The organism is Coleofasciculus sp. FACHB-712, from assembly GCF_014695635.1.
GTDB lineage: Bacteria > Cyanobacteriota > Cyanobacteriia > Cyanobacteriales > FACHB-T130 > FACHB-T130.
The window spans coordinates 1-43571 of record NZ_JACJOQ010000651.1; the positions used below are offsets into that span (position 1 = coordinate 1).

The window sequence follows — 43571 nt, forward strand, 5'->3', positions numbered from 1 at the left end:
TAGCCGTTATAGAAATCGAAGGAAGCGATTTGGATTGCGAGTAAATCTAATTGCAGGAATTTATAATTATGAGCTAAAAATAGCCAAATAATCTTAATTCCGCAAGAGGTCTACTCATCCAAGACTCTTTTCCCGCCACCTCTGCGGGAATAAAGCATTTTGAAGTGGGATCTTCACACGTCCACTTCGCCCATTTCTCTGCTTTCCCCTGCACCAAATCCCCAAAACGCAGCACTTTTAATTCGGCTTGACGCCACTTGATTTCCAGCTTTCCTTGCCGCAGTTTGATACCCAGGTAATCACAGTTAGGTAAGTATAAATACCAGTCTTCTCTATTTTCTGGCGATTCCATCTGTCCACTGAGGCTCTCTTGATTAAACCAATGTTCAATCTGTGTGGGGATTATGCCGTGATAAAACCAGCGCAGTTCCATCGTTACTAGCATCAGTTTTTCCTACCCAAAATGTTCAATTGCCGACTTTGAGGCTGCGTGACAGGAAGAAATCGATTGCTATATTAATTGTATAGAGCGGCAACAATTTTATAAAACTATCTACCTTCAATAAGCCTATACGGTTAGTCAATATTGATTTAAAAAATTAGTTATAAAAGAGAAAGGCTGCAATTTAGTTTTTTTTAATTATACAATTATTTAACAATGAAATTAATGCATTAAATCAATGCTTGTTTCACATTTGAAGACGGAGCAGGAGTTGATTGAGAAAGGTTTCTATTCGTCAAAATCAAGCAAGCGCAGCCTCTATACTGATTTATCGGCAATATCGGCAAATCTAGTATCTCCACCAAGATTCTAGGTAAACTAGCTTGTGAAACTTAAAGGCATCCAGGTTCAGGAAACAAGGGTCGTTAGTGTACGTCAAGCGTGTCGGGTTAAAATTGAGTAAAAGTGATTTAAATGATGTTATTAAGTGTTTTAGAGCAGGCTACTATTGCGGCACAGCAAAAAAACTGGTCATTATTAAACCAATGCTTGCAGCAACTGCCACTTAACAAAGAAGAGGGAAGGCAGGGAGAGTCGTTAACAGGAGAAGATTCTAACTCGCTTTACTTAGAGCAATTATTGAACCTGGCTTTAGATGTACTTGATGCAGGGGATTTTCAGGAACGGTGGGAAGTGGCGAAGGTGTTACCCAAATTAGGGGAAGGCGCGATCGCTCCTTTGATTTCCATTCTGAAAGACGAAGACGCCGACTTGGAGGAGCGCTGGTTTGCTGGTCGCATTCTGGGAGAATTTGACAATCCTGCCGTCATCACCGCCTTAGTAGAGCTGCTGAGAACATCTGAGGATGAAGAACTTACAGTGGCAGCAGCGGCTGCTTTAGCGCATATCGGCTCTCCGGCTGTGGAGGCTTTGACGGAACTATTAGCAGAGCCAGAGACACGACTGTTAGCCGTGCGATCGCTTGCCCAGATCCGCCGTTCCGAAACCATTGCGCCTTTACTGAACGTGGTTCAAGATCCTCAATCTACGATTCGAGCCGCGGCGATTGAAGCACTGGGTAGTTTTCACGACAGCCGGATTCCGCCAGTTTTGATGGATGCCTTGCAAGATCCAGCCGCGCAAGTGAGAAAAGAAGCAGTAATTGGCTTGGGGATGCGTTCCGATTTATTAGAAGAATTGGATCTGGTAACTCAGCTACAACCCCTGCTATTTGACTTTAATTTGGAAGTTTGCCAGCAGAGTGCGATCGCATTAGGACGACTGGGAACAGATGAAGCCGCCGCTGCCTTGTTTCAGGTACTCTCCTCCCCGAATACACCGCTTAGCTTGCAAGTAGACATCGTGCGATCGCTCCCCCAAACAGCAGCCGCCTTGGAGTATTTGCAACAAGCCCTTTCTGTTGAGTCTCCGGTGCTATGGCAGGAAATTGTCACCGTTTTAGGGCGAGTGGATTCTCCAAAATTAGCCCCCACCGCCGCTAAAATCCTGGTGACAGCACTTGAATCAGAAAGCTCAACTGCTCAAAATTCCAAGGTTAAACAAGCGGTGGCAATGGCATGGGGACAGCTAGGAGATGCCATTGCGATCAACCAGTTAATTGAACTGTTAGCAGATCCCGATGCGGGGGTAAAACTGCACGCGATCGCTGCTCTCAAAAAATTTCCCATTGCTTACCAGCAATTACAGCAACGCGCTACCACCGAAAATCTCACCCCAGAATTAAAAGAAGGAATCGCGATCGCTTTGAAAGAATGGACAGTGAATAGTTAATAGCCACTCGCTATTAACTATTAACACGGAAGCGTTACGGTAAAAGTCGTCCCTAACCCAACTTGGCTATCCACCGCTATCTTGCCTCCGTGTATTTCTACGCATCTTTTGACAATCGCCAACCCTAAGCCAGTTCCAGGAATTTTGCCAACATTTTTGGCTCGATGAAATGTTTCAAAGAGCCGCGCTAAATCTGCTGGAGGAATGCCAATTCCTTCATCTCTAATTTGGAAAGTTGCCTCTCCGTTCTGGCAAGTCAAGCCAAAATTAACGATGCCACCTTCGGGGGAATATTTAATTGCATTTGATAACAAATTATTCAGGATTTGTCGCAGCAATTTTTCATCCATAGAAACGGTTGTCTCAAATTCGTTTTCAGTGACGGTTAAACATTCCAGATTAGAACCTTGAAGAGAGTAATTATCAGTATTGAAATTTTCAAGTTTGAATTGCGTTTGATTACTGACAAAATTTATCTCGTGCTGATTGCTAGCACTCAGTTGGATTTCTTCTACCAAATTACGGCAGAATTCTGTTAGATCAAGGGGGACTGGATTAAATTCTGATTTCCCGGCATCTGCTCTGCCGATTAAAAGCACATCTTCTAACAGGTCGGTCATATTTCTAACGATGTCTTTAATCCGCAGCAAATATTTGCTTTTTTTCTCCTGAGACCATTCATTAGAGCAATGTTCTAACATATGGGCAGACAGAGAAATTGAGGTCAGCGGATTGCGAAATTCGTGGGAAACCATTGACACAAAGCGAGATTTCAATTCACCCAATTGTCGCTCTTGTTCCAACGCCTTGTGAATTTCTTCTTCTGCTTGCTTGCGAACGGTGATGTTGCGAATAATGCTAGTAACGAGAAATCCTTGCGGGGTTTCGATGTGGCTGAGGCTGACATCTACGGGGAACTCAGTGCCATCCTTGCGTCGGGCAAATAGCTCAAACCCCACTCCCATCGGTGGGACTTGAGGTTCACAACAGGAATCGGTGCGTTCTCGATCGTGTACGCGCCGAATGTAATCGGGTAGCAACATCTCCAGAGTATTGCCAAGCAATTCATCGCGCTCATAGCCAAACATTTTCTCAATTTGAGTGTTAACGAGAACGATGCGATCGCTTGCGCCAACAATCGCGATCGCGTCTGGTGCTGCTTCTAGAAATTGCCGGAATTTTTCTTCGCTTTGTCGGAGTTGGGCTTCTGCTTGCTGATGCTTGACTATTTCCTGTTGCGATCGCTCATTTGTCTCCTTTAACTCAGCATTGCGCTGTTTGAGATCCCACGAGAGTTGTCGCGTCCGCAACAACATCTCCACCCGCTTCTGCAACTCCATCTTCTCGATGGGGATGGTGACTAACTCATCAACACTCTTCCACGGGTGTCGAGTCATCAACCCCACATCCTGACGAGGAACGATCAACAGAAATGGCAGAAAAACTGGTAATTCAGCGGCTTTTCTCGCTTGTACCTCTTCCCAAAACTGCTTTAGAGCCACGCTATCTAAGACGCATAGGTCAAAAGCTGTGTTCAGGATTAAAGACTGAGGGCTAAGCGGTAAGGGTAGAACAGTACCCTGCCCGTGCTGAGTGCTGAGCAGCGCAGCCAGGGTGGGGAAACCCCGTTCCGGCTGAGAACTGAGAAGACGCCAATTTATCCCATTTCTACAAGACTGAGGATTGAGTAAAATTTCTCTGTTGTGTTCCTGCTCCTTAGCTCCTCGCCTCCCCGTCTCTTTTTCGTCAGGTAGCAATACTTCGTGATGCCCAGCAAGCCACTCTGAGAGCAGGCGGCGGTTTTCTTTTTGCTCTACAAGCAACAAAATCCGGCTCATACTTAATCTCTTAGTAGACTGCGAACGATCCCTAGGAACTTTTTGACGACTAGCGGTTTAACTAATGTACTTTGCATTCCGTGAGCTAGGTTTTGCTGCTCAATCGCGACACTTTGCTTAGGCAAGAGTATTAGAAAGGGTATTTGCCGATCCCGAATTCGTTCGCAGCGTTTCCAAACACGCCGGTAAAAACCGTCTATGTCCACCAGCACCAAACCGATTGCTTTTGACTGGCTTAGGGCTAGATCGAGTCCCTCTAAAAGGTTAGCACTTTTGACACAATCCCCTTCTTTGCCGAGGAATTGAACCACAAGTTCCAGGTGGCGCTGGTTTCGCTCTGCCGCCAAAATCAACGGTTGCTCCTTCAAATTTCCCCCTTTGTTTTGGGTTCTCTCTACTGCTATCGTAATTCAGTCATAAGTGCCGTGATATGGCTCACAATGGCTCAATATTCTGTTATTTGGATCTTGAGGTTAGCCTGAAATCGGATAAATTTTGAAGCGATCGCTTCCTTCCTCTTTTGCTACAGATAGCATCTTTTGCGCCTCAGCAATCAAGGCTTGCGGGGTGGAATTTCTCTCAGGAATTAACGTGGCAACCCCTAAACTTATAGTTACTCGGTCGCCAATCGGAGAATTCGCGTAGGAAATGTTTACATCTGCCACATTTAAACGCATTGCCTCTGCCACGACAATCGCCCCAGAGCGATTGGTATCGGGGAGAAGTGTCACAAATTCTTCACCCCCATATAGGGCGACAACGTCTCCACATCTTTTCACAGCAGCACTTAAAGCTTTTGCAACTTCTCTTAGACAATAATCGCCTCGCTGAAGTCCGTAGGTATCCTTAAAAGCTTTGAAAAAATCAAGATTAATCATAATCAACGACAGAAACCTTGCCTCTCTAGCCGCACGTCTCCATTCCCGTTCTAAAATTTCTTCAAAATGATGGCGATTCGCAATTCCTGTCAGCGCGTCTCTAAAAACTAAGTCATCTACCTTTGGGTTAGACTTCTGTAAATTGGGTGCCGCTTTTAATAGCCGGTTGTCGCGGGCTTTCCCAAGCTCAAATTTAGATCTGTGTTTCAAAATCGAACTAACTCGCGTCAGTAGTTCTGCTTTACCGATGGGTTTGATCCGATGATCGGCAGCGCCAGCGATCAGTGTAAACTGCCAGTCCGTTGAGCCAGACTGGTTAGAAAGCATCAGAATGGGAATTGCCTCGTGCCGCAGCCATTCGCAAATCCGACTGTCTAGACTACAGATATCTACGATAGCGAGACTGATTTGTGCAGAATGTCTCAAAGCTTGCTCAAACTCCTCCAAGCTGTCAGCGGTGAGGATTGGATATCCTTCCTGAATCAAGAATTGTGCGATCAGTTGCAAGTTGTGGTGGTTTCGGCTGGCGACTAGGAGCGATGTTTGTTTCTTCATGCTGATTCATCAGAGAGTGCTAAGGGGTATCTTTTTCATCACTCATTTTGATGCGATGCCGTCGGCGATCGCTTCGCTGAGTATACGATTGGCGTATATCGTATTTATTTCCAAGGGTTTTCCCGTTCATGCTATGGTAAGACCCGCTTGTGCCACCCTGACTAAGCTGCTGTATCAAGCCCTACCAAAACAGTTAAGCAAATCCGCTAAATTCATTTCATCGGCTTTAAATGTAATTTAGGCTACATATCATGCGACTAGAGCAGTTGCAAGCCTTTCTGGCAGTTGCTGAAACCGGCAGTTTTCAGCAAGCGGCGCGAAAGTGTGGGTTCACTCAGTCCACTATTAGCAGGCAAATCCAATCTCTGGAAACAGATCTCGGTATTTCCCTGTTTCATCGCACGGCTCAGGCAAAGCTAACAGTCGGAGGCGAGCGCTTTTTGCCCCGCGCCCGCAAAATTTGTCAAGAGTGGCAACAAGCCACGCAAGAATTAGCGGACTTGTTGGCAGGAAAGCAACCCGAACTCTGTGTAGCGGCAATTCACTCGGTTTGCGCCCAATACTTGCCGTCCGTGTTGCAGCAGTTTTGCCGAGATTACCCGGCGGTGCAGCTGCGAGTGACTTCGCTGGGAAGCGATCGCGCTCTCAAAGTCTTGCGAGACGGAATGGTTGATGTCGCGATCGTGATGAATAACCGCTTTTTAACGGCTAGCCCGGATATGGTGGTCGATGTCTTATACAATGAACGCATCGAAATCTTGATGGCGGCAAATCATCCTCTGACTAAGTACCAACAGGTGCCCTGGTCAGAACTCGTTCACTACCCGCAAGTGGTATTTAAGGATGGGTACGGGATGCAACGCTTGGTACAAGAGCGATTTTTGCGGCAAGGCGCTAATCTTCAGGCGGTGATGGAGTTAAATACGCTTGATGCCTTTCGCGGTGTTGTGCGGCAAGGAGAATTGATTGCCCTTTTGCCCCAGTCAGCTTTGGTAGATGCTCGCCAGGATGCAACGCTGGCGATTCGAGTCATTGATTCCACACCCGCGCCAGGGACGCCAAACTTAGCCGACTCGCTGGCAGATCCCAGCTTGTCTCGTCAGGTAGTGATGGTAACAACGCGCGATCGCTTGCTGATTCCCCCCATTCAGCACTTTTGCCAGATGGTACGCGAGTTAGTCCCGATGCAATTTGCAGGAGCGATTGGCAACACAATAATCTGTTCGGATGCTTCTATACCTGTTAACTAATGGTTAATGGCTATTGCAAAAAATCTTTTGGGAATGAGCCATTCGCAAAAACTGATAACGATTGACTACGACAAAATACTATGAGTAATGAGTTCAGGGAAATTCTGCGAAAAGTGGGTAGTGGCGTCCATACGGGCGAAAATATAAGTCGCTCCGAAGCTGAGGAAGCGACACGGATGATGCTCCTACAGGAAGCAACACCAGCGCAGATTGGAGCATTTATGATCGCCCATCGGATTAAGCGTCCCACCGGCGAAGAATTGGCAGGGATGCTAGACGCCTACGACGCACTAGGGCCAAAACTGCAACCCATCGGCTCAGAACGCCCGGTTATCGTTCTGGGGACGCCCTACGATGGGCGATCGCGCACGGCACCCATAACGCCACTGACAGCTTTAATCTTGGCAACCGCTGGACAGGCGGTGGTGATGCACGGGGGCGACCGGATGCCTACCAAGGAAGGCTTGCCACTGATTGAGATTTGGCAGGCGTTGGGTGTCAATTGGGCTGAGTTATCCCTCCCTGTCGTCCAGCAGGTGTTTGAGGCAACCCAACTCGGATTTGTTTATTTGCCCAAGCATTTCCCCCAAGCGGCGGGACTGGTTCCCTACCGCGACCAAATTGGCAAACGTCCACCCTTTGCAACGATGGAGTTAATGTGGTGTCCCTATGCAGGGGAAGCTCACGTTGTGGCGGGGTTTGTCCATCCTCCCACGGAAGGGATGTTTCAAGACTCTTCGGCATTGCGAGGCAACCCCCAGTATTTCACAGCGGTGAAAGGATTAGAAGGTAGCTGCGATTTACCGCGCGATCGCACGGCAATTATTGGAACTTGGCAACCCGGTTCGTCTCCGCAACGCCTCCTGCTTCATCCCCGTGACTACGGCTTTGAGGGAAAGGAAGTTGCCCTAGACTCCGCAACTGAATTGGTACAAGAAATGCAAGCCGTGCTGCAAGGTAACAAGAGCGAACTTATGCAAGCAGCCATCTGGAACGGTGGTTTTTACCTGTGGCATTGCGGTCTCGCCCCAGATTTATCATCCGGTTTAACTCAGGCAGAAACTTTATTGGGTAGCGGTCAAGTTGCCCAGAAACTACAGGATATTAGTCGGGTGATTTCTTCTTTAAGTTCTTCAGTCTTCAGTAGTCGGTAGGAGGAGGATTAGGAAAAAGTTTTGAGTTTTGAGTTTTGAATTTAAGAACTCTTTTGTCACTCATCCCTCTTTTCCTAAAGTAACAAAAGAGGGATCAAAACTCTGATTCCCAGAAAAAAGTTTTGAATTTTGAATTAAAGAACTTTTTTGTGGCTCAAAACTCTACACTCTCATGACCGATTACTCAACGGCTAAAATCATTCCTTCACGGGCGAGTAATCCATTCGGAAACGCCGACTGGATTTGTCCTTCTACTTGGTCGAGAAAGTCATCGCTGTAGTCTGGTTCGTAGCTAAACATCACCAATTTTTTGACGTTAGCCGCATCAGCCGCTTTAACGCAGGTTTGCCAGAAGGGATTTTCGCAGGGTTGAATCGCAAAGTCACCTGCATGAGAAGACTCACCGTTTGCCCCCAAACCTTGGTCTAGTTCCGGGGAAGTCGCATTGCAAATGAGTAAATCGGCTTCACGGGCTAAGTGCAGCAGATTTTCATCAAGGGCATTCGGATCGTTGTCTGCACCCGTAGCGTAAACAGCCGTGCGTCCCTGCCAGGTAACTCGGTAGCCTATTGTCCGCAGGGAATTGTTGGTTAAACAGGTTTCAATCGTGATATCGTCTACTGCGAGCGTCTCGCCGGGAGTTAGATCGTAGAACTGTAGTTCTGATTGCATCACCTGTATAGGGACTGGAAAATTCGGAGGCGTCATCTGGTCGCTGAGACTTTGTTGAATCGATGCTCCATCAGATCCTGCTGCCCCATAAATATGAAAACAATTGCCCTTAATAAAGGCAGGAACGAAAAAAGGAACGCCTTGAATGCGATCGCTTTGGGAGTCGGTAAAGAATACGTAAGCTTCCACCGGCATTTGACGCAGTAATTGATTACCCAGTAACCGCAAGCCGGTGCCGCCATCAAAAATTAATCGTTTGGAGCCTACCCGCATTTCCACACAGGGAGTATTGCCGCCGTAGCGAAGCGTCTCCTTGCCAGCGGCGGCAATTTTGCCCCGCACACCCCAAAACTGCACCACAAACTCTGCATCAGCTTGGGTTGACTGACTCGCTGTGGGATTGGAAATTTGAGGATTTGGTGCCGCTGGTTCTTTTGAAGACATATATTCGCTCAAGAAGTTAGCTGCACGCTTAGCAGATCGTCGTAGCGGCGGACTTCTATTAACCGATTTTGTCCGTCTACGAGGACAACTTTAGGTTGATAAGTTTTCAGTTCTTCTGGGCTAAATTGCCCGTAGGTCATGATGATTAAGCGATCGCCCTTCATTCCCAAACGAGCCGCCGCACCATTGAGTTCGACTGCCCCTGAATTTGCAGGTGCCGCGATTGCATAAGTAATCAAGCGCTCTCCATTCGAGACATTCACGACTTGTACCTGTTCATAAGGTAGTATACCTGCGGCATCCAACAGGGTTCTATCAATACTGATACTCCCTACATAGTCAAGATTTGCCCTAGTAAGCGTGCAACTATGAATTTTTGATAGAAGAAGCGATCGCTGCATACAAGAAAGGTAATTAACACCATTGAGAAAGTGCAAGGCGCTGATTGCTTCTCCTGCTATGCCTGCACTTTCCTCATGTTGTATCTATCAGCACTAGGGTTCGGCGCATGAAAAGTTTTCTCAGCTAAAGCTGATTCTAACGTTCTCAAACCACTTCATCCCTCAATTTTTTCCTAGTTCGCTCACCTAGCGCTCGTAGGCCTACCCTTTGCTGCCAGCTTCAATACATTGTTCCACCAGTGGCATCACTTTATCGACATCTTGCCAACCCAGAATTTCCGTGACCTTTTTCTCTAAATTCTTGTAGGTCTTGAAAAATTCTGCGATTTCGTCTAGTCGGTGTGGCGCAAGGTCTTTGAGAGATTTGACTTGGGCATAGCGCGGATCTTTGTCGGGAACGCACAGAATTTTTTCGTCCCGATCTCCCCCGTCAATCATCTCTAACATTCCGATAGGTCGCGCTTGAATAACACACCCTGGAAATGTTGGCTCTTCCATTAACACCATGCCATCCAGGGGATCGCCATCATCTGCTAGGGTGTTGGGTACAAAGCCGTAGTCATAGGGGTACTGCACCGAAGAATAAAGCACCCGGTCTAAGGCAAAGGCTTGTAAGTCCTTATCGTACTCGTACTTATTTTTGCTACCAGCGGTAATTTCAACCAGGACGTTAATGAGACCTGGTTTGGGTTGAGCAGGAATGCGTGTTAAATCCAAAACGTTTCTCCAGTTTCTCCAAGCAACACAAAGTATTGGGGGTGCCCTGATGTCAGTTTGAAGGCTGTAGAGGCTTAACGTAGTTACTTTACAGCCGCTACGAATCGCACCCGTTGTTGAAGGAGGAATCAGAATATTCCTCCTTCATCCTTCATCCTTTCAGATAGCCCTTGTGAGCATTCTACGGGAAGAAGGTCAACACAGAATCTTCTGTTTACCCAGATTCCAGGATTACGCGATATCCATTTGTTGTATCTTGAAGGTCAGTCTTCGGGTATCGGGATTGAATAGCTGGTTTGCTGCTGCAAGCTTTGAGCGCCGCTTGGAGAGTAGTGAGCGATCGCAAACACAGGTAAGGTCAAAGTCAACAAAGCAATTGCAGTTCCTAGTAACTCTGCCCACCTTTGCGGAGGAGGTTGGTCAGAAGAGTTAGAGGACTGGCTACTTAATTCCATAAAAAGATAATTGCAAACTCAACACGATCAAATGAAACAGTGAAAAGAGGGGAAATTTTGAACCTCCTCTGTTCTTAATTCTAGCGAGTTCTTCTAAGCTGTCTGTCGTCTATTAAACAATCTCAACCTATAGATAGGTGCTATCAAACACACTGATAGATGTCAACCGTCTTTGGGAATAGAAGATTGAAGCTTAAAAGGAGGAGAAATTTTAGGTTAGTTTAAACATTTAACTTGCAAGTTGTTAACTTGCAAGAATCGGGGCTTAATTCTAGTGCCCGACGAAGCTATGATGCATAAAAGAAGCTCACACCGGAAGATGGAGTGGTAGCCATGTACCTTCCCACTGCCCTTGCCGACGAACTCAAGCTCTACCTAGAGCAACTGGCTGATAAGGGAGAGACACAAGCGCAAACCCTGTTGACTCAAATCGAACAAGTTGCGACTCCTAGCTCAACGCTGACAACGCTAACGGATATGGAGCAAGAAATGTCTTCCACACCTCCAGAAGGGATGGGTTTGAGGTGTTGAACACTAATGCCAACAGCAAGACGTTCCAATAGCAAGACGAAGCTTTGTTCCTTGTCCGTCAGTAGTAGGTGGTAACGATTTTTTCCCTATCCGCTACTCACTACCCCATTATCGATTCTGATGTCTCAGCCTCCTCCCAAGCCTCCTATAAGATCGACGGACGCCAAGTCAGCTAGAATTAAGCGCCTGCGATCGCTTACTTATATTCTGGATAATGCGATCGCGATTCCGGGAACTTCCTACCGCGTGGGCATCGATCCTCTACTTGGACTGCTCCCTGGAGGCGGGGATATACTAGGAAGTGCCTTGTCAGGCTATATCGTGCTGGAGGCAGCGCTGCTGGGTCTACCACGAGAAGCTTTGGTGCGGATGGTGCTAAATATTATTTTTGAGACTTTAGTTGGCACTGTGCCGGTGTTGGGGGATTTCTTTGACGCTACCTGGAAAGCGAATGCTAAAAACATGATGCTTCTAGAAGCTCATCTCGCTTCTCCTCGGCAGAGTCAAAAGGCAGATTGGTGGTTTATCATTCTGCTGTTGGGTGGGTTGATGCTCTTTGTGATTTGCATTGCTGCTTTTAGTCTTTTTATCCTGAATCTGCTGTGGCAAACGATAACTAAATAAAAATTAAAAATTAAAAACTTTAATTCGTTTCTCCTTTCCAATCTGATATTTTTAATTCCTTGCAAGCAAAGTTTATTGGCTAACCCTTGAATTCGATTCTCAAGGGGATTGTACAACAGATGAGTAAGAAAGACTGGTGGGAAGCCACATTTCCAAACGGGCGTCAAACGATAACCATTTCTGATGCTAACGGGAATCCTGTAAAAATTGCTTATGGCGAAAAAGGTACAGGTAAACCGCTATTTTTAGTGCATGGAATGGCGAGCTGGAGCTACAATTGGCGTTACGCGATTGAGCCATTGTCACAACATTTTCGCGTTATCTGTTTCGATGCGAAAGGACACGGTTTTTCCGAGATGCCATCACACCCGGAAATACTCGGTCATCAATCGCTCGAACTAGAGCAGATCGTGCGAGCGTTATGCGATGAACCGGCTGTTGTGGTAGCCCTATCTTTGGGGGCATTAGTGACCCTCGCCACCGCCCAAGCGCATCCAGATTTGTTCGATCGATTAGTTGTAATTAATGTACCGATTTTCCTCAAACGATTGCCGTTTTGGGGGATGCAGTTATTAGCAGATTTGCCGTTAGATTTAGTTAAGATAGCGGATCACTTGCGCGTGACTCAACTATTTGCACCGCTACTGTGGCAAATTGTAGCCTTCGGGCGTCGGGAAGTTGTAGTGGATTGGACACGAATTACACCCGAAGAAGTTTACTGGATTACTTATCCGTATGTCGAATTTCCGAATGCTTTGACAAAAACTGCCGAGGATTTACAACACGCAGCGCAAGAAATTCAGCGTTTGGTAAAGAATGAACCGAATTTAATTCGTAACGTCCAAGATAACCTGAGTGCGATCGCCTGTCCGACTCTAATTCTTTGGGGCGATCAAGATCAATGGTTCCCAGTTGCTGATGGCAAAAAACTTCATGCCTGTATGCCCAGCTCTAAGTTTAAGATTATCCCCGACTGCGGTCATGATGCGGCGGGAAGTCACGCAGATGCGATCGCGTCCGAGATTCTTGAGTTTATGCGCGATACAGATTTTCTAAATTCAGAATCTTTGTATCGTTTTTAGCAGTAAAGTTACCCTAAGTATTGTTCATTTGATGCTAAATTCCAGTAGAGGCGGGATTTTCTCGTCTTACTCGCTATATAAACAAAGTCCGCACCGCTGTCAAAAGTGAGCGCTGAGAGAGATCTGTCGCCGTATTGTTAGGCTGCGATCGCTTTCCCGCCAGTTATGATAGTTTCTTCTCTGCTTGGAACCTCAGCCAGTTCTTAAATACGACCGATTTAGGATTCAACTGTTCAACCAAAAGGATGAGCCAAATTAATCCACCAGTAGTAGGCTGATTAGTAATAATTCGCTTATATTTTTAAATACACTTCGCACTCTAGTTTCAGAGGTAACTTCAGAAGTGATAAATATGTCCTTGTCTTTCATCATGCCGCTAGCGATTACCCTGCTAGCTGTCTATATACTTCAAAATTCTGCTGACGAAATTTCCTATCTCGCCGCCGCAATTTCTCTTGTTGGTTTATTTGTAAGTTTGGTTGTAGCGCCTTGGCAAATTCAGGTATTGCTGCTATTGGTCGTACTGCTAAGCGCAAGACGACTTTTGCAGCAATGTCAGCCTGTAGTCGATGCTCAATTTGACACGCAATCTGAGCCTAAGATTGCGCCTCAACCTGAATTTCAGGAAGACGACAAGACTCAACTCAGCTATCGCGGGATTAACTACGAATCCACCTCTTCAACTGTTGAAGTAGCAGAAGTTGAAGTTACAGGAAAATACCGGGGTCAGGTTTGTAAAGTCCGCAAAACAGAAAATATGCCGGTGTCTCAACCGACATCGGGATTAAAATATCGAGGCGCTACCGTGATTTCTCAAGCTTCCCCTATACCTCCGGTTGAAGAATCAAAATAAACGCCAGAATCTTAGCCACAGATGCAACGGTAGCAATTGAGCGAATTTTGCTGCAAGCAACCTGCACTTAAAATATGCTGTTGCTCTGGTTGGATTAGGGCGATTGCTTAAACAGAAACTCTCCTCGCTGCAATTCGCGGACGACCTCCACAGGTTTCTGGAGTACGCACAATTAATGTCCCGATGTCGGTGATAGTTGACATATTTACCTCTGTAAGACTTGGCTTATATTTTAACGTTGCAGCGATCGCGCTTTTGTGCTAGAGAGTCTGCGGCTACGGGTTGTGTCATAATAAGGCGATCGACCCCCATAGAGCGCTACTAATGGTGCAATCACCCGAATCTCCCAGCGAACTGGCTGCTGCCCTTCAGAACCCAGTCGATCTAAATTTCGATCTGCCCGATCCAGAGGATGAGCAGATTCCAGAGTTTGAGTTTCAGAAGCTGGTAGACAATGCTTGGCTGGTGTGCGATCGCTTCGACTTGCAGACGGAAATCTGGCGGGGGCGGATTTTGCGAATCGTGCGAGATAGAGAGAAACAAGGCGGTGACGGACGCGGTACCGGATTTCTCAATTGGCTGAAAGAACGGGAAATCAGTAAAAGTCAGGCATATTCCTTAATTCAACTGGCAAATAGTGCTGATACCCTTTTAGAAGAGGGGCATCTTGACCCGGATGCGATTCGTAGCTTCAGCAAACGCGCCTTCATCGAAACCTCTAAGGCTTCCCCAGAAATCCAACAACTGGTGACAGATGCGGCAAATAAAGGCGATCGCATTACCAGGCGCGAAGTGCGGCAACTCTCCGACGAATGGACAGCCATGAATTCAGAATTGCTACCAGATGAAGTCAAGGAAAAGGCCGCTGCGGGTTCTCTTCCCCCCCGATTTCTGTCTCCTCTGGTGCGGGAAATGGAGAAATTACCAGAATCTCACATCAGCGCCCTGAAAGAGGAAGTCGCCGGGAACCCCGATGTCGATACGGTTAAACAGGTGACATCAGATGCCCGGAATTTATCTAAATACTTAGACGCCGCCGCTCAAGTTCAGGCAATTGAGCGCACCTCTATTGACGTGGAAATGGCATTAGAGGAAGCTTTGCGTCTGGGTTGTCTAAATACCGCCGCCGATATGGTGAAGCAGGCGGCGCAACTGGAACAGACGATTGCCAAATTTTACATGACCTGGAAGCGGCTGGGCAGTCTGACCGATAGGCTGTATGTAGACACTGGCGCAAGTAGCCCTCATTTGCGATCGCTCCTTTCTTGCCTGGAACGCCTTGCGGGTGAAGTCGTGGAGGTAAGTTTGGATGATGAAGGCGATCGCACGATTCGCCTCAAAGTCATCGCAGATAACGCCTAAAACGCTTTCTTCAGAGGCGATTAATCGCGGTTCTCCAGAGATATCCCAAGATAGGTCAATTCGATCTCTTCTTGGGGCGGATCAATTTTTTAACCTTCCTCCAAATTGCGCCCGGATTCAAGTAAGCCCGATATTTGGTTGCGGCTTCTTTTCCGACTAGCACCAAACCTACCCAAAAGGCAATTTCTCCCACAACCGCAAGAATCGGAACCAATATGGCTTTTTGGGCGATCGCTAGCGGTAGCAAGGGCACCACTAAGAGGATTGCCACCCAAGGCAGGAAAGAGAAAACAATTAAAAATATACCGAGTTTCTGCATACTCCTGATTGTGACAAACTGTAACAAGATTGACAGGATATATGCACACTATCTTGTAGGGATATAGAAGACATCCCCTGCAAGCGTCAGATTAATTCTTAATCCCCGTCGCCGCGATCCCCCGAATGAACTGACGCTGCCCGACGAGAAACAGTAACACGACAGGTACGGTAGCGATCGCAACAGCCGCCATCAGCAAAGGCCAATTATTCGTAAATTGCTCCTGAAACTCTGCCAACGCTAGCTGCACCGTCCTCAATTCCGGTCGCGTTGTAAAAATCAGGGGCTTAAACAAATCGTTCCATTCCCCAATAAATGTGAACAGAAACAGCGTCACCAATGCCGGACGAGACAACGGTAGCATCACCCGCCACAGAATTTGTAGGCGGTTTGCCCCATCCAGCGCCGCTGCTTCCTCCAACTCCACTGGAATCGTTTGAAAATACTGCCGCAACAGAAAAATCCCAAATCCATTCGCCGCCGTAGGTAAAATCAGCGCCCAGTAAGTGTTGATCAAGTGTCCCCACTTTAAAACCAAAAAAATTGGAATTACCAACAGTTGAAAGGGAATTACCAGCGTAGCCAAGACAATCAGCAGAATTGCCTGACGCCCCTGAAACTTCAGCCGCGCCAACGCATAACCGGCGAGTGCAGCGGTGATCGTCTGAAACCCCGTTACAGCTAGCGCCACTAGGGTAGAATTGGCAAACGCTAATAAAAAGTTACCGCGCCTCCAAGCTTCGCGGTAGTTGGCAAAGCTGGGGTGAGATGGAAAGAAGCTTCCTCCAGGTGTCGCACCCACTTTGTCAAAAGAGGTGACGAAGACAATCCCAAGCGGTAATAGCACGACACAAGCGCCTAGCAACAGCAATAGCGGGTTCGCCAGATGGGAAAGCTGAGTGACTGACAATCGACCCTGTGGATTTTTCTTAGGCATGAATACTTACTTAAATTGACTGATCCCGTTTGGCTCCAGGATAGGTACAGTACAATTATTAGATTAAGTTACGTTACTATTCCACAGAAATTTAGGTCGGTCTAGGATCGACCTATTCGTGAGGAGCAGACAGGAGATTTATGCCGTCGCTTGAAACCAGCCTAGAAATTGACTTCCACAGTGAAACCTACAAGGACGCCTACAGCCGCATCAATGCGATTGTGATAGAAGGCGAACAAGAGGCTCATGAGAATTACATCAAGTTAGCAGAATTGCTACCAGAAGATAAGGAGCAGTTGATCCGTTTATCCAAAATGGAGAGTCGTCACAAGAAAGGATTTGAAGCCTGCGGGCGGAATCTCGAAGTGACGCCAGATTTAGAATTTGCTCGCAAGTTCTTCTCCGGACTGCACCAAAATTTCCAAGATGCGGCAGCAGAAGGCGGGATTGTGACCTGTTTGCTGATTCAAGCATTAATTATCGAATGCTTTGCGATCGCTGCTTACAACATATATATCCCCGTTGCCGATGACTTCGCCCGTAAAATTACTGAGGGTGTTGTTAAAGATGAATACAGCCATCTTAACTACGGCGAAGTGTGGCTGAAAAACCATTTCGAGGAATCCAAAGCAGAATTTGAAGCAGCCAATCGTCAGAACCTTCCCATCGTCTGGCGGATGCTCAACGAAGTCGAAAAGGATGCCAGTATTCTGGGAATGGACAAAGAATCTTTAGTTGAAGACTTCATGATTCAATACGGCGAAGCGCTGAGCAATATTGGCTTTACTACCCGCGATATCATGCGGATGTCAGCCTACGGGCTTGCCGCTGCATAGTTGCTTAGTATAACTTGTGGGGGATGTCAAGTCAGGTAGTGCAGAGTAAGAGTGGGGAATTGCCTGAAACCAAGTCATCTATTTGAGGACGGAGTCAATGAAGGCGCTTTTACTCTCCCCCACTTTTCCCCAGTCTTTCTGGTCATATGACCGTTTTATGGAAATCGCTGGACTCAAAGCGGTCATTCCTCCCTTGGGAATTATTACAGTTGCAGCACTGTTGCCAAAAGATTGGGAAATTAAGTTTTATGACCGCAATGTGAAGACTGAGACGGAGGCCGATTGGGAGTGGTGCGACATCGTTGTTCTATCGGCAATGCTGGCACAACGAGAAGATTTTCACTTCCTGATCAAAAAGGCTGTCGAGTTAGGAAAAAAAGTGGCAGTTGGAGGGCCTTATCCAACGTCCGTTCCTGAAGACGCTCTCGCCTCTGGAGCACATTATCTAATTTTGGATGAAGGGGAATTAACAGTACCGGACTTTCTGCAAGCGATCGCTCAAGGTCAACAAACAGGTGTTTTTCGCTCCATCGAAAAGCCGGATGTCACCCTAAGTCCCCTTCCTCGTTTCGATTTGCTGAAGCGGGATGCCTACTTGATGATGGCAATTCAGTTCTCTCGCGGTTGCCCGTTTAACTGCGAATTCTGCGACATTATCAGCCTCTACGGTCGCAAACCGCGTACCAAAGAACCGGCTCAAGTGTTGGCAGAGTTGCAAAGCCTCTATGACTTAGGCTGGCGGGGTTCCCTATTCATCGTCGATGACAATTTTATTGGCAATCAGCGCAACGTCAAGCGCTTGCTAAGAGAATTGATTCCTTGGATGCAGGAACACAACTATCCCTTCACCTTCATGACCGAAGCCTCTGTTAATTTAGCAGAGGATGATGAACTACTACAGTTGATGAAAAAAGCCGGTTTTTACGCCGTCTTTCTCGGTATTGAAACCCCAGATCAAGACAGCCTGCAAGTCACTCGAAAGCTTCAAAATACCCGCAACCCGCTTTTAGAAGCGTGTCGCAAGATCAACGAAGCCGGAATGCTAATTTATGCAGGATTTATTCTCGGCTTCGATGGAGAACGCGCGGGTGCTGGCGATCGCATTCAAGCCTTTGTCGAAGAAACCAGTATTCCTCAACCCATGCTCGGCATTTTGCAGGCCTTGCCGAATACGGCTTTGTGGACTCGGCTCCAAAAAGAGCAGCGTTTATTAGAAGGAGTTGGCATCACCGAAGTTGGCGATCAGAATTCCTTGATGAATTTTACGCCCAGCCGACCTCTAGCAGACATTGCCAGAGAGTATGTAGAAGGCTTCTGGACAATGTACGAACCCCAGAACTATCTCAGACGCTGTTTTAATCAATGCCTCAACATCGTTCCACCGCCAGGAAGAACGCAAAATATGTACTTCCCTGCTGGCAAAGGACTGCGGCTAGTCGCCCAGTTAATTTGGCATCAGGGCATTCGGCGACCTGAAATTCGAGGTCAATTTTGGCGACAGCTTTGGCTGATTTTACGCCAAAAGCCTCAATTCCTAAATATGTATCTCGGCTTATGTGCCGCTGGAGAGCATTTTTGGGAGTACCGCCTTTTAGCCAGAGAACGGATTACCCAACAGCTCGGCTACGATCCGATCGCTACGCCAGCCTCAACCGAACAAAAACCCGCACTTGTAAACGTCTGATCCGAGCTTTCCGCTCGCTAGAAGGCAAGAAAACAGCCATTTATCAATGTAAATCAACCTGCCGCTCAGAAGAGCGGCAATTTTTTGTACTATTGTTAAGAGTATTTAACTATTTTTTCCCCTTCCACCTTCCTTTCCTATCCAGAGGCGTAGTTAGAACCATTCATGTTTGGTTTAATCGGTCACCTTACTAATTTGCAACACGCTCAATCTGTGGCTAGAGAGCTTGGCTACCCAGAATATGCCGATCAAGGGCTAGATTTTTGGTGTAGCGCTCCGCCTCAAATCGTCGATCACATCACTGTCACCAGCATTACCGGGCAAAAAATCGAAGGTCGGTATGTGGAATCTTGCTTTGTACCAGAAATGCTGGCTAGTGGGAGAGGTAAGACAGCAGTCCGGAAAGTTCTCAACGCAATGGCTCATGCTCAAAAACATGGCATTAACATTAGTGCGCTGGGCGGCTTTTCCTCGATTATTTTTGAAGAATTCAACCTGCATGAAAGTAAGCAGGTTCGCAATATCAAACTGGAATTTGAGCGGTTTACTACCGGCAATACCCATACGGCTTACATTATCTGTCGCCAATTGGAAGAAGTGTCGAAAGAGCTGGGCATCGATCTCAGTAAAGCAACTGTGGCGGTTTGTGGAGCTACAGGCGATATTGGCAGCGCTGTCTGTCGTTGGCTAGATGCTCGAACTGAAGTGCCAGAACTGTTGCTGATTGCCCGGAAGCAAGAGCGATTGCAAGCTTTGCAGGCGGAACTCGGCAGAGGCAAAATCATGGGATTGGAAGAGGCGCTGCCTTTGGCTGATATTGTAGTTTGGGTAGCCAGTATGCCCAAAGGGATGGAAATTGATCCCACGGTTTTGAAAAAACCTTGTTTGCTGATTGATGGGGGCTACCCGAAAAACCTGTCAACAAAAATTCAGCATCCGGGCGTCTATGTCGTCAATGGGGGGATTGTTGAGCATTCCCTGGATATTGACTGGCGGATTATGAAAATCGTCAATTTGATGGAAGCTCCGGGACGCCAGTTATTCGCCTGTTTTGCCGAATCGATGCTATTGGAATTTGAAAAGTGGCACACCAACTTTTCTTGGGGACGCAATCAAATTACCGTGGAGAAGATGGAGCAAATCGGTGAATCCTCCGTGAGGCATGGATTCCGACCTTTGTTGACTTATTAGTCAGGAGTCAGGAGTCAGTTGTCAGTTGATAGAAAAAGGCTAGTTATTTTTTGTCTAGTGTTACTTCTTTCTTTGACTCCTAACTCCTGACGGCTGACTACTGACAACTGACTGACTACTGAGCATTGTACGGGCGACACCCTATGCTCGTCGCTGCACTACTGACCACCGATCGCTGACTAGGAACTATGTCAACTTCTTCTGAGCGCAAGCCGTTACTTCTAGATTTTGAAAAGCCTCTGTCCGAACTAGAGGCACGAATTGACCAAATTCGCGAACTTGCAGAAGATCAGGACGTCGATGTCTCCGATCAGATTCGTCAGTTGGAGGCACGAGCAGTGCAACTTCGTGAGGAGATTTTCAATAGTTTATCCCCGTCCCAGCGGCTGCAACTGGCTCGGCATCCTCGGCGTCCCAGTACATTAGACTACATCCAGGCCATGAGCGATGAATGGATGGAACTACACGGCGATCGCGGTGGGAATGACGACCCAGCGTTAGTCGGCGGCGTAGCTCGTCTGGGTGGGCGTCCTGTTGTGATGCTGGGTCATCAAAAGGGCCGCGATACTAAGGATAATGTCGCCCGGAATTTTGGGATGCCTGCTCCAGGCGGCTACCGCAAGGCGCTGCGGTTAATGGAACACGCCAATCGCTTTGGAATGCCGATTCTCACGTTTATCGATACGCCGGGAGCCTGGGCGGGTGTGGAAGCCGAGCAACGGGGGCAGGGAGAAGCGATCGCCTATAATTTGCGGGAGATGTTCCGCCTGGATGTCCCGATCCTCTGCACCGTTATCGGGGAAGGTGGTTCTGGCGGTGCGTTGGGAATTGGCGTCGGCGACCGACTATTAATGTTTGAACACGCCGTTTATACCGTTGCGACCCCCGAAGCTTGTGCAGCAATTTTGTGGAAAGATGCTTCCAAAGCTCCCCAAGCAGCCACAGCACTAAAAATTACAGCTTGGGATTTGAAAAACTTAGGCATTCTCGATGTTCTGTTGCCCGAACCTGTTGGCGGCGCTCATGGCGAGCCGCTAAAGGCCGCTGCCATCTTAAAAGACGCTCTGTTGCAAAACTTAGAAGAACTCTCCCAGATGACCTCTCAACAGCGGCGGGAGCTACGTTATCAAAAGTTTCGGAGTATTGGCGTTTATACGGAAATCTCTGCCTAGCGGGGGTTTACCTTAGAAGACGCTGTGACGAGTGGTATAATCAACAAGGTAACAAATTATTACAAGTTCTCAGTTGAGAGGAGTTGTCTTTTAAGAAATTAGCGCTGAGCTGGCAAGCAATTAACGGCGATAGCGAATCGATCGTAGACAACGACTCAAAAAATGAGAACTCAACGTAGTAAGCGTTCCCCTAGGCGATCGCTTGAGCTTATTTTGCTTTCCTACAGGGTAGCCAAACCAAGTAGGAAAAGTAAGCAAAGAGCTGATAGCTACCTAATCAAAAAATACGGGAAGAATTGATGACTTCTCCAATCGAACGGCGTGCCTTGATTACCGGGGCCAGTAGTGGGATTGGCAAGGCGACAGCTTTGGCATTTGCGAAAGCAGGATTCCATGTGGCTTTAGTCAGCCGCTCTGAGTCTAAATTAGAGGCTGTCGCTGAAGCTGCTCGGAAGACCGGGGTGACAGCGAAAGCGTATGCCCTGGATCTAGCCGATATTGAGCAGGTAAGAAAAAAGGTCGCCGCGATCGCTGACTCCTTTGGCTCGATTGATGTTCTGGTGAACAATGCCGGGATGGGCTACACCGGCGAGATTATGTCAACACCTTTATCCGAATGGCAACAAGTGATTGACCTAAATCTCACCAGCGCGTTTCAGTGTATCCAGGGAATTTTGCCCTCGATGCGCGATCGCGGCTCTGGGATAATTATTAATGTGGCATCTATTGCCGGTCAGCAACCTTTTCCTGGCTGGGGTGCCTACAACGTTAGCAAAGCGGCTCTGATTGCCTTATCGAAAACCCTCGCAGCAGAAGAACGTGCTAAAGGCATTCGCGTTGTAACGATCTCTCCAGGTGCTGTCAATACCCCAATTTGGGACACAGAAACGGTTCAAGTCGAACTGAACCGTTCAGCCATGTTAACACCAGAAATCGTTGCCCAGTCGATTCTGCACATGGCTCTCGTGCCAGAACAGGCAGTGATTGAGGAATTAACCTTAATGCCGAACGCTGGCGTTTTATGAGTTGTAAGTTTTGAATGATGAATTAAACCTAAATTCATCACTCAACAGTCTCAAAAAATTCCTAACGAACTCATCACTCCGTTAACCACTCCAAACCCTAACAAAGACTGAATCATGACTACTGCTTCTTCCCACGGTTCTAATGGCTCTAACCCATCAGGCGATTTGAGCGCCAAAATTGCTCCGCCGCGACCTGACCGCAACACAATGAATGGTAGAGAACCCAATTTGCAGCCGCCTCCGGAAGAACTCAACGATGAGATGATGAGTGCTGTAAGGACGCTGCTACTGGGAGTGGGTGAAGACCCGGAACGGGAAGGCTTACTCAAAACGCCTAAGCGAGTAGCAGAAGCAATGCGCTTTCTTACCAGTGGCTATACTCAGTCGCTAGAAGACCTTGTCAACGGAGCTATCTTTGATGAGGGTCACAACGAGATGGTTCTTGTCCGGGATATCAATGTCTTTAGCCTCTGCGAACACCATATGCTGCCATTTATGGGTAAGGCGCACGTCGCCTATATCCCTAACCAAAAAGTGGTAGGTCTTAGCAAGCTTGCTCGGATTGTTGAGATGTATTCTCGCCGCTTGCAGGTACAGGAACGGCTGACGCGCCAGATTGCTGAAGCGGTGCAGACGATTCTTGAGCCGAAGGGAGTCGCTGTTGTCATGGAAGCTACCCATATGTGTATGGTAATGCGAGGTGTCCAGAAGCCCGGTTCTTGGACTGTTACCAGTGCGATGGTCGGCGTATTTCAGGACGAGCAAAAAACTCGTGAAGAGTTTCTTAATTTAATTCGTCACCAACCCGCTTTCTTTTAAGCGTTGTTGGCAGTAACAGCAGGGAGATTTCGCTCCTAATCAAGAGAAAAACTCCTAATTTCTTAAAGTAGGGACACGGCAAGGCCGTGTCCCTATAACGGTTAATGGATCGGGTTTTTATACCATTTGGTTCATGAAGCGCTACATTAACAATTCCCCCACCCCCGATAAATTGGGAGGCTAAGAAGTCTAAATGTTGCAAACAAAAGAACAAAATGGTTTTACAATCAGCATCCCCCCATTTGCTGACGCACTTGAGAAAGAGCATACCAAGTCTTTTCACCAACAATTCCATCTACTAATAAACCGTTGCGTTTTTGGAAGAATCTAACAGCAGCATCGGTGCGCGGCCCAAATACGCCGTTAATTTCATCATTAAAGTCACCGGCTACAAATAGCACCTGCTGAAGTGTGATTACCGCTTCACCTTTAGCTCCGCGCTTCAGCATGGGCATATTAACCGGAGCGCCTGTATAAAGTGCTTGCCAAGTCAACGGCCCGACAATGCCATCTTCTTTGAGAAAAACCCAATTCTGAAAAACAATGACGGCATATTCTACTTCTTGATTAAAAATTCCGTGAATAGCTCCGAAATAAGCGCATCTATCAGTTAATATTTGTTGTAATTCTCTAACTACCGATCCAGAGCTGCCTAACCCTAGAACGGGTTTATTAAACTGAGCTTGATTGGTGAAGGTTTGATTGGATTCGTTAGCAAGCATGATGTGGATTCCTTTGGAGTTGTTGGTGTTCTACATCTCCAAAGTACTTTTAAGAAAGTGCTTGTCACTTCGCACAGTCGGGTAAACTAACTGGATTGGTTTGCTCTCGTTCTATCTGTTCACCCATTAGCAGGAGGCGATCGTGCCAAAAGAGCGAAGCTCCCTACAACTTGAACCGTGTTCCCCGCAGTTTCTCAAACAAATCTGCAACTCGATTTAAATCTTTATCTCCAGGCGATCGCTCAACGCCACTCGATAAATCAATCCCGCTAGGATGCAGTTGCGCGATCGCATCCAAAATATTGTCTGGTGTCAAGCCACCGGCAAGCAACCAGGGACAGCTAGGATTGAACTGTTGGAGGTTCTTCCAGTCCAACGTTTTGCCAGTACCTCCCAACATTTGGGGATGATAAGCGTCCAGCAACAAGGTATTCGCACACTCTGCATAGACATCTGCCTGAGTTAAATCCTCTAGAGTTTTCACTCTCAGGGCTTTGATGATTTCCACGCTGGGCAGCAATTGGCGCAACTGACGGCAAAATTCTGGTGTTTCTCCGCCATGTAACTGCACGCCTGTCAAGTTAGCGACGGCGACACATTGATAGATTTCTTCCAGCGTTGTGTTGGCAAAGACGCCAATCCGCTCAACGTCAGGCGGTAAGCGTTCCATCACGGAGCGGATTTGAACTGCACTGACGTAGCGCGGGGAGGAGGACACGCAAATAAATCCTAGGGCGGTTGCTCCCAGTTGCGCGATCGCTTGCCCCTGATCTGGTTTGGTAATCCCGCAAATCTTGACTCGCATTAAATTTTTTTCGATTTGTATCAAAAATTAATATAACTGTTAACTGTTAAAACAAATTCCGACTTTTTACTAAGAGGTTTCTATAATACTTTGGGTTTTGATATTTGTGTCCAAGCAGGAGACAAGAACTTGATTCACTTGACAATACTCGCCGCCGTACAATCTACCGTTCCCGCGACCCCATCGTGGACTCCAATGGTCGGATTGGTGATGATTCTGTGCAACCTGTTGGCGATCGCCATCGGTCGCTTCGCTATCCAGAAGCCAGGAGTAGGACCAGACCTGCCTCTCGCTAAACCCGCTTTGTTACGCAATTTTACAGTGCCTGAACTTCTAGCGACAATGAGCTTCGGTCACATTATTGGAACAGGCGTCATCCTAGGATTAACCAACGCGGGTGCCCTTTAAAAGGCAATTGTTTCTGCTTTGGGTGACTTAAAAATTTAGCTCATCCAGCAGGAAGAATCAACAGTTCCCTCCGCGTTTTATAATCCCTTCGTTGCTGATTTTATCAAAGCAGGAGAAAAGAAATTGATTGACTTAAGTTTACTTGCAGCATTGCAGCAGACAGTTCCTTCAACACCAACAATCGGCCCTGGTGTATTCATTGTCATGACTGCTTTCAACATTCTGGGTCTTTTTCTGGCCCGCAACGCTGTCCAAAAGCCGGGAGTTGGCCCTAAACTGCCTTTCCCACTGCCCGGTTTTGGTAAGAACTTTAGCGCCGCTCAATTTATTGCGGGTTTGAGTTTTGGACATATCCTGGGAACAGGTGCCATCTTAGGACTGACCAATACGGGTCTCCTTTAGAAGCCCTCGCTCGATAATAACTGTCTTTTCAGTGAAGTTAGTAGGGTGGACACTGCTCACCAATTACCCCAAAGGTCGGCAAGGCTCACTCTCCTACTTCACGCTTCATTTTCCATGCTTCTACAAGAGCCGTCGTATATCCTGGTAAGTGCAAGGATTAGATGGGAAAGTTTGATGCAGGCAGCTTGGCGAGTTGGCGCTCTATTCGGAATTCCGCTATTTATAGATTATTCGTGGTTTTTTATTTTAGCTTTGATCGCCTTTGCGAATGCCCTGGATTTCTCACCCGTCTTGGGTCCAGTCCTCGGCGGGGGTGCGGGATTATTAATGGCTTTATTGCTGTTTGGTTCGGTTTTACTGCACGAATTGGGTCACAGTTTAGTCGCGCGATCGCAAGGGATTGAAGTAAATTCGATTACTTTATTTCTCTTTGGTGGGATTGCGGCGATTGACCGGGAATCCAAAACCCCAGGCGCAGCCTTTCAAGTCGCGATCGCTGGCCCTGCGGTTAGCTTAGTGCTGTACTCGCTATTTTACCTAGTGGCTCATGGACTGCCAATCTCCGGTATCGTGCAGGTCATGGCATTAGACTTGGCAAAGATTAACCTAGTCTTGGCATTATTCAACCTGATTCCTGGTCTCCCCTTAGATGGCGGACAAGTTGTGAAAGCAGCCGTGTGGAAGTTCACCGGAGACCGCTTTCAGGGCGTCCGTTGGGCAGCCAAAAGCGGTTTAATTTTAGGTTGGGGCGCGATCGCTGTCGGAGTGGCGATTATTGCTTTCAAGGATCAGTGGTTCAGTGGCTTCTGGATTTCCTTACTCGGCTGGTTTGGGATTCGCAACGCCCGTTCCTACGACCAGATGACCACCCTCCAAGAATCCTTGCTTCAGATCGTGGCGAAAGACGCCATGACTCAAGAATTTCGGGTAGTGGATGCGAACAAGACCTTGCGCCAGTTTGCCGATGAGTACATTTTGGAAGCCTCCCACTTTCCGGTTTACTTTGCGGCGAGTGAAGGTCGCTATCGCGGTTTAGTCTCTGTTGAAGATTTGCATTTCGTAGAGCGCGGTCTGTGGGAAACTCAAAACCTGCATAGTATTGTGCATCCCCTGACGGAAATTCCCACTGTTGAAGAGAAAATGCCTTTGGTAGAAGTAATTAACTGCATGGAAGCCAAGCAGTTAAATTGGATTACTGTCCTCTCACCCGCTGGGACAGTCGCCGGGATTATCGACCGGGGCGATGTTGTCCGCGCTGTTGCATCGAAGCTGAATTTACTGATTACGGAAGTAGAAATCAAGCGGGTTAAGGCAGAGGGCACCTATCCGCCGAGTTTGCAGTTACAAGCGATCGCAAAATCAACCACTGATTAATTGACACTAGAAAACGAGTCTGAATATGCTCATACAGCACTTCCAGATGCTCGCACGCTACAACACGCTGGCAAATCGCAGACTTTATGAAGTTTGCACTCGTTTGGACGATGTAGAACGTAAACGTACCAGACCCGCCTTCTTTAAAAGTATTCACGGGACGCTGAATCACATCATGATAGGCGATCGCATCTGGTTATCGCGGTTTGAGGGCAAAGAAGTCCCCTCAACCGGACTTGACGCAATTCTCTATGAGGATTTCGACAAGCTTACCAAAGCGCGTGTATTAGAAGATGAGCGCATCGAAGCCTTCTCAGATAGTTTAAACGACGAATTCTTGAGCGGTACGATCAAGTACCGCAATAACCAAGGAAATATTTATATCGATCCGGTTGATTTGTTGATCGCACACTTTTTTAATCACCAGACCCACCACCGAGGACAAGTTCACGATCTGTTAACGCAGACTGAAATTGCCCCGCCAGTTCTAGATATGCACCGAGTGATTCGACCTTAGAGTTAGTTGCATTAGCACTATCTATCTTGATTCTGTGAGCGAATTGTTAATTCTGGCTGCGCTAAAATTTCCTGCCACTCCTCTTCTGACAAAGGCTGCACTAGCATCTCAATACCAAAACAATCGCTAGCTGCTACCGTTAAGGCTTCTACAACTGTTGGAACTAGCGCCTCTCCCGGCTGGTTAATCCCTAGCTTAACCGGCGTTACCGCCTCGCCAAACACCTGTTCAAACAGCGTCGCATCTGGTGACAAACGTATCGACCCGTGCTGCAAGATGGTATTGCCTCGCCTCATCTGGGCACTCCCAATTAATTTAGAACCATCCGCTAAAACTAAATCGGCACCCGTCGAGGTGCCAAAACAATTGGGATTGTGAATGTAACCCCGTCCTGCCGAACCATAGTGCAATTCTAGACCGAGCGATCGCCATCCCTGAATCAAAAACTCACAAATTTCCTGGTACGCTTGCAGGCGACTACCAGCAGATCCTGACGTTACCACCATGTAGGTCAAATCGCCCTGGTGCAGCACTCCCCGTCCGCCAGTCGGACGTCGCACCAAATCCACTACACCCGCCGCAGCCAGCTGCTGCCAAGATGCAGGTAAGCGGTGTTGATGATATCCCAACGAAATTGCCAGTGGAGACCAGGTATAAAACCGTAAGGCTGGAGGATGCAAACCCAGATGGTGCTGCTCCAGTAACCATCGGTCGATTGCCATCTGGACGCGACCTGACGCTTCCAGCAGCGGAATCAAACGCCAGTAGCGGTTATTGGTCATTTGTCATTTGCCTAAAATCAATGACCAATGACCAATAACTAACTACCAAATTCAGCTTGTAAAGCTTCGTCGTTATTATCTGCAATCGTCGCGACAACGGTGACAGCGCGGGAAATTTCTCCAGGAGAAAGCTCGGCGACAGTGCGAGATGTCAGCACTGCCACTTGGTTCTCCACAATGCCAAAACGCGATTCAAACGTGTCCGACCAATTCATTTCCAAGAGTTTCCGCATCAACAGCGGTTCGTTCGTGGCAGGTAGCTTGAGAACATAAGACCAAACGGTGAAAGTATCCTCCTCGGTAATCCCCGTGAGTTGCACAAACACCTCAACGCTACCGTACTTAAATTTCCAAAGATAGCTGCTGTCTTCGCCACGGCTTACCATTGCCGTATCGTCCTGATCCAAGCTGGAGATAACGGTTTGAATTACATCAACATAGTTGACTACCGTTGCATCCTCAATCAGCTCATTGGTAACTAGATCCTCTGTTGACAGTCCTTGGGTGGAAACACTTTCCACAGCAGGCTGGTTGGTGGTCATAATACCTTCTGCTTATCGTTTTGCGGTTTGCCTAGACCAACTCTATCGCCTAGAGGCACATTTGGAGGACACCTCTAAAGATTAGTTTTTTATTTTCAAGTGTTAAGTAGTTTAATCATCGCTTATACAGCGGTCGCCTTCAGCCGCTTCTTCTGATTCTCGTTACTAGGACAGCTCTATCCTAGTAACGAGCCTTAGCCTCGATGCCCTCTGTTGCTACTTCTCGACACCGTGTTTCAAACCATGAGCTTGCGATCGCTTTGTTCTCCATCTAAAGCCGTTGTCTTTTCAGAAACCGGCTTATGAGCAATCAAATACTTGCTCATAAAGTGAACTTCACTCGAAATATTCTCGAAGCCTGCTTTCTCCAACCGTTTCACCAAATCATCCGTTATGTAGTGTTTGTAGTATGGCTCGTGGAATGTTTCTGGGAAGTTTTCCATCAGTGGCACCAAGTCTGGAGCATCGCTGACCTGAATCGAGTCGCAGATAATAAAGACTCCACCCGGTTTCGTGACTCGGTAGCACTGTTCGATCACCTGCTGACGCACCGCTGCTGGAAGCTCATGGAAGAGAAACACGCAAGTAACCGCATGGAAATGCTCATCCACGTAAGGGATTTTCTCAGCATTCGCTTGTAGGAGTTGGGGCAATTCTCCAGGATTTTCCAATAACAGCTGATTCGCCTTCCGCAAGTAAGCGGGTGACAAATCGATTCCAAACAGAGATGCTTCCGGCAAAGCGCCGCGGATTAATTTCAAAGTGCGCCCCGTTCCACTTGCCACATCCAGAATGCGAACTTGTCTGGGTGGAATAGAATCAAAAGCTTTCAGCCCTTGTTTCAATGGCGCGAGAATCCGCCGCCGCATCGCATCTGCCGTGCCACCAAAAAGAATTTCTACTTGCAAATCATAGAGATTCGCGGACCAGTCACTTAAGTAACCATCAGTTTGGTGGTGGAAGTTTTGCAGGTAGTAGCTTGGATAACCATCCGTGGAAATGTTTGGAGAAAAGTCTTGATGCCGCTTTTGGTTCGCCCGCTGATGCACTTGCAGCGTATCCAGCCAAACCATCGGATAATAGCGGAAAAAATCGCTCCATGAGTTATCAAACAGTAAGCTAGCGGGATATACACCTCGCTCAACATCCTGCCAATCGGCTTCGATAATCCGATCGTGCCTTTGTTTCAGTTTTTGTATAACCTCTGGCGGAATCGGCTTGGTTTTCACCTCCACCGGAGGTGAAATTAAATTCAGCAACTGAGAATTTAATACTTTATGAGCTAAACCAAAGTAATTTTTGCCTTGCTGAAAAGTCTGATAGGTCAGCTTGGTTAAAGTCTCAGTAATAGTAGTTGCTGGGTCAAGGTTTGAGGTTGACTGCATAGAGGCTAACGATGGGTGCTGAAAACTGAGTACGACTATGAAAATGCTGCGCGGTTATATGTCTTTTTGTTAAGACATATTTCTTATGTTAACTCAGTTTCGACAACTGCCATCTGTCTCCAGTGGGACAAGAAAAAGCGCCACCCATAAGGGTGGCGGGCTAGGGATGAGTTGTTTTCCAGGAAGGGGATACCCCACCCCACAGCTTAGAACGCTTTAAGAAAGGCAAGCTCTAGATTTGGCAGGAATGCTTAGCAAAAACGTCAAGCTTTGTTCCTACACAATTTGCCTTTCCATGAGCGAGAAAAGAAATTAGCAATCATAGTAGAGAGCGAACTCGTAGGGATGGGGGCGCAGCCGCATCGGGTTGACTTCGTTATCGAGCTTGTATGAAATCCAAGTCTGGATGAAGTCTGGGGTGAACACGCCCGTCTCGGTCAAGAAAGCGTGATCGTTTTCCAACGCCTCCAGGGCACCTTCGAGCGATCCTGGGGTGGAAGGAACATTCGCCAGTTCCTCTGGGGTTAGGTCGTAAATATCCTTATCCAGGGATTCACCGGGGTCAATTTGGTTTTTGATACCATCTAGACCCGCACAGAGCATGGCAGCAAACGCCAAGTAGGGGTTAGAAGTCGCATCCGGACAACGGAACTCTAAGCGCTTCGCTTTAGGATTGGTACCAGATAGCGGAATCCGAATCGAGGCAGAACGGTTTCCTTGGGAGTAAGCCAAGTTCACGGGTGCTTCAAAACCGGGCACCAAGCGCTTGTAAGAATTGGTTGTGGGATTGGTCAAAGCCAACAGCGCCGGTGCGTGCTTGAGGATGCCACCGATGTAGTGCAACGCCATTTGGCTTAAGCCAGCATACTTATCGCCTGCGAATAGCGGCTGCCCATCCTTCCAAATCGACTGGTGGGTATGCATCCCAGAACCGTTGTCGTTAAACAGTGGCTTCGGCATGAAGGTGACTGTTTTGCCATATTTCTTGGCAACGTTCTTGATGACGTACTTGTAAGTCATCAGATAGTCAGCAGCTTGTACCAAAGTTGCGAAGCGGAAACCCAGTTCGCACTGTCCGCCGGTAGCAACTTCGTGGTGGTGCTTTTCAATTGGCACCCCGCACTTCGCCATCGTCAGCAGCATTTCTGTCCGCATATCCTGGGAGGTATCCGTCGGCGCGACTGGGAAATAACCCTCTTTGTAGCGAGGTTTATAACCGAGGTTGCCACCCTCTTCTTTTTTCCCAGAATTCCAACGTCCCTCGACGGAGTCTACGTGGTAATAGCCTTCATGCTGGTTTTGGTCAAAGCGGACATCATCAAAGATGAAGAACTCAGCTTCCGGTCCAATGAAGGCTGTATCGCCAATGCCGGTAGAAATTAGGTAGTCTACTGCCTTCTGAGCAATGGTGCGGGGGTCGCGGCTGTAAGGTTGGCCCGTCCGGGGTTCGATAATGCTACAGACGACGCTTAAAGTCGGCTCTGCCATGAATGGGTCGATCCAGGCAGTTGTCGGATCTAGCACCATTGCCATGTCTGATTCGTTGATGGCTTTCCAACCCCGGATACTAGAGCCATCGAAGGGTACGCCCTCGGTAAAGCTACTTTCGTCAATTTGGTCGTGATACATCGACAAATGCTGCCAGATACCCGGCATATCGATGAACTTGAGGTCAATGATCTGGATGTTTTTTTCTTTGACGTAAGTCAAAAATTCTTGCGGGGTCTGGAACATTACGACGGACTCCTTATTTTCTAAGCTGGCTCAGTCTGGAAAGCAGAAAAAACAGTAAGAGCGATCATCAGGGTTGGTGAATCGTCAAGTCAAGAGGGGGAGAACCTGGATTGAAAGCAAGCATTTTCAGGTGAGACTTCCCGATCCAGAAGTACAACTTTCCTGGCTGAAAATCTTTTGTCTCCTCTTTTGCCCATCTCAAGAACTCTCCCACTCAATTCCCAGTTGGCGCTTACGCGCCGCTACGCTAACAGTCTTCAGCCTTTTTTCAAGACGTAAGGCATCGATGTACTGGATCATCCTAGGGATAGGTGCCAGGAGATTTTGTATTCAGCTATACAGAATAAGGCAGTTGCCGTTTGACTTAAAGCGAGAAAAAGTTAAAAATTGTAGCGAGATTTACAAAAAAATCTTATAGGCGGCAACAATTTTACTAATCAGTAGCTTTGGCTACTTTTGTGCGGGGGGAAGCATGATGTTTAATTTAAATACGGATTTTGATCAAGATTTTGACGAACAAGAGGCATTTGAGTATCGTCCTGGGACGAGAGTGGAGCTAAAGCAGCGTCCTGGGGTGGTTGATATTATTGCTGAATATGACCCGATGATGGTGCCGCCTATTTGGTTGCTCAACGATCCGCAGCCGCGATATCCAGAAGAGCTGACATTACTGCCAGTGCCCATGAGAGGAGTTTGTTGGTTGAAGCCGGTGAGCCGTCGAAAAGCTGGATCGAGAGCGGCTCAGTCAAGAGATGGCAAGCCGATGCGCCAGAAGGCTTATAGCACAGCCCCGGAGAAAATTGCCCGCTAAAAATTGCTGCGATCGCTCTCAACAATGTGGAGATGCTCGTGGAGATGGATATATGCTAATGAAAGTGTTTGTTGTTGTAAACTACACCCTAGAAACTGGGTATGCAACAGCACACTAAACAATAGAAAATTATCTATATAGCTTGTTGTTGGGAGAGCAATTTCATGCGCGACGCAGTCACAAACCTGATTAAAAATTACGATGTTACGGGTCGTTACCTGGATCGCAATGCCGTAGATTCCCTGAAATCTTATTTTGAAACCGGCACAGCACGAGTCCAGGCGGCTGCTGTGATTAACTCCAATGCAGCTTCGATTGTGAAGCAGGCAGGGTCACGGCTGTTTGAAGAACTGCCGGAACTGATTCGACCAGGCGGAAATGCATATACGACTCGTCGCTATGCTGCTTGTCTGCGGGATATGGACTATTACCTGCGCTATGCCAGCTATGCGTTGGTTGCAGGTGATACGAATGTGCTGGATGAGCGGGTGCTGCAAGGTCTTCGGGAAACTTACAACTCTTTGGGAGTGCCGATTGGCCCGACCGTAATGGGCATCCAAATCATGAAGGACATTGTGAAAGAACAAGTGGCTGCGGCTGGAGTTGTAAATACAGCATTTGTAGATCAGCCCTTTGACCACATGACCCGCGATTTAAGCGAACAGGATGTCTAAGCAGCAGATAGCCACGAACAATTAGCCATTCGTCATTAGCTAGAGAGCGATCGCACTTTTTACCTTTTACTGGGATAAAGTGCGATCGCTTTTGTTTATGCTGCGCTGACGCTAATTTGAAGACACCAAAAGCCTATCTCGATGACAAACTCTCAACACTTAAGGGAACTAGATCGCCATGATTGGTAAATCCTAATAACATTGGCTCTTGCGGTCGAATAAACTTACCTGTCAGTACACAGCGTTGTTCTTGCTGCGCTGTGGCGGGGACGCTAGAGAGGATATCAGACCTAGAGAATTGAGGTTTATAATCATCGGATTTCTGCTGCACGTAGTTCCAGAGGATATCTCGAATCAAAGCTTGATATCCCTGATGACCTGCGAGTTCTTTGAGTTCTTCCTTCAGTTCTCTCTCCAAGCGTATGCTGGTGACTTCCATTTCAGTGGTTGAGGTGCGAGGTAGGGTACGCATGATTTTTTCTCCTAAAATTTGTGGACAGATTAGTAATACAAGTGTAGTATATTGAAAGCCAGATTCAAGTTAAACCGTTCAAGAAGCCTTCCTGTGACACATATACCTGCTTTCTCCATCTCAGCCAGCGATTCCGACTCCTTAACGAGTTGGGAATCAGCCGGCGCGGGCGTGGAGTTTCTTTTTATGGGTGGATATGGTTGTCAGAGACGAGGTACGGAGATCGATCAAATTTTGGATCGCAATAATGGTGGGAGTCTGCGGTTTGCAGAACTCAAACTAAACAAACAAAGCGGGAGGTACAGGCTAAAAGTAGCCGTACCAACATAGGACGAGAAGACTCAAAAAGTTTTTCCAACCCCCGCTTCTAATTACCAGAGGCGGGGGTTAATTGTATGAGGAGCCAAGTCGTGACGAGCGCAACTGACGTGTTAGGTAGGTCGGTAGTCGTATTTTCCCAGAACTACTTGCCCATAAGCCGGGTCAATATTAAGCGAGCGATCGCTCTGTTGATCGGTGGGAAAGCCGAACCTTTGCAGTTTAGCGATGCACCTGGCTGGCAAGTGCGGTCGCCCAGCGTGGTAATCGAGGTGCCAGAACAAATTCGCCTCACCATCACGAGTGCAGAGCGAGTTTGGAAGGTTCCCCCAGTGAACCGTCGGGAATTGCTGCGGAGAGACCACCACACCTGCCAATACTGCGGTAACACGAAACAGTTGACGATCGATCACGTCCTACCCTTATCAAAGGGCGGAAAACACACCTGGGACAACGTAGTGATTGCCTGCGAAAGGTGCAACCAACGCAAAGGCGATCGCACCCCGACTCAAGCGGGAATGCCCCTTCGCACCCAGCCTAAAGCCCCCATGCACCCTGCTGTTGCCTTTGCCGAACAGTTCTGGCGCGAACAGCACGATCACCTGGATTTGTAAGGAGACACCAAGCAATGCTGAAATTAACTTACACAGAAAACGGCTTTTACTTGGAGTGTCTGGCTCAATCTCTAGAAGAGTGGGTGACACGGCGGGTGATTTTAGCGCTGCGAGTGGGTACCCCCATCTCAGTCGAACCCAGCACCGCTTCCTTCTTACTTCCGGCTAGTTTGCCAGAAATCGGACGGTTGCTAGAGGAAGCGCAGCAGGAAGGTTCGGAAATTATTGGCTTGTGTGCTTGCGATGCCGAGTACGTTGAAGTCAGCCTGCACGGTAGCTGGGTGGACGGAGGCTCGAAAAATGGAGAGGGCGTTTTTGTGACTGCAATGAGCGATCGCGCTGAATTCTTCCTGTTCAAGCTTTGGCAAGATGCACAAGCTTGCACCTCCTCCTTGAGGTAATCAAATCACTTTTGAGGTGGGTCGAAAAACCCACCCTTTTTCTTAGTATTTGTGTGGACATTTGCCGGATAATACATCAAACTATTGGTATGTCATAGCGGGATACCACACTGAGATTGATTAAACATTAGTTATGTCAGCCAGCAGCAATACCAAAGAAAGCAGAATTGATTTGAGACTGAGCCAAGAGCAAAAAAAGACGCTTGAAAAGGCAGCTGCACTGATGGGACTCAGTGTAAGTTCTTATGTGCTTTGCCACTCACTTGATGCTGCCAGAAAGGACATTGCCTTTCATGAAACACTGGTTTTGTCAGATAGAGATAGGGATCTCTTTTTATCGATACTAGAGAATCCGCCTGAACCGAACGAAGCTTTAAAATCGGCGATGTGTGAATATCAGGAGTACGAAAAGTAATACTTTGTGGAATGGATTTTTCACCCTCTCGATAGCAGTGTAAGGAAGGATGCTTTCGACTGCGGAGTTCCAAAGTTAAACGATTACCTGAAGCAATACGCTGGACAAAACGATAGAAAAGGCATTGCGAAAACCTTTGTTGCTATTCCCAAAGAAGATGGTAATGAAGTTGTTGGCTATTACACCATCAGTATGTCTAGCATTACGTTTGACTCGCTTCCAGAGCAACTAAGAAAAAGATTACCCCGTTATCCTGTTCCCGCTATGTTAATCGGACAACTTGCCGTTGACACCTCAATGCAAGGGAGAGGATTGGGAAAAAGATTACTAATGGATGCTCTTAGTAAAGCAGTTCGCCTTGCAGATGAAGTAGGGATTTTTGCAGTTAGAGTTGATGCTCTGGATGATGAGTCAAAGCAATTTTATCTGAAATACGGTTTCGTTCCCTTAATTGATTATGAATTCTCGCTTTTCCTACCAATGGCAACAATATTAAAGAGTCGTAAATAGCAGGTAGTTTCGTCGCTGTGGTCAAGCAGATTTATTGTTAAATGGCGAACTAGGAGCTTCACCCACTTGATTCTTCCTCTTCAAGCTTTGGCAAGATGTACAAGCTTGTATCTTCTCCTTGAACTAACTGTAGGGGCGCACGGCTGTGCGCCCTTTCCTTGAGAAAAAGGGTTATGTCTTCTACTACCTGCATAGAACAGCGAACAGATAGTCTGGATCTATTCGGTTATCCAGGTTAGGATTCTTACTCAAAATAAATGCCCCTCCTTCAAACACGATTAAGGGAGGTTTATGTCCACGAGGATTATAAGCACCAATAGTGGAATAAGGGCTACCATACTTTCCGTATTCATTCCATACACTTGTTGAAGAATAGGGGCTGCCATATTTTCCGTACTGGTTGCAAATTGACTCGGTGGCATACTGGTTGCTTGAAACCACACCAAGCTCCTGTTTATCGGCACCCAAGATATATGCGTTGCCATCTAGATCGCGAATTATATCTTCAATGCTGGCTTGAGCTACAAGCTGCTGTTGCAACGGAACAGTTGCTTGAGACTGTAAGGGTAAAAAAATTCCACTTATTAAGGTGGCAATTCTAGAGAAAACGGTTGTTTGAAGGGATTTCATGATTATTCTCCGTAAATAACCCATCAAACTAAGTATTCCCATTAGCAACTGAGTTCTATCGTTTGTAATTGTTAAATAGCAGCCTTGGCGATTAGAAATCGCGGCTATACAAACGAAGTCCGCCTGCGCGGACTTTTGAAACCTGCGTAGGCAGGTTTTGTGTGTGTAGACGCGAATTCTATTCGCCAGCTTCATTAGAACAGCTCTTAAAAGGTCCAATCAAATAGGAACGATCGCTAGCCTTGAACAAATTTAAGCGCGGCACCATTCATGCAGTAGCGTTTGCCAGTCGGGCGTGGCCCATCGTTAAATACATGCCCTAAATGCCCACCGCAACGATGGCAATGGACTTCAACTCTAGTCATAAAAAGCGTCTTGTCTGTGGAGGTGCCGATTCCCCCTTCAATGGGAGCATAAAAACTGGGCCAACCAGTATGGCTGTCGAATTTCGTTTCAGAGGTAAACAGCGGTAATTCACACGCCGCACACGCATAAATTCCTTTACCGTATTGCTTATCAAGCGGGCTAGTTCCAGCACGTTCGGTACCGTGTTTACGCAGGACGTTAAACTGTTCGGGCGTCAAAATTTCACGCCATTCTTCCTCGGTTTTGTTGATTTCAAAGTTATTATTTGAAGCTGCCATATCTCCCGATTTCCCAATTAGATTGCGTGATAACCATGCCGCGCCTACAATTACAGCGCCAGCTTTTAAAAGATAACGTTTTTTCATGCTGCATCATTCAGTTGTCGGTGTGAGGCGAGCCAGTTCAACCTTGAGAGAGTTTATTTGGCTCTATCTCTAGGATGCGCGATCGCGTACAGCCCTTTGGGCATGAAAACAGCGAAGCGAGGCGTTAGCCTAGCGCCGACCTGTTGGTTCGCACTGCATTAAGTCTGATAGCCGGATTAAAATTCCCTAAGAAGCCTAAAGCAGGTAAAGAGGCATCGGCTCAAATTTGCTTGAGATAGAACTCAAACCGTTCCCGGAATTGTTCAACTGTCAGATTTTGAGTCCAATATTCCACTAAAGCGTGACCAAATGCCCAGGCATTGCGTTCTGGGGAAGCGGGGTTTTCCAACAGCAGAGGCCAAAGGGAGAGCAAGTCAAAGTTGATCGGGTTTTCGCCTGGATTCAAGAGGGAGAACAAATCATACGCCATCTGAAGTTTGCCAATCACAACCGGCAATTGCTCCACGGGAATTTGGTCTGCTAGCACGTATGCTAGATTTGGTCGTCCGGTTGTCAGCGTCGCAATGAACTGGAGAACGGGACTTTTGAGTAGTGCAGCCAGTCCCTGTGTCGTTGTCATCTGAAAGGTGTAGCGGTCGATGATTTTGGCAGCAGCGACAGTGCGGGCATCCAAGTTACGCAAAAAACGGGCAAGGCGGAGTTGCTTGGTAGGCGCGATCGCATCCACCAGTGCTAATGAGAGTGCGTCCATTCCCCAGGCAGTTCGATCCGTTTTTGTGTCACCTGTAACTACAGGTAGAACCAGATTGCAGAAGTCGCCTAGAAGCTTTGCCCGATACTCGGTCGCTTCCCGAATCGCCTTTTCCTTGGGGCGATCGCCTGCTTGCCAGTTGTAGGGAGGTTCCCACTCCCGGATGGGGCGCAGACGATCCACCTGAGTGACGATGGCGATCGCGCTCAAGTCTGCCACTTCCGCCTTCATATCTTTGAGAAAGTCCACATCCATTTGCAGTGCCGGATCGAGGGCAGGAGTAACTAACAGCAGCAAATCTGCATTGGTGGCATAATCCAGCACCAGTTCCCGCAAATCCGCCCGGTTCACTTGTTCGTACCCCGGCGTATCCCAAAGCGTCAGGGTTTCCCCCAATTGGCTCTGCCAGTGGTAATTCTGAATTTTATCGGTGCTGGGCAACACATCCACGGCGGCTCGATCTGCTTGAAATAGCGTATTAATCAAGCTGCTTTTTCCAGATCCGGTTCGTCCCACTAGCAGAATATTGACAGGTTTTTGCTCAACCGCTTCGACGGGTTCTGTTTGAGCCAGGATGTCTCGGAGGGTTTGCGTCTTTGCCTTGGGTAGCGTCGGTGTGGAAACAGAAGATTCTGACTCTGGTAGTGTAGTCGTTCCTCCATAGAGAGCGATCGCTTGCCGAGATAAGTTCCGCAGAGCCGCTTCCCGAAGCATCTGGCTCAAATTCCCCAGCAATTCCTGATTTGCCTGGTTACTGGAACGCTGAGTAACTTGTTTTGCTACCGCCACCACCGGATTCAAGAACCATTGCGCCCAATTCCAGGCTTGCCAGAGTTTCCGAGCCGATGGTTCCAGCTTGCGGTAAACTCCGTATGCCTCGTATGCCTGCCCAATCGTGACCCGATCGAGGGCAGGAGATAACTTCTGTATCCAACCGTCCAGATCGTCCACCGTTCCCCGAATCAGTCCGTAAGCTTGGGTAACGTGAATGTTGAGCAGGGGATACTTTACTTCAGGATTGTAGACATGAGCGATCGCACTGACCAGATCCTGGCATCGCTGCCAAAAGGTTTGCCAGTCTTCCCAAATCGGGCGATCGCTCTGTGCTGCTTTCAGGATCTCTTGATAAGCGACTTCCGCTTGATTTACGGCATCATTTCCAGCTGGTAGCGCTACAGTATCGCCTGCCCCAGATTCTAGTTCGGCGCTAACCTCCGCCATGACAGATTCTATTTGCGCGATCGCGGGTCGAGTCCACTTCACCAGCAACCAACGCCAACCCACGAATACGAGGGTAAATACAGCCCAGATCCAATTAATCCGCCACTCGTGAATCTGCAACCCTGCCGATACCAGCAAGAAACTGACGATCGTTGCGATCGGCGTTGCCAATACAACCCACTGCCACACCTTTAATTGCACCATTGTTCCAAACCTGTCTCGATTCGACTGCTTATACCGTTATTGTCGTAATTTTGGCTACACCGAGTTGTACGAAGTTTAAAGCCTGACACCTCCAGAAGTTAATTTAACTGAGTTTTACATACGGAATAAACAATTTTTGATTGTAGATGTTTCATCAGCACAGATTTAGGGAACTCTAGAAATAGATAGCCTAATTTTTTTCGACCAGTAAATAAGTGGAGGATAGGTAGCCCCATGCTAAGAACCATTCAAGCTGACAATGAGATGACAACAAGAGCTAGCCAAATAGCTGGGATAATTCAGAAACGCCGTCCACTGGCTCAAGAAATTGCAACTGTAGAAACCAATCTCAAACAACTCTCTGCTGTCCTACGTCAATTTGAAAGGCAACGTGAAGAGTTACTTTATAAGGTAGACGAGCCTAGTACAATTGGAAGGCTTAGAGCAATTAACTGCTCATCAATACTTCAGGAAATTGAGTCTGAGTTAGCTGCACTTACCAAGTTAAGATCTCGCTTTTCTCGAAATACGCTTAATATTGGGGTTGTAGGGCGGGCCAGACAAGGCAAGAGTCGTCTGCTGCAAAGTTTAACGGGGCTATCGACTGCTGAAATCCCGGATGGGGACGATCAGCACTGCACAGGAGTTCGTAGCAATATTCATCACAATGCAGATGTAGAGACTTACGCCGAGGTATGGTTCCATACTGAATATTCTTTTTTGGATGAGGTAATTGCTCCCTATTACAAACAACTTAATCTCGGTTCTCGACCGCGCTCCATCCAAGAGTTTGCTGATTTTCCACTGCCAGAACTGCCTAGAGAGTTAGCTGAGAGGCCAGCTTTAGCCGCAGCTAAATACGATCATCTTTGCCGATATCATCAGAATTTTAACAAATATCGTAATACCCTGTTAGAAACCTCTCCACGTCGAATTCCACAACATGAAATTCGAGAATATGTTGCTCAAGATACAGTAGATAGACGCCGAATTTACTTCAACTACCTAGCAGTGCGAGAGGTCAAGATTGTTTGTCCGTTCCCCAATCTGGATATTGGGCAAATTGCTCTAGTTGATATGCCAGGTTTAGGGGATACTGGCATTGGCGATGCAGAGAGAATGATTAAGATTTTAGGGCAAGATATTGATGCAGTTTTGTTTGTTCGTATGCCGAAATCTACAGGTGATTTTTGGGCAAAAGAAGATGTTGAACTCTATGATATAGCTAACAGCGCTTTGACTGACTTGCCTATTAAAGAATGGTCTTTCATGGTACTCAACCACGTTCGCGGTAATTCTAGTACAGATGGAAATCGGAGGAATTGCGAAAGCCTAGCTGAAACCATTTTTGAAAAGCACGTTGACGTTCAAGACGTTGTGATTGCTGATTGCGCCAACTCTGAAGAGTCCCAGACGGAAATACTGGATCGAGTTTTAAATTATTTAACTCACAAAATTCAAATTCTCGATCGTCAATATGCTTCTGCTTGCCAAGATAGACTTATCCAACTTCATAGAGCTATTGCAGTTGAGCTAGGGAAAGCTAATGACGCTTGGCGTTTAGCTTCAAAAGATGATTGGTTCCCCAAGTTCCTCGGTCTTTTTGATGAAATCTGGCGGGATATAACCGGAGGACTTGAAGTATTAATTTCCTCACTAATTGTTAGTCGGGATATTGAAGATACAAAATTTAAGAAGGCAGTAGAAATTGCTATTCGAGATTGTCGCTCAGATACAGGTATTCCAAGCTTGGAAGATATAGAAAGAAGAGCAATGGAGGTTGGTGCATATAATATTGCATATAACCAATACTTGCATGAAGTACGTACTCACCTGTCAGAAAGATTTTTGTCTTTAGACAGTGCATTAAAGGAATCACTTGAAGAAACCAAATCAAAGATAGTTGAGGTGCTAATAAAGCAAGGTAAATTAGCAAAATTAACTGATGCAAGAGGTAGCGAATTTCTAAAAATTATAGCTGAACGTATACCAGAAAACTTAATAAGGCTAAGGCTTGGTTTTCAAACTATTGCAACTTTTGACATTTTATATCGTGGATTAATTCAACATCGAATTCGCAAACATCTAGATGTCTTGACTCCAAATAGAACTCCTTACCAGCTTGTTGGCAATTTACTTGATTACCACATTAATAGGCTGACGGGAAAAATAGATCCAGGTAGACCAAATGCCGAAAAGATTTTTAAGAATTTGCATAAAGCGCAATCAGAGGCATTAACTAACTGTGAGAAAGAACTTAAGACCCTCTTCAAAGAACCGAGTCAGGCAGGTTTTGCCATTGTGGAAGAGTTCGTCGATAGAGTGTTGCGTGCTAAAGGAGTACAGAATGAATGGCAAATCTTTTTACAAGAAGTTGCTTCCGAGGTTTGGGCTGACGAGTTTGGTTTAACAATGGCACGCACTCAACTTAAACGAGATTGGATGCACGCGGTAGAACAATTAGAACACGCCAATAAATCGGAAACATTGAACTTATTACGGTAAGCCACATATTAAGCCTTGGTTCAATGAATTATTAAGTGCGATCGCTAGCTCGCTGTGTAGGTTGGGTTGACGCAGGGAAACCAACCTCTCATCATTCGCTTTCAACATGACAGCACGCGAAAGAGGGGCGATCGCACTCCCAAAAACCAGGCAAGAATTTAATTAACTCCCGTCCAAATATTTGTACCCGGAAGCAAAGCGCGATCGCCAGCAAGAACGAATAGAGAGATCGCATCTTTAACACCACGCTGCACTGGAAGCCAGCGATCGCATAGCGTGCTGTAAGCATTCGCCATCTCATCGCCAGTCTTCATCCAGAGAAAAATAGTGTTGCTCAACTTGCAAAACTAACCCAAAGTTTTTTTAAGATTTCAAGTAGTGATTGCTATTCTGCATCTATCGCGGGGAATAATAGTATTAAGTAGATGACGCTATGTTTTTCTTTAGGCAATGAGGAATCAGTTTTAGTAGCAGCGATGAAACTTCGAGAAGCTAGGTCACTAAGGCTTGTGGATATGGAAATGACGATTGGACGATAGTGGTTAATAATTCAACCGTTGAGGGTGAGTGAAGATTTTACAGCTTCATTCTTTGCCTGCTGATTAAGCAGCTCGGTCACAGTTTCATCTGAAAGTTCAGGAGATTCCATAAGCGCGAAGCGTGGAAATTACTGAACTCTTGAACACCTTGTTAAGCAGTAATTATACGGAAGGTTTTGGGAGCAGCAAACTAGCTTCCTGAAACACTTTGCTCTTGAAAGCTAGATTTTACTTCAACTCTAACGCCCTGAATTGGAGCAGGAACAGCAACATGATTCAAACTACAGATACAGCTAAGTTTTCGACGACTGACCTAAATCGCTTTGCTGAAGAACTCAATCGAGATGGAATTTGTGTGATTCGGGGTCTGTTTGACAGAAGATTAATCGAAGAGTGGGGAGACGCTTTTAATGAATTATTCCAAAAGCGCCAAAATCAACCGGGTGGTCTGGCACCTCGCGAACAAGCCCGCTTCTATCTAACCTTCCCCTGGGTTGCTCCCTTTGCCAATGTAGATGTGTTTGCAAATCCAGTAATTTTGGGGATTCTCAATCGCGTATTCTACCAAGAATATAAGATGGTGCAATTGGGGGCTGATATTCCAGTACAGGGTTCGGATTACCAAGAAATTCACCGGGACTTTCGCCCACTTTTCTCAGATCAGATAGTAACGCCACTCTATGCGCTGGCGGTAAACTTTCCGCTGGTAGAAGTAACGGCGGACAATGGGCCGTTTCAAATGGCGCGGGGGACTCATGTCTTACCTCGTGAGGAAGGGTTAGTGAAGGTCGCTGCTGGGGAAATTCCGATGGAGTCCTTTTATATGCAGCCGGGTGATGTGATGATTCGCTCGCCCCTGGCGCTGCATCGAGGCTCACCGAACCGGACAAACACTCCCAGACCGATGGTTGTGATGGGCTATGTGATGCATTGGCTGCACACCGCGAAAGTAGACTTGACTGTGCAACGGGACTATTATGAAAGTCTGCCAGAGCAAGTAAGGGAATTACTGCGGTGCCACGTGGTAGAGCAGTTGCCAGAGAACAAAGTTGAAACCTACGTGAATTTCAAGTATTAGGACGCTAATGTCTCAATTTGAGCCGACGCCTGA

General features: G+C 47.1%; 48 protein-coding genes and 1 pseudogene. 27 read left to right on the top strand and 22 right to left on the bottom strand.

The features are described 5' to 3' along the window. Positions 1 to 73: 73 nt before the first annotated feature. On the bottom strand, positions 74 to 445 hold the full coding sequence (locus H6F50_RS24490) for a hypothetical protein (RefSeq protein ID WP_190430689.1): 372 nt from the start codon (positions 443 to 445) through the stop codon (positions 74 to 76). Positions 446 to 916: 471 nt separating this feature from the next. Here H6F50_RS24490 and H6F50_RS24495 point away from each other — a divergent pair, with 471 nt between their 5' ends. Then, positions 917 to 2233 (top strand): HEAT repeat domain-containing protein, encoded by a 1317-nt coding sequence (locus H6F50_RS24495; protein ID WP_347277205.1) that lies wholly within the window; start codon positions 917 to 919, stop codon positions 2231 to 2233. A gap of 20 nt (positions 2234 to 2253) precedes the next feature. Here the strand turns inward: H6F50_RS24495 and H6F50_RS24500 are convergent, their stop codons facing one another. The 3 genes from H6F50_RS24500 to H6F50_RS24510 all read right to left on the bottom strand — a co-directional run bounded on the left by H6F50_RS24500 (position 2254) and on the right by H6F50_RS24510 (position 5504). Continuing rightward, complete coding sequence (locus H6F50_RS24500) at positions 2254 to 4071, bottom strand: ATP-binding protein (RefSeq protein ID WP_190430690.1); 1818 nt, start codon at positions 4069 to 4071, stop codon at positions 2254 to 2256. Between the two features lie 2 nt (positions 4072 to 4073). Then, complete coding sequence (locus H6F50_RS24505; RefSeq protein WP_190430691.1) at positions 4074 to 4439, bottom strand: response regulator; 366 nt, start codon at positions 4437 to 4439, stop codon at positions 4074 to 4076. Positions 4440 to 4544: 105 nt separating this feature from the next. Next, positions 4545 to 5504: a diguanylate cyclase gene (locus H6F50_RS24510; protein WP_190430692.1), complete on the bottom strand. Its 960-nt coding sequence runs from the start codon at positions 5502 to 5504 to the stop codon at positions 4545 to 4547. Here H6F50_RS24510 and H6F50_RS24515 point away from each other — a divergent pair. The 3 genes from H6F50_RS24515 (at position 5503) to H6F50_RS24525 (ending at position 7908) form a co-directional block, all read left to right on the top strand. Continuing rightward, positions 5503 to 5745: a hypothetical protein gene (locus H6F50_RS24515; RefSeq protein WP_190430693.1), complete on the top strand. Its 243-nt coding sequence runs from the start codon at positions 5503 to 5505 to the stop codon at positions 5743 to 5745. The genes H6F50_RS24510 and H6F50_RS24515 overlap by 2 nt on opposite strands. A gap of 10 nt (positions 5746 to 5755) precedes the next feature. Beyond that, complete coding sequence (locus H6F50_RS24520; RefSeq protein WP_190412346.1) at positions 5756 to 6754, top strand: LysR family transcriptional regulator; 999 nt, start codon at positions 5756 to 5758, stop codon at positions 6752 to 6754. Positions 6755 to 6834: 80 nt separating this feature from the next. Then, the gene (locus H6F50_RS24525; RefSeq protein WP_190430694.1) at positions 6835 to 7908 is read left to right on the top strand and encodes an anthranilate phosphoribosyltransferase family protein; all 1074 of its coding nucleotides are present in this window, start codon (positions 6835 to 6837) and stop codon (positions 7906 to 7908) included. A gap of 180 nt (positions 7909 to 8088) precedes the next feature. Here the strand turns inward: H6F50_RS24525 and H6F50_RS24530 are convergent, their stop codons facing one another. From H6F50_RS24530 to H6F50_RS24545, 4 genes are all read right to left on the bottom strand, one after another. Further along, the gene (locus H6F50_RS24530) at positions 8089 to 9024 is read right to left on the bottom strand and encodes an MBL fold metallo-hydrolase (RefSeq protein ID WP_190412348.1); all 936 of its coding nucleotides are present in this window, start codon (positions 9022 to 9024) and stop codon (positions 8089 to 8091) included. Between the two features lie 8 nt (positions 9025 to 9032). Then, on the bottom strand, positions 9033 to 9425 hold the full coding sequence (gene panD, locus H6F50_RS24535; protein ID WP_190412855.1) for an aspartate 1-decarboxylase: 393 nt from the start codon (positions 9423 to 9425) through the stop codon (positions 9033 to 9035). A 201-nt stretch (positions 9426 to 9626) separates the two neighbouring features. Further along, the gene (locus H6F50_RS24540; RefSeq protein ID WP_190430695.1) at positions 9627 to 10142 is read right to left on the bottom strand and encodes an inorganic diphosphatase; all 516 of its coding nucleotides are present in this window, start codon (positions 10140 to 10142) and stop codon (positions 9627 to 9629) included. Positions 10143 to 10405: 263 nt separating this feature from the next. Then, positions 10406 to 10597 carry a hypothetical protein gene (locus tag H6F50_RS24545; protein ID WP_190412350.1) on the bottom strand — a complete coding sequence of 64 codons (192 nt, stop codon included), beginning with the start codon at positions 10595 to 10597 and terminating at the stop codon, positions 10406 to 10408. Positions 10598 to 10930: 333 nt separating this feature from the next. Here H6F50_RS24545 and H6F50_RS24550 point away from each other — a divergent pair, with 333 nt between their 5' ends. The 4 genes from H6F50_RS24550 to H6F50_RS24565 all read left to right on the top strand — a co-directional run bounded on the left by H6F50_RS24550 (position 10931) and on the right by H6F50_RS24565 (position 13687). After that, positions 10931 to 11128 (top strand): hypothetical protein, encoded by a 198-nt coding sequence (locus tag H6F50_RS24550; protein ID WP_190430696.1) that lies wholly within the window; start codon positions 10931 to 10933, stop codon positions 11126 to 11128. 120 nt (positions 11129 to 11248) lie between these two features. Further along, positions 11249 to 11752 carry a DUF4112 domain-containing protein gene (locus tag H6F50_RS24555; protein WP_190412352.1) on the top strand — a complete coding sequence of 168 codons (504 nt, stop codon included), beginning with the start codon at positions 11249 to 11251 and terminating at the stop codon, positions 11750 to 11752. 119 nt (positions 11753 to 11871) lie between these two features. Continuing rightward, on the top strand, positions 11872 to 12834 hold the full coding sequence (locus H6F50_RS24560; RefSeq protein ID WP_190430697.1) for an alpha/beta hydrolase: 963 nt from the start codon (positions 11872 to 11874) through the stop codon (positions 12832 to 12834). Between the two features lie 352 nt (positions 12835 to 13186). Further along, the gene (locus H6F50_RS24565; protein WP_190430698.1) at positions 13187 to 13687 is read left to right on the top strand and encodes a DUF4278 domain-containing protein; all 501 of its coding nucleotides are present in this window, start codon (positions 13187 to 13189) and stop codon (positions 13685 to 13687) included. A gap of 110 nt (positions 13688 to 13797) precedes the next feature. On the opposite strand, the pseudogene H6F50_RS28105 reads toward H6F50_RS24565, so the two are convergent. Next, positions 13798 to 13890: pseudogene (locus H6F50_RS28105) on the bottom strand (DUF433 domain-containing protein); the annotation flags it as partial. Between the two features lie 121 nt (positions 13891 to 14011). On the opposite strand from H6F50_RS28105, the gene H6F50_RS24575 reads away from it, so the two are divergent. Next, positions 14012 to 15049, top strand: a complete 1038-nt coding sequence (locus tag H6F50_RS24575; protein WP_190430699.1) for a hypothetical protein — start codon at positions 14012 to 14014, stop codon at positions 15047 to 15049. 55 nt (positions 15050 to 15104) lie between these two features. Here H6F50_RS24575 and H6F50_RS24580 read toward each other — a convergent pair whose 3' ends face one another. Continuing rightward, on the bottom strand, positions 15105 to 15368 hold the full coding sequence (locus H6F50_RS24580) for a transporter suffix domain-containing protein (protein WP_190430700.1): 264 nt from the start codon (positions 15366 to 15368) through the stop codon (positions 15105 to 15107). Positions 15369 to 15459: 91 nt separating this feature from the next. Beyond that, complete coding sequence (locus H6F50_RS24585; RefSeq protein WP_190430701.1) at positions 15460 to 16305, bottom strand: carbohydrate ABC transporter permease; 846 nt, start codon at positions 16303 to 16305, stop codon at positions 15460 to 15462. A gap of 140 nt (positions 16306 to 16445) precedes the next feature. Here H6F50_RS24585 and H6F50_RS24590 point away from each other — a divergent pair, with 140 nt between their 5' ends. From H6F50_RS24590 to folE, 6 genes are all read left to right on the top strand, one after another. Then, entirely contained in the window at positions 16446 to 17141 is a 696-nt protein-coding gene (locus H6F50_RS24590; protein ID WP_190430702.1) for an aldehyde oxygenase (deformylating), read from the top strand. Positions 17142 to 17238: 97 nt separating this feature from the next. Beyond that, positions 17239 to 18825 (top strand): B12-binding domain-containing radical SAM protein, encoded by a 1587-nt coding sequence (locus H6F50_RS24595; RefSeq protein WP_190430703.1) that lies wholly within the window; start codon positions 17239 to 17241, stop codon positions 18823 to 18825. Between the two features lie 165 nt (positions 18826 to 18990). Then, the gene (locus tag H6F50_RS24600) at positions 18991 to 20016 is read left to right on the top strand and encodes a long-chain acyl-[acyl-carrier-protein] reductase (protein WP_190412361.1); all 1026 of its coding nucleotides are present in this window, start codon (positions 18991 to 18993) and stop codon (positions 20014 to 20016) included. Positions 20017 to 20204: 188 nt separating this feature from the next. Then, positions 20205 to 21188 (top strand): acetyl-CoA carboxylase carboxyl transferase subunit alpha, encoded by a 984-nt coding sequence (accA, locus tag H6F50_RS24605; protein ID WP_190412362.1) that lies wholly within the window; start codon positions 20205 to 20207, stop codon positions 21186 to 21188. A gap of 299 nt (positions 21189 to 21487) precedes the next feature. Further along, positions 21488 to 22213 (top strand): SDR family oxidoreductase, encoded by a 726-nt coding sequence (locus H6F50_RS24610; protein ID WP_190430704.1) that lies wholly within the window; start codon positions 21488 to 21490, stop codon positions 22211 to 22213. 114 nt (positions 22214 to 22327) lie between these two features. Continuing rightward, positions 22328 to 23032 carry a GTP cyclohydrolase I FolE gene (folE, locus tag H6F50_RS24615; protein ID WP_190412364.1) on the top strand — a complete coding sequence of 235 codons (705 nt, stop codon included), beginning with the start codon at positions 22328 to 22330 and terminating at the stop codon, positions 23030 to 23032. A gap of 227 nt (positions 23033 to 23259) precedes the next feature. Here folE and H6F50_RS24620 read toward each other — a convergent pair whose 3' ends face one another. Further along, positions 23260 to 23754 (bottom strand): peptidoglycan-binding protein, encoded by a 495-nt coding sequence (locus tag H6F50_RS24620; RefSeq protein ID WP_190412365.1) that lies wholly within the window; start codon positions 23752 to 23754, stop codon positions 23260 to 23262. A 163-nt stretch (positions 23755 to 23917) separates the two neighbouring features. Beyond that, positions 23918 to 24559: a phosphoribosylanthranilate isomerase gene (locus H6F50_RS24625; RefSeq protein ID WP_190430705.1), complete on the bottom strand. Its 642-nt coding sequence runs from the start codon at positions 24557 to 24559 to the stop codon at positions 23918 to 23920. 129 nt (positions 24560 to 24688) lie between these two features. Between H6F50_RS24625 and psaK (H6F50_RS24630) the strand changes: the two genes are divergently transcribed. The 4 genes from psaK (H6F50_RS24630) to H6F50_RS24645 all read left to right on the top strand — a co-directional run bounded on the left by psaK (H6F50_RS24630) (position 24689) and on the right by H6F50_RS24645 (position 27260). Continuing rightward, complete coding sequence (gene psaK / locus H6F50_RS24630) at positions 24689 to 24967, top strand: photosystem I reaction center subunit PsaK (protein WP_190412367.1); 279 nt, start codon at positions 24689 to 24691, stop codon at positions 24965 to 24967. A gap of 123 nt (positions 24968 to 25090) precedes the next feature. Further along, on the top strand, positions 25091 to 25369 hold the full coding sequence (psaK, locus tag H6F50_RS24635) for a photosystem I reaction center subunit PsaK (protein ID WP_190412368.1): 279 nt from the start codon (positions 25091 to 25093) through the stop codon (positions 25367 to 25369). 174 nt (positions 25370 to 25543) lie between these two features. Continuing rightward, complete coding sequence (locus H6F50_RS24640) at positions 25544 to 26743, top strand: site-2 protease family protein (protein ID WP_190430706.1); 1200 nt, start codon at positions 25544 to 25546, stop codon at positions 26741 to 26743. A gap of 25 nt (positions 26744 to 26768) precedes the next feature. Further along, positions 26769 to 27260 (top strand): DinB family protein, encoded by a 492-nt coding sequence (locus tag H6F50_RS24645; protein WP_190430707.1) that lies wholly within the window; start codon positions 26769 to 26771, stop codon positions 27258 to 27260. A 17-nt stretch (positions 27261 to 27277) separates the two neighbouring features. On the opposite strand, the gene H6F50_RS24650 is transcribed toward H6F50_RS24645, so the two are convergent. The 4 genes from H6F50_RS24650 to glnA all read right to left on the bottom strand — a co-directional run bounded on the left by H6F50_RS24650 (position 27278) and on the right by glnA (position 31703). Further along, positions 27278 to 28042, bottom strand: coding sequence for a biotin/lipoate A/B protein ligase family protein (locus H6F50_RS24650; protein WP_190430708.1), 765 nt, complete (start codon positions 28040 to 28042; stop codon positions 27278 to 27280). 38 nt (positions 28043 to 28080) lie between these two features. Next, positions 28081 to 28584, bottom strand: a complete 504-nt coding sequence (locus H6F50_RS24655) for a YbjN domain-containing protein (protein ID WP_190430709.1) — start codon at positions 28582 to 28584, stop codon at positions 28081 to 28083. Positions 28585 to 28820: 236 nt separating this feature from the next. Next, positions 28821 to 29933, bottom strand: a complete 1113-nt coding sequence (locus H6F50_RS24660; protein WP_190430720.1) for a methyltransferase domain-containing protein — start codon at positions 29931 to 29933, stop codon at positions 28821 to 28823. Between the two features lie 348 nt (positions 29934 to 30281). Then, positions 30282 to 31703, bottom strand: coding sequence for a type I glutamate--ammonia ligase (gene glnA / locus H6F50_RS24665; RefSeq protein ID WP_190412373.1), 1422 nt, complete (start codon positions 31701 to 31703; stop codon positions 30282 to 30284). A gap of 472 nt (positions 31704 to 32175) precedes the next feature. Here glnA and H6F50_RS27400 point away from each other — a divergent pair, with 472 nt between their 5' ends. Both H6F50_RS27400 and apcB read left to right on the top strand, forming a co-directional pair. Beyond that, the gene (locus H6F50_RS27400; RefSeq protein WP_242029202.1) at positions 32176 to 32514 is read left to right on the top strand and encodes a hypothetical protein; all 339 of its coding nucleotides are present in this window, start codon (positions 32176 to 32178) and stop codon (positions 32512 to 32514) included. 164 nt (positions 32515 to 32678) lie between these two features. After that, entirely contained in the window at positions 32679 to 33188 is a 510-nt protein-coding gene (gene apcB, locus H6F50_RS24675; RefSeq protein ID WP_190412374.1) for an allophycocyanin subunit beta, read from the top strand. Between the two features lie 133 nt (positions 33189 to 33321). Here the strand turns inward: apcB and H6F50_RS24680 are convergent, their stop codons facing one another. Further along, positions 33322 to 33660 (bottom strand): hypothetical protein, encoded by a 339-nt coding sequence (locus H6F50_RS24680; RefSeq protein WP_190412375.1) that lies wholly within the window; start codon positions 33658 to 33660, stop codon positions 33322 to 33324. Positions 33661 to 34070: 410 nt separating this feature from the next. Between H6F50_RS24680 and H6F50_RS24685 the strand changes: the two genes are divergently transcribed. From H6F50_RS24685 to H6F50_RS24700, 4 genes are all read left to right on the top strand, one after another. After that, positions 34071 to 34592, top strand: a complete 522-nt coding sequence (locus H6F50_RS24685; RefSeq protein WP_190412857.1) for an HNH endonuclease — start codon at positions 34071 to 34073, stop codon at positions 34590 to 34592. 14 nt (positions 34593 to 34606) lie between these two features. After that, positions 34607 to 34993: an alr0857 family protein gene (locus tag H6F50_RS24690; protein WP_190430710.1), complete on the top strand. Its 387-nt coding sequence runs from the start codon at positions 34607 to 34609 to the stop codon at positions 34991 to 34993. 133 nt (positions 34994 to 35126) lie between these two features. Then, positions 35127 to 35408 (top strand): DUF1778 domain-containing protein, encoded by a 282-nt coding sequence (locus H6F50_RS24695; protein ID WP_190430711.1) that lies wholly within the window; start codon positions 35127 to 35129, stop codon positions 35406 to 35408. Positions 35409 to 35414: 6 nt separating this feature from the next. Continuing rightward, positions 35415 to 35918, top strand: a complete 504-nt coding sequence (locus H6F50_RS24700; RefSeq protein ID WP_190430712.1) for a GNAT family N-acetyltransferase — start codon at positions 35415 to 35417, stop codon at positions 35916 to 35918. A gap of 183 nt (positions 35919 to 36101) precedes the next feature. Here H6F50_RS24700 and H6F50_RS24705 read toward each other — a convergent pair whose 3' ends face one another. The 3 genes from H6F50_RS24705 to H6F50_RS24715 form a co-directional block, all read right to left on the bottom strand. Continuing rightward, positions 36102 to 36548: a hypothetical protein gene (locus H6F50_RS24705; protein ID WP_190430713.1), complete on the bottom strand. Its 447-nt coding sequence runs from the start codon at positions 36546 to 36548 to the stop codon at positions 36102 to 36104. A 236-nt stretch (positions 36549 to 36784) separates the two neighbouring features. Next, positions 36785 to 37279, bottom strand: a complete 495-nt coding sequence (gene msrB, locus H6F50_RS24710; RefSeq protein WP_190430714.1) for a peptide-methionine (R)-S-oxide reductase MsrB — start codon at positions 37277 to 37279, stop codon at positions 36785 to 36787. Between the two features lie 220 nt (positions 37280 to 37499). Next, entirely contained in the window at positions 37500 to 39416 is a 1917-nt protein-coding gene (locus H6F50_RS24715; protein WP_190430715.1) for a GTPase family protein, read from the bottom strand. A 234-nt stretch (positions 39417 to 39650) separates the two neighbouring features. Between H6F50_RS24715 and H6F50_RS24720 the strand changes: the two genes are divergently transcribed. Continuing rightward, positions 39651 to 41921, top strand: coding sequence for a hypothetical protein (locus H6F50_RS24720; protein WP_190430716.1), 2271 nt, complete (start codon positions 39651 to 39653; stop codon positions 41919 to 41921). Between the two features lie 158 nt (positions 41922 to 42079). Here the strand turns inward: H6F50_RS24720 and H6F50_RS24725 are convergent, their stop codons facing one another. Further along, positions 42080 to 42259, bottom strand: coding sequence for a hypothetical protein (locus H6F50_RS24725; RefSeq protein ID WP_190430717.1), 180 nt, complete (start codon positions 42257 to 42259; stop codon positions 42080 to 42082). A 472-nt stretch (positions 42260 to 42731) separates the two neighbouring features. Between H6F50_RS24725 and H6F50_RS24730 the strand changes: the two genes are divergently transcribed. After that, positions 42732 to 43538: a phytanoyl-CoA dioxygenase family protein gene (locus H6F50_RS24730; protein WP_190430718.1), complete on the top strand. Its 807-nt coding sequence runs from the start codon at positions 42732 to 42734 to the stop codon at positions 43536 to 43538. Positions 43539 to 43571 lie beyond the last annotated feature (33 nt).

Bases quoted from the DNA above. Each gene is read 5' to 3' on its own strand.
- H6F50_RS24490 (WP_190430689.1), bottom strand. From the start codon at position 445: ATGCTAGTAACGATGGAACTGCGCTGGTTTTATCACGGCATAATCCCC.
- H6F50_RS24495 (WP_347277205.1), top strand. From the start codon at position 917: ATGATGTTATTAAGTGTTTTAGAGCAGGCTACTATTGCGGCACAGCAA.
- H6F50_RS24500 (WP_190430690.1), bottom strand. From the start codon at position 4,071: ATGAGCCGGATTTTGTTGCTTGTAGAGCAAAAAGAAAACCGCCGCCTG.
- H6F50_RS24515 (WP_190430693.1), top strand. From the start codon at position 5,503: ATGCTGATTCATCAGAGAGTGCTAAGGGGTATCTTTTTCATCACTCAT.
- H6F50_RS24510 (WP_190430692.1), bottom strand. From the start codon at position 5,504: ATGAAGAAACAAACATCGCTCCTAGTCGCCAGCCGAAACCACCACAAC.
- H6F50_RS24520 (WP_190412346.1), top strand. From the start codon at position 5,756: ATGCGACTAGAGCAGTTGCAAGCCTTTCTGGCAGTTGCTGAAACCGGC.
- H6F50_RS24525 (WP_190430694.1), top strand. From the start codon at position 6,835: ATGAGTAATGAGTTCAGGGAAATTCTGCGAAAAGTGGGTAGTGGCGTC.
- H6F50_RS24530 (WP_190412348.1), bottom strand. From the start codon at position 9,024: ATGTCTTCAAAAGAACCAGCGGCACCAAATCCTCAAATTTCCAATCCC.
- panD (WP_190412855.1), bottom strand. From the start codon at position 9,425: ATGCAGCGATCGCTTCTTCTATCAAAAATTCATAGTTGCACGCTTACT.
- H6F50_RS24545 (WP_190412350.1), bottom strand. From the start codon at position 10,597: ATGGAATTAAGTAGCCAGTCCTCTAACTCTTCTGACCAACCTCCTCCG.
- H6F50_RS24550 (WP_190430696.1), top strand. From the start codon at position 10,931: ATGTACCTTCCCACTGCCCTTGCCGACGAACTCAAGCTCTACCTAGAG.
- H6F50_RS24555 (WP_190412352.1), top strand. From the start codon at position 11,249: ATGTCTCAGCCTCCTCCCAAGCCTCCTATAAGATCGACGGACGCCAAG.
- H6F50_RS24560 (WP_190430697.1), top strand. From the start codon at position 11,872: ATGAGTAAGAAAGACTGGTGGGAAGCCACATTTCCAAACGGGCGTCAA.
- H6F50_RS24565 (WP_190430698.1), top strand. From the start codon at position 13,187: ATGTCCTTGTCTTTCATCATGCCGCTAGCGATTACCCTGCTAGCTGTC.
- H6F50_RS24575 (WP_190430699.1), top strand. From the start codon at position 14,012: ATGGTGCAATCACCCGAATCTCCCAGCGAACTGGCTGCTGCCCTTCAG.
- H6F50_RS24580 (WP_190430700.1), bottom strand. From the start codon at position 15,368: ATGCAGAAACTCGGTATATTTTTAATTGTTTTCTCTTTCCTGCCTTGG.
- H6F50_RS24585 (WP_190430701.1), bottom strand. From the start codon at position 16,305: ATGCCTAAGAAAAATCCACAGGGTCGATTGTCAGTCACTCAGCTTTCC.
- H6F50_RS24590 (WP_190430702.1), top strand. From the start codon at position 16,446: ATGCCGTCGCTTGAAACCAGCCTAGAAATTGACTTCCACAGTGAAACC.
- H6F50_RS24595 (WP_190430703.1), top strand. From the start codon at position 17,239: ATGAAGGCGCTTTTACTCTCCCCCACTTTTCCCCAGTCTTTCTGGTCA.
- H6F50_RS24600 (WP_190412361.1), top strand. From the start codon at position 18,991: ATGTTTGGTTTAATCGGTCACCTTACTAATTTGCAACACGCTCAATCT.
- accA (WP_190412362.1), top strand. From the start codon at position 20,205: ATGTCAACTTCTTCTGAGCGCAAGCCGTTACTTCTAGATTTTGAAAAG.
- H6F50_RS24610 (WP_190430704.1), top strand. From the start codon at position 21,488: ATGACTTCTCCAATCGAACGGCGTGCCTTGATTACCGGGGCCAGTAGT.
- folE (WP_190412364.1), top strand. From the start codon at position 22,328: ATGACTACTGCTTCTTCCCACGGTTCTAATGGCTCTAACCCATCAGGC.
- H6F50_RS24620 (WP_190412365.1), bottom strand. From the start codon at position 23,754: ATGCTTGCTAACGAATCCAATCAAACCTTCACCAATCAAGCTCAGTTT.
- H6F50_RS24625 (WP_190430705.1), bottom strand. From the start codon at position 24,559: ATGCGAGTCAAGATTTGCGGGATTACCAAACCAGATCAGGGGCAAGCG.
- H6F50_RS24640 (WP_190430706.1), top strand. From the start codon at position 25,544: ATGCAGGCAGCTTGGCGAGTTGGCGCTCTATTCGGAATTCCGCTATTT.
- H6F50_RS24645 (WP_190430707.1), top strand. From the start codon at position 26,769: ATGCTCATACAGCACTTCCAGATGCTCGCACGCTACAACACGCTGGCA.
- H6F50_RS24650 (WP_190430708.1), bottom strand. From the start codon at position 28,042: ATGACCAATAACCGCTACTGGCGTTTGATTCCGCTGCTGGAAGCGTCA.
- H6F50_RS24655 (WP_190430709.1), bottom strand. From the start codon at position 28,584: ATGACCACCAACCAGCCTGCTGTGGAAAGTGTTTCCACCCAAGGACTG.
- glnA (WP_190412373.1), bottom strand. From the start codon at position 31,703: ATGTTCCAGACCCCGCAAGAATTTTTGACTTACGTCAAAGAAAAAAAC.
- H6F50_RS27400 (WP_242029202.1), top strand. From the start codon at position 32,176: ATGATGTTTAATTTAAATACGGATTTTGATCAAGATTTTGACGAACAA.
- apcB (WP_190412374.1), top strand. From the start codon at position 32,679: ATGCGCGACGCAGTCACAAACCTGATTAAAAATTACGATGTTACGGGT.
- H6F50_RS24680 (WP_190412375.1), bottom strand. From the start codon at position 33,660: ATGCGTACCCTACCTCGCACCTCAACCACTGAAATGGAAGTCACCAGC.
- H6F50_RS24690 (WP_190430710.1), top strand. From the start codon at position 34,607: ATGCTGAAATTAACTTACACAGAAAACGGCTTTTACTTGGAGTGTCTG.
- H6F50_RS24695 (WP_190430711.1), top strand. From the start codon at position 35,127: ATGTCAGCCAGCAGCAATACCAAAGAAAGCAGAATTGATTTGAGACTG.
- H6F50_RS24705 (WP_190430713.1), bottom strand. From the start codon at position 36,548: ATGAAATCCCTTCAAACAACCGTTTTCTCTAGAATTGCCACCTTAATA.
- msrB (WP_190430714.1), bottom strand. From the start codon at position 37,279: ATGAAAAAACGTTATCTTTTAAAAGCTGGCGCTGTAATTGTAGGCGCG.
- H6F50_RS24715 (WP_190430715.1), bottom strand. From the start codon at position 39,416: ATGGTGCAATTAAAGGTGTGGCAGTGGGTTGTATTGGCAACGCCGATC.
- H6F50_RS24720 (WP_190430716.1), top strand. From the start codon at position 39,651: ATGCTAAGAACCATTCAAGCTGACAATGAGATGACAACAAGAGCTAGC.
- H6F50_RS24730 (WP_190430718.1), top strand. From the start codon at position 42,732: ATGATTCAAACTACAGATACAGCTAAGTTTTCGACGACTGACCTAAAT.